Here is a 55,496-nt window from a genome sequence, read left to right on the forward strand (position 1 = left end):
TGATGCCTGTAGGGCAAGCGCTCCGCTTGCCGCGAACGTCCCCTGGTGAGGCAACCGAGGCGGCTCGCCCTACAACCCAGGGTGGTTGGCTGTGGGTTCATGGATACAACGGAAACCGTCCTTTTCCCGTGACCCCCCCTGATGCCCTGTAGGGCAAGCGCTCCGCTTGCCGCGAACGTCCCCTGGTGAGGCAACCGAGGCGGTTGCCCTACAACCCAGGATGGTTGGTTGTGGGTTCACGGATACAACGGGAATCGTCCCTCTCCCGTGATCCTCCCCCTGACGCCCTGTAGGGCAAGCGCTCCGCTTGCCGCGAACGTCCCCTGATGAGGCAACCGAGGCGTCGCCCTACAACCCAGGGTGGTTGGTTGTGGGCTCATGGATACAACAGGAATCGTCCTTTTCACGCGCCCCCCCTTGACGCCCTGTAGGGCAAGCGCTCCGCTTGCCGCGAACGTCTCCTGACTGAGGCAACCGAGGCGGTCGCCCTACAACTCATTCCGTTGGGCGTGGGTTCATGGGCGCAACAAAAAAAGACCTCTACGTGCAATCAGCAACTCCACCGCATGCAAGTTGTCGCGCTCAACTCCCCATCACCCATAACGTCTAACTCATAACTTCCAACGTCCATTCCCCCCCTCACTTCCTCGCCCTCGGCACGGGATCTCCCGCCTTTTCGCGGCCAAAGATCAACGAATTCGGTTTTTCCTCGACCGTGTCCGACAGCGTTTTGAACGCCCTCAACGCGGCGCGCAACTCGTCCAGGGTGCGGCGGAGGTCGCCTTGGACGTTGCCAGCGGGGCCGAGGCTTTCCACGGAGGACCGCAGTTCCTTGAGCGTGGCATTCACCTCAGTGGTCATGTTCTGAGTCGCCTGGGCCGCCAGCAGTTTTTTGGCTTCCTCCACCACGGTCCGGGTTTCGGCGACCGTCTTTGTAACCTCATCCGCCGTGTTGCCGAACTTCTGCAGCGTGTCCTCGATCGGCAGGGCGTTGATCTTGGCGAGGATGGCGTTGACCTTCTCCTCAAGTTGCACGAGTCCGGAGGAGTGGCTGGGCAGGACTTGATATTCGCCCAGGCGGGTGAGTTCCGCGGGAGGCGCATCAGGAATGAAGTCCACGTCCACAAACAGGGCACCGGTGAGCAGGGAACCAGTCCCCAAGCGGGCCCGCAACCCTTCGCGCACTGCCTTGGCAAAGAGGGCATCGCGGTCGGCCCGGGCATCCGCTTCGTTTTGGAGGAGGATGCCGGGATCCACCTCGATCACAACGGGGATCCGTTTGTCGTCGGCGGTGCCGTGTTTGAGGGAAATCTCCACCACCCGGCCAAAGGGAATGCCGCGAAACTCAACGGGGGCACCCTTTTTCAGGCCGCGGATGGACTGGTCAAAGAAGACCAGGCACTTGCGGTCGGGGTTGAAGTCCTGCTGCCGTGTTGACTCCTCGTCCGGGTAGAGCCGGTAGCTTGTGCCGTTGGTGGCCTCCTTGCCGGGGGGCTTGCCCTCCGGCACGGCAAAGCTTGCACCACCAGCCATCATGGCCTGGAGGGAAGGGGTGCGGACACGGAAACCCTCTGCGCCGGCACTGACGTCGATGCCGCTGGTGTTCCAGAAAGCCGTGTTCTCATGCACCAGGCTCGCGTACTGCTCGCGGATGAACACGTCCAGAACCGTGCGGCGCACATTGATGTCGAAACTCCTGCGCTCGATGCGGCCCACTTCAAAGCCGCGGAAGTAGATGGGGGAGCCTGCCACCAGGGATCCGGGGTTGTCCGCCACCAGACTGAGGCGCAGACCCGGCACGCTGCTTTTGGTGACCGGGGGCTGCTCCAGACCGGTGAAATGGTGCACCATGCGGGTGCCGTCACCCGGGTCCAGTTCGATGTAAGAACCTGTGATCAAGGTGCCCAGGCCCGACACATCGGAAGGGGAGACACGGGGCCGCACCACCCAGAAACGGGCACCCTCGCGGAGCAGTTCCTCGTTCTCCGGGTTCACCCGGATGTCCACCACCACAGACTGCAGGTCGGGCGCGAGGTCCACAGATTCCACCACGCCGATGCGCACGGAGCGGCAGCGGATCTCGGTCTTGCCGCTCATGATGCTTTCTGCCGTCTCGAAGCGGACATGCACAAGCACGCCCTTTTCAGAATAATGCTCCCACACCAGCCAGCCCGCCAGGACCAGCGCCACGAGTGGCACCACCCAGACGGTGCTCCAGCGCCGGTTGCGGCGCACCACGGCCTTTGGCTCCGGCGGTGGAGTGTTGTTTCCTTTATCTTCGTTGGGGGCGGTTTCACTCATTGGGGGTCAGGGTGGGGGCGCGTCCGCGAGGTCAGCACGATGCCGGTCCCAGATGAGCCTGGGATCAAAGCTCATGGCGGCAAACATGGTGAGAATGACGACGCCGGAAAAACAAAGGGCGGCAGGGCCGGGGGTGATGGTCATGAGAGCGCCGAAGCGCACGAGGCACACGAGAATGGCCACGACAAAAACGTCCACCATGGACCAGCGTCCGAGCAACTCGGTGATGTAGTAGACCCGCGAGAGGGCACGCGGGGACGCCCAGACCCGACCGGAGGCCGCCAGGCAGAGCCACACGAGGGCCGCCACTTTCAGGATGGGGATGAGCACGCTGGCCGTGAAAATGACAATGGCCACCGGGTAAGCCTTCATCTGCCAGAAGGCCACCACACCGGAGAGGATGGTGTTGGCCTCGCCTCCACCCAGGCCGCTCACGGTCATGATGGGCATGAGATTGGCAGGCACATAGAGGGCACAGGCCGAGAGCAGCAACGCCCAAGTACGCTCCAGACTGTGAGGTTTTCGCAGGTGCAGATGGGTACCGCAGCGGGGGCAGTTCTCCATCTGGATGGGGCTCACTTTCTGGCAGACGTGGCAACTGGCCAGCTCTTGGGAGGCGGCAGGCGGGGGGAGATTCATGTCGGGTTGGCCTCCCCTTTCCGGGTGATTTCCAGCCGATCCCAGAGTTCCAGCTTGTCAATGCCTCCCAGCGCAGCAGCGGTGCACAGCACCAGTCCTCCCAAGGCCCACAGGCCCAGGCCAAAGTCCACCTCTGCCATCTTGCCCAGTTTCAGCAGGCTCACGATGAGTCCCAGGAAGAACACCTCCAGCATGCTCCAGGGCTCCATCCATTGCAGCCAGCGGGTCACCCGCATGGCTCCGGGCAGAGCCACCCCGTGGCGCAGGGGTGCAGCGACATAGAGCATCCCTGCCACCAGAATGAAGGGGGCCACCACGGTGAAGAAGACGACGCCCGCCGCCACCAGCGGATCGTTGTCGCGGATCAGGACATGTGCGGCCTCCATCAGGGTCAGACGGGTGCTGATGCTACCCGAGGTCATCGTCAGGAAGGGGAAAGTGTGCGCCAGCACCATGAAGATGAGCGCTGCGGCCGAGAATCCCGTGGCGTGCGCCAGGGAGTGGGGCCGGTTGCGATAGAGCTTCTCCCCGCACACACAGCAGTAGGCACCGTCTCCCTCGCGCAGGCGTGGGGCGGCCTGCAGGGTATCGCACAGGTGGCAGGCCAGTTGCATCGGGCCTTCCCGGAGCTGCGGCCAGGACAACCAGGGATGGTGGCGCTTCATGAAGGGACAATCTTGGGGGGAGGTGGACAAAGGTCCCTGATCCCGACGGGGATTCAAGGCCCTTGTGAACGGGAATCACCCCGCGTACGTCCGTTCTGGTACGGGTGCCGGTACCTCAGACGGTGCTTTAATTTTCGGTCGCCTCAATCTTCAGTTCTGAGCACTCTGGGTCGCTTTGATCTTCTCCAGTCCTTCGATGGCGAGGACATTGGTGGGATCGATGGCGATTGCCTTTTTGAGGGCATCTGCCGCCTCGTTCAGGCGGTTCAAGCGTAACAGGCTGCGGCCCATCAGGGTCAGGGTATCGCCGTCCCGGGGAAACATGTCGAGCGTCTTTTGGAAGGACATCACGGCTGGCTCATGACGGCCTGCTTCCGCGAGCAATTCGCCCTGCATGCGCCACACGTCGCCGAAGTCCACGGCGATGTTCAGGCACTGCTGGAGCTCGGCCGCCGCACCCAGGCGGTCGCCCTTGTCCTTCAGCTTGTGGGCGGTCTCAAAGTGCTTGATCGCCTTGTCCTTGCTGGCTTTGGCCCGGTGAAGGTACTCTTCGATGGCCTCCCGGTAACCGGGGCCAAAGGAACCCGGCGTGCCACGTTCCTTCTGCTCCTCCTTGAGCGCGGTTTCATACACGCTGATGGCGAGCCGAAGCTGGAGCTCGGTCTCAAGGACCTGACCCAAGTTGATCATCACCAGCGAGAGCGGCGCGTCTGGTTTGTCAGTCTTCAGGTCCAGGGCCCCCTTGAGCACTGTCAGGGCCTCGACGTTGCGGCCATTTTCGTAGAGCACCTTCCCCAGTTCCACGTGAGCCAGGCGGGACTCGGGGTTCTTCACCACCTTCTCGCGGAGGGTATTGAGCTGTTTGTCCAGTTCGGAGAGCTGCTTCTCCTCAGCCGCCATCAGTCCACTGGGGACCGGGAGCAAGGCCAGAAGAAGCGCACACAAGACAGCAACAGGGCGGGGGAGCATCATGGAGTGAGCAACCCTACCGGAACAGGGTGGGGAATGCAATCCTGCACACCAGCGGGGCTGAAAGCCGCTCTTAATTCACGATGCCCCGAAATCCGGGGGGCTTTGGGGATCAATCGCACAAGGTGCTCCCGGCCCGGTCCTGGTCAGTTGCTCTTGAGCTTTGAGAGGAATTTGGCGGGATCCGCCTTGAACTTCTTGAGACAGGATTTGCAGCAGAGTTTGATCTGCTGGCCGTCGTGCGTGAATTCGTAGGGCTTGCCCATGGTGCCCAGCTCATCATCGGAGACGGCGCATGTCTTCAATGGATAGGGCTTGGGATCTGCAGCGGATGCGATTGGCGCAGAGGCCATCAACCAGACGGTCAGGGTGGAGAGAACAAGAAGTGTTTTCATCGTTTTGATTTGTTGCAGGGTGGAGGTGGTTGGCTCCAGCAGGTGACACCCCGCATCTTCAACGTCCCCTCAAAGAAAATGCGACAAAGTTCGGGGGGCGGGGCGCCGGTGTCAGTTTCTCAAATGCGGAGAGAGCCTTTCACGGAGCATCTGGCGGGCGCGGTAGAGGCGCATTTCCACTGCCTTGATGCTCAATCCCAGGACCTCCGCGATCTCCGCGTGGGGCATGGCTTCATAGACCGAGAGCACCAGGGCGGAACGCAAATCCTCAGGCAATTCCAGCACGGCCTGCTGCACCGCGTGAGCCTGCTCTTTGCGCATCGCTGCATTCGCGGGTGTGTCCTGCTCAATCTCTTTGCCCGCGTCTTCCTCTGCACCCATCAGCACCTCGGGGTGCCGGGCATGCCAGCGCGCCTGATTGCGGGCCAGATTCGTGGCGATGTGAAACAGCCAGGTGCTGAACGACTGGCTGCTCCGGTAGCCCTGCCGGTGGCGGTACACGCGGACAAAAGTCTCCTGCGCCAGATCATGGGCGGTGTGCAGGTTTCCGGTCAGCCGGGTGAGATAGGAAATAACGCGAGACCCCCATGCATCCATGAGGTCATTGAGAGCCAGATCATCGCCTGCGGCCAGGCGCTCCATGCATCTGGCATCCCCGGATTCGGCTGGTTGGCTCATGGCGGGCTGCCGGGGGAGTGGCTCCTCATCACGTCATCCACGGAATGCGCTCCGGTCAGCAGCCGGGGGGCCACATCCTGGATGTAGCGCCTGCCCGCCTCCTGCGGCATCAGAGCTGCCACCCGGTAAACATGGGCCAGCATGGTCGCCCGACACTGCGCGTAGGTGGCCTCTGCCTCCTTCAGCGCGGCTTTCACCTCCGGTGTCATGGCGGTGGAGTTGCCCAGCAGTTCTGCCACCCGGGCATTGGCCAGGCGGATCTCTTCACACATCTCCATGCAGCGCGGGTGGTAGGTATCGTGCTCCTGTTTGATGCGTTGGAACTGCGTGTCGGTCAGACCGTACTCCTTCTGGAGCCACTGGAGGCCGGTGCTGCCAGAGACTGCCGGTTTGGGAGTGAGCCCGTTTGACCAGGGTCTCACGAGGAAATAACCTGCCGCCGCCGCCAGGCAGAGCATGCCGAGCAGCAGGAGAAGCCGGGTGCCGGATTTCATGGTCACTTGGCCGCCATCAGGTGGCTGGGATGGAAGGGGTCGATCGACTGCAGATAGGCCTCCCGGGCCATGTTTTCCGCCTGGGAGGGGGGATGGGGTTTCCATGCCGTCAGTCCACCTGCCAGCAGGGCTGCGGCGATGCAGGCGGCGAGAGCAGCCGGATGGGACAGCCATCCGGCCATGCGGTCGAGCCAGGAAGGTGCCGGCTGGGCCCCGGCAGCAATCCTTCCCCAGACTTCCCGGCGGAACTCCGTCGGGGCGGGCGTCTGCACCTGCCATTGGAGCAGCAACTCATCGAGGGGGTCGTCGTGTTTCATGATCCGATACGGGTGCAGACGTGGGGGCGGAAGGCATCCGCCATTGCTTACTTCGCACAGCAGGCGTGACTTGTGCAAGCCATGCCAGCAGGAGCGGCCGGGGCCGCCGGGGTGGCGGGCACCACGGCGATCACCTGGCCTTTGGGGTTGAAGATAACGTTGCTTTTGGGCTGGCCGGCAACGGCACTTCCGGCAAGGGTCAGAAACGCGAGGAACAGGGCAGTTTTCATGGTGATGTTGTATTTGGTTCAGTGCGACGATGGATGGTTGAAACATCGTGTCAGGGAGTGACACCCCGGCCAACCAGGGTCCCCTCAAACTTTCTGCGAAATCTGCTGGGGAATTTGACCCTCGACAGGATCCTCGGAATCCGAGTACACTCGACTTTCACCGGAACGCAGGGAATGACCTCTGTGACCGGAGGGCGGTTGCCCGATCACTCCATCTGCCAAAACGATGAAAACTCTGCTCACTGTGCTCTCCGCTGCGGCCATAATGTCCACCCTTTCCTTTGGGGCGGAGTCGAAATACAAAGAAGGCGGTTGCTGTGACAAAGCGGCCAAGAAAGGTGAAAAATGCGCGCACCCCTGCTGTGTGGAAGCCGAGAAGGCGGGCAAGGTGTGTGAGAAGTGCAACAAGAAGTAGCCACCGGCATTTGGGCTGGGATTTGACGCTCACACTTTCAGGGGCCGGATTCGCTGCGCGATCCGGCCTTTTTCATTTCGTTCAGGCAGGGGTTATGGCACAGGCTCCGGCTCGGATTCCAGGAAGGTCCGGTGCAGGCGGCGCACGGCTTCATCCACCACGGCCACCGGCACCAGCCAGGTGATGCGGAACCGGGAGGTGGCCATGCCCAGGATGGCGTGCCCCTCCAGCGCGGCGGAGCCAGCTCTCAGGTTCTTGTAGGTCTCGTTGATCCCGGTGCCAATCACGCTCACGGCCCCGACACCGTCGGTGATCGTGGCCGCTCCGCTGAAGCGTTGCTCCAGGAGGGCTCGCACCCGCGTTTCATCGTGGAAGTTCTCACGCGAGATGACCAGGCTCAGACAGTCCGCTCCGGCTCCGTCCCGGGAGGACACGTGCAGTTGCTTTCCTTGAACCGACCAGGAGTCCAGGAACTCGAGCACGGCATCCACATTGCCCGTCGCCTGCAAGACGAGGAGGTCTTTCTCACTGGCCACACCCACGACGCGGCCGGGCACCTGCGGTCCGAACTTGCGCACCACTGTGCTATCCGTGGGTACGTCGTGGCCGGGCGGAGCTTGTGCGGTGGCGCGGGCGTAGATGGCAATGCCCTTCTCCTTGGCAAATTCCACGGCCTGGGCATTGAGCACCTTGGCCCCGGCCTCCGCCATCTCCTGCATTTCCTCGTAGGACAACTCGGGAATGAGACGTGCCTGCGACACCACCCGTGGGTCGGTGGAGTACACTCCCTTCACATCCGAGCAGATCTCGCACCACTCGGCTTCCAGCGCAGCGGCCAGGGCCACCGCCGTGGTATCGCTGCCACCCCGTCCCAGCGTGGTCACTTCTTTGCGATAGGACACTCCCTGGTATCCCGCGACAATGACGATGCGTCCGCGTGCGAGCTCGTCCTGCACGCGGAAGGGCCGCACCTCAATGATGCGTGCGTCGATGTGGCGGTCGTTTGTGATGATGCCGGCCTGGCTGCCGGTGAAGCTGATGGCATCGCCTCCCAGTTCCCGGATGGCCATGCAGAGCAGGGACATGGAGATGCGCTCCCCGACAGAGAGCAGCATGTCCAGTTCCCGCCGCTCCGGATTGTGAGATACCTTCCGGGCCAGCTCCAGCAGATGGTCGGTGGTGTCTCCCATCGCGGAAACAACCACCGCGACCTGATGGCCCTCTCGCTGGGTGGCCATGATCCGCTCCGCCACCTTCTGGATTTTTTCCGGATCCGCGACACTGCTGCCGCCATATTTTTGCACGACGATCGCCATGCGGGGAGGATACGCCCGGCTTATGGCCGGGGTAAAGCTCCATCACGTGACAGATGCGCCCTGGCTCTTCCAGATCTCAGTTGTGATGACTCCGCAGACTGGCTCACGACCCCAGAAGTTGGAGGGGGCAGGGAACCTGGCGGGAAGAAAACCAAGCCGTTCCATCAGCCGCACAGCGTGGACATTCCTGCGCTGCGTGCCGCACAACACCCGGGGCAACCGAAGTTCATTGAGCGCGAAGTCGAGCAGCCTTCGACAGGCTTCCGTCATGTAACCGTTTCCCCAGTACTCCAGGCCCATCTGGTAAAACAAAGTCGGCTCCAGGGTGGCTCCGGCCTGGGGCTTCTCCTGCTCCCAGCCTCCCGGCACAGTGAGCGGGCAGATGCCGGCGGCACCGATGACGAGTCCGTCTTCCTTGCGCACGACCGAGCGGCCAAACAGACCAGACCGGCCGGAGGCCATGTCTGGCTCCATGGCGTGGCGCAGGGTCCACATGCGCCGCTCTTCCGGCTTGCAGGGCAGGCCGGGATCGAACTCCCACACCTTGGGTTCGCCGTCGAAGATCTCGTGAAACCTCGGCGCATCCTGCTCGGTCATGGCGCGCAGGACCAGGCGTTCGGTTTCCAACGGGTGGGGATAAGGGAAATACTCCATGGGGGCGGCCGCGCTTGAGTGCCTGTCTCTTATGAACGTTACAGCGCTGAGATGTCTTGGTGAAGTTGTTCCACCACACCCATGATGTCTTCCAGGCCCGGTTCGTCATCGGTGCGGATTCTTCCCATGAATCCATTCAGGGCTTCCCGCAGTTCCCTGGCGCTGGCTTCCAGTGCCTCTTTACGCTGTTCGTGACTTTCCAGGACGGCGTCTGGGTCCGGGTCGTCACCGAAGAGGTTCAGCTCGGGCTCAACGGATTGAGCCATCAGCTCATTGTAGCGGGTGAGCGCGGCGGTCAGGCGGGTGTGTTCTCTGGGGGCGGGTTCGTCCGTGAAGGTGGTTTCACCCCAGGTCTGGAGGTCCTCCCCGAGTTTGCCAAGTCGGCCAGAGAGGTCCTCATCCTCGATCGGGTGGGGGTGGTAGGTCAGATCGAACTGACTGAGAGGGACCATTTCTGGTTCGCTCGTCAGCATCGGTCCCGGCGGCAGGCTCTGACGGCCCACGCTGGTCAGTGTGGGGGGCTCGTCCCGCTGCACTTCAATTTCCGGCTCTGGCTCCGGTTCAGGTTCCGGTTCTGAGATCAGATTGTCTGTGCTGAACACCACTTCGTTGCCGAACCGCACCTGCGGATCAGGATAGTTTTCATGCAGTTTGTTGATGAAAACCTTGAGTTTGTCCATCACCTCTTCTGTCAGCTCCGGTGCGCCATCGTAGGCGCCGGCCAGCACCCGGTTGGCGTTTTCATGCATCACGCGGATGCCGCCCTCGCGTGTGAATGGACCATTGCGTTCCATTTCCGCACGGGCTTCAGGAGGCAGGTAGCGCATGATTTCGCGGTACTCATGCTTCACTGCGGGCGGCAGGTGTTCCGTGAAGGACTGCTCCCCCGGCTTGACGGTACCTTTGAAGACATGCTTCATGGTGGCACCCAGATCGTGGCGGTTGCTCTGCCGGCTGGGACCATCGGGGTCGGAAACCTTGGGCCTGGAGTAGAATTTACCGTTCCGCTCCATTTTCAGAATGATGCGGCCTTCCGGCATGGTCTCACTCTGTGGGACGCTGAAGTAGTGCAGCGTCTTCATGTGGTGGGGCAGGAGCTGGTCTTTCTTCTTGGCGCTGCCGTAGGCATCAATGCCGCGGTGGCCTTCGTCAGGCGCCAATGAGGAGCTGCGCTGATACGCCTCCGGACAGGAATCGAGGAACTTACGAAGCTTCCCATCGGGGTCGGGCAGGTTGAAGGTTCCATCTTTGAAGCAGCTGCCCTGCTGGTCCTCACCCCGCACCTGGAGGAAGAACATGAGATTGGTGACATCGTCGACGGTGCAACCGTCGGTGCGGGTGCCATTCATGACAGACTCATAGACCTTGTGACCCGCATTGATCTTATCCTGAAGCTGGGCCTGCACCTCATCATGGGTCATGCCTTTGGGAATCTTCTTGGGGCCGATGTGACCGTCCACTTCCACCTTGCGCCCATGGGTTCCCGGGAGGGTGAAGTTGTAGGGCTCCCGTGCCATCCCGCGGGACTCCATGTACTTCTGCAAGGCGGGGGCGCCGAGGAGCACAATGTTGGCGCAGATCTCCGGGATGGCAGCCAGGATGCGGAGCAGAATGTGGGGCTTCTTCTGGGTCTCAAGCTGCGTAGGGCGGCTGATCTCCTGGGAGCCCTGGGTTCTAGCGGTGCCAGACCCTGTGGGAATGGTGCCACCATCATGGTCGTCCCGCCGCACCAGGCCCGGTGGCCGGTCCTGCGTGGTGATGGAGATCTCTGGCCCCTGCGGTGGGACACGGGAGATGTCGATGGACGGGCTCGTCCTGACAGTGGAGGTATGATCCATGGCGGTGGGAGGGAACGGTATGACTGACTACCCCATACATCCGCCCAAAGACCCGTCGGAGTTACACACGCAGCATCGGAAAACTCGCGGACTCCGGCGTGGGGGTATCCTCCCAAGGCTCTGCCAGCGTGGGCAGTTCCCGGCGCCAGTGGGCCACCACATCGGCCAGTTTTTCCACGATGCCTTTAATTTGGGACGGTGGGTCCAGCGGCAGGGGCACCAAGTAGTTCAGGCACAGGAATCCGGTATTTTCATCAAACCCAAAGGTGCCGCCCTCCGTTCGGTTCCAGCAGTAGTTGCCAGCCATGAGTTCCATGAGCACTTCCTGGCGTTCCGGCCCGGCGGGCAGCGGCGCGATCGGCAGGTTGATGATGAGACTGTGGGTGGACTCCTCCAGATAGAACATGAACATCAGGTTCTGCTCCAGAGCGATGATGCACTCGTTCCCTTCGTCCAGATTGAAGGCTGAACCTCCTGTCAGGCCAAGAGTGGCTGAGACAGAGGCGAGCATCTGGTTCACATGTTCGTGCAGGTCCATGAGACGACAGTCGGGAAGGGGGAAATGAGATGGGGAGGTCAGACCCGGATGAAACCGGTGGCGTCCATGGGCTCATCGCCCGTGGGGGAGGCGAGGGCATTCTGGCCCAGAGTTTCCAGTTCCACAATCCAGCGGTGTGATTCGCGGGCGAACCGGGCGAGGAGGCGGGAGAAGCTGTCCACGGTGACTCCGGCCAGGGGGACCATCCCACAGAGGAAAAACTGACCCTCGCTCGGCACGAGTGCCAGAGTCATGCCGCCCGTTTCCCGGCCATAGTGATTGGCCTGGAGCAGGCGCCGGAAGTAGGTGCCTTCCTGCTCTCCTTCGGGCGGCAGCGGGCCTAGGTGGCTGAGAAGGTGGGCCTCCTCCTCGCCATCGCCTTCCTCCACATCCACAGGAAGGGCTCCGTCAAAGACCAACCGGCAGCTTCCCTCCTCCAGCTTCAGCTGGGGAAGGCCAATGGCGGCACCAAGTTGTTTGAGCAGTTCTTCGAGCTTCATGGGCGGGAGTTCCGTCGCAATTTACCTCGCACTGGGCGCTGCGCCAGCACGATCGATTTCTCCAGACTCCACCATTCGCCGCCAGGCTTCCAGATAGTTCACGAAGGTTTCCACATGGTTGCTGAATTCCGAGAATTCCATGGGTGTCACATGAAGCCGTCGCCCCAGGTGAATCTCGGTGTCATCCGACGCCAGGGAGAACGTGGCCCCCCCTGTGCCCTGACCCAAAAAGTGCGCATGGAGCAACTGCTTGAGGAAGGCCGGGGCCACGTCCGGCCCCACCTCGCACACCCGGCCTGTCAGATGCAGCCAGCCCTCTTCGTTTTCATCGGCCAGGAAGTCCACCTCCAGGCTGTCGTCAAAGATGATCCGGGCCGCACCGTCTTCGTTCAGCCCCACTGGGCCCAATCCCAGCAAGTGGCCCAGTTCAGCGATGGCGTCGGGAATGTTCATCAGTTCAAAAACAGAAAGTTGGGGATCAAGCCGAAGACGCGGCCAAAGTCAAACTCCACCGTCCTGATGGGGGTCAATTGATCTGGTGCCGACTCTCTAATCTCCAATCTTGTCGGACAGAGCTTTGAGTTTGGCGGGATCCGGGTTTTCTTCCGAGAGCTCGCGGATGATGGCGTAGGCCTCATCGCCACCCACAAACGGCTCGTCGAAGACCGGATTGCGAAGCAGGTCGGTGATGGAAGGGCGTTTGGTCGGGTCGGGATTGAGCATCTGGTTGAACAGCCGGTCCATGGCCGTTACTGCCTTGCCCGTGGAGTCTCCGTCCTCGTCCCTGCCCAGCTCTCCGATGGTGTTTCCAACATCGCTGCCATGTTCCACGATCAACCGCTGCTCTTCTGACAAGAAGTCCTGGTAAAACGGAGATGTGCCGTGGAAGAGGCGGTAGGCGGAGATGCCAATGGCCCAAGTGTCTGCCTTGTTGGTGACGATGGTCCCACCCAGCATGTCGAGCTTGAGCTGGGTGGTGGCATCGATGTCTGCCTTGGCCTGATCAAACAGTTGTTTCCGCAGTTCGGGATCGTCCGGGTGTTGGAGACGGATGAGCTCCGCCTCTGCGTTTTTCTGGTTTTTGGCGGCAGTGGTGATGGCGGCCCGCTGCTCTTCCTGCGTGATGATTTCGGGGGCCTTCCAGGTGGGGTTGTCCACCAGCCTCCTCTCCAGGATCTGACGATCTCCGCTCCGGGCGAAGCCAAAGTCTCCCAGCTTCATCATGCCGTCCAGACCGACGAAGAAGTTGGGCTCCTTCACATCCAGGTGGGTCATTCCGCGGACCTCCTGGAAATGCTGCATGCCGCGCAGCATGTCCTTGAAAATGGTCAGGCGGACGGCGTTGGCGGCCACCGGGGTGAGCCGTCCCTCCGCCACAGCCTTGTCCAGATTCGCCATCATCGCGTACCCGTCGGTTTTGGCGAGCTCCATGGCGATGAGCACGCCGCCTTCCGCGGTGCGGATGACCCCCTTCATGGCGGTGACGTTCTCATGGCCCTGCGGACCCATCGCCGACTGGTGGGCGCGCACTTCGGCCGCCGCCTCTTCCAGGCTGCCAGACTTGAAGGACTTCACCGCGATGCGATCCACCACGGTGGTCTTTTCGCCGGTCGTGGGATCCGTCACCTCTTGCTTGTGCTCATACAGGTGAACGTCGCCAAAGCCACCCTCACCCAGTTTGTCGGCTTTCGTGTACTCCTTGCCACCGATGGTGATCTTGTCTGGCGCCGTCTGCCGGTCTGGGAGCTGGTCGAGCATCGCGCTGTAAACTCCGTCCAGCAACGCAAGCGCTTCGGGGGACGCGTCCCGGTAGTTTCCGGCGAGCTTCACGCCGCCCGGGTTCGAGTCCACCAGGGCCTTGTAGAGTTCTTCCTTGAACTTGGCCCCGTCGCTGATGGCGAAGGCCCTCTCACTGAGCTGACCCTGGGAGGAGATGTCCTTCATCAGCTCACTCGCCATGTCATCGGTCAGAGTCTTGATGGCCGCGCTGTCTCCTGAAACCAGGGCGGTCTCCACCTTGGGACCCATGCCGATGAACTCCGGGGAGGCCTTGAATGCCGTGGACAGGGAGGAGACGCCCGGCTCCTGGAGCATGAGCGGCTCCTGCCGCACCACGCCCCGGGGATGAGCATCGATCGAGTCCATCCGGTCGCTGTAATCCTCGAACTCGTTTTTGGCCCACTGGGGCACGCCCTGATCCTTCGGCGGGGTGACGTGTGTCAGGGTGGTGCGGTCAAATGACTGGATCTCGTCACGAAGGCTGCCCCCTGACAAGGCCCTGTCTTCCACCAGCTCTCCAACGATCACATCCACACGGTGGCTGTCGTGATCCAGTTTGGCCTGTGCGTCTTGTCCCTCCTGCTTGATGCCAGCCTCAAGGGCCTTGATCTCGAGTTCGGCGAACTTCACCAGCTTGTCCACACTCTCGCTTTTGGCGCCGCCAGGAGAGTGTGCCTCGAGCTGCGTACGGAGGTTCTTCACCGCCGCCAGTTGTTCCGTCAGGCTTCCTCCGCCGATCAGGACCGCCTGATACTCGTCGGCCAGACGCAGGGCCTCCTTGTAGTGGCTGCCCACGGCGTCCGGCGCGAGTTTGTCTGAGATCTTGTGCATCAGGTGCACTACCCCGTCCTTCAGATTGGCAAACTTGGTGGGTTCTCCGAGCACCAGTTTCAATCCCGCCGAACTCAGCACGCTGCCCGAGTCCAGACCGCTCAACGATTGCGCGATCTCCTTCTGCGCAGCCCGGGATTTTTCAGAAGTGCGCAGGTGGACGATGGGCTCCTCCTGCTTTGAGGGTGTGGGTGCCAAACCCTGGGTGCCTTGAGTGGTCTGGGTGGAGGAAAGGCCGGTGAGGTTCATGATCGGGTGGGCAAAAGCGTTGAAGGTCGGCAAAGGGAGACTCAGGCTCGCAGCATCTGGAAATCGTCAAGGGAAGCTGAGCTGGAAGGTGTTGCCACAGGAGGTGCCTGAAGCTTGTCCCGCCAGTAGCTGGCCCAGTTGGCGAATTCATTGAGCACCGAGAGGAAGCTCTCCTCGCCCAGGTTTTGGATGGACAGCTTGCGGTTCAGCAGAATTTCGTCGGTGTCATCATCGAGTCCAAAGCAGCAACCCTCCCCCATTTCCCTATGAAACAACTGAGCCCGGAGCAGTGTCTCTACAAAGACCTCCCGGTCAAAGGCGGGCAGGTTGCCCACGACCGCATAAAGGTGCACGGCCTCTTCGGTGCGAGAGGGCTCAATCACGAGGTGCAGTCCATTCGCCAGCACCATGTCACAGGTCTTGTCCCGGGTGTATTGGAAACCGGGATCCCCGAGAGCGGCGGCGGCGGAAAGGATGAGTTGTTCGAGGGTCATGGAGGCGCGAGTTGGGAGGAGTCGCAAGCAAGGCGGGCTGGACGATCAGTACTCTGATGGTCTGCGGGTTACGGTTACAAGGCAGTTGAGGAATCTCCGCCTCATCGACGTGAAACGGCGGGGGCTGCAGGCTGGTCGGGAGGCTGTGGGAGGCGGCGTATGCGCTGCTGCCAGCGCACTGCCACCTCGTCTCCGGTGAGCATAGTCGTGCCCAGCAGGGCATCCAATTTGCGGCCGGAGAGCAACTCCGCCTGCACTTGCAAGTCATCCAGCGCTTCCATGATGGGAGAGACGTCCCAGAGTGAGAGCACTCCTGAGGCGGAGGCGGTGAGCAGCTCGGTGGAACTGCGGTTCCAGTAAACAATGCCTGCGCCCTGCGGCAAGGGAGGGGAGACCGGCGCTCCGCTCAGGGCATCCCACACGCGGGCGGTACCATCATCACTGCACGTGGCCACCATGCGGCCGTCTGGACTGAACACGGAGCGGAAGACGTGGCCACTGTGCGTCATGTTCCGACCTACCCGTCCACCGGAGGAGGCATTCCAGATTCGGGCGGTGTTGTCCGCTCCGCAGGTCACCACGTTCGTCCCATCCGGGCTGAGGGTCGCGCAGAAGGTGCGACCCGGAGCCAGCATGGGTCCCACAGGGAGGAAGGTGGTTGCATCCCAAACCTGGGCGAAGCTCCCATTCCCCAGAGAGGCGGTGAGCCAGCGTTTGCCGTCTGCCGAGAAGGCCAGGTGATCGACACGGCGGGGCAGCCGCACTTTTTCACCCAAGGGCGTGCCATTCTGAATGTTCCAGCAACCCACTTTGTACTCGGCATCCACCGCCAGCAGCTTTTCGCCCGTGGCGTCGTAGGTGGCGCGCGTCAGAGTGCCTGCCTGTTCGACTTGCCGGGCCAGGGGCATGCCGGTGCGCCGGTTCCAGAGTTTGATCGTCCCTTCTTCCCCCAGACTGAAGAACTCCTCACCCGAGATGGCAAACTGCACCTGAATCACCCGCCGGGTGCCATGGCGAAGGTCGGGAAGGGCCGGTTTCCCCGTGCGGCTGTCCCAGACTTGGACCACGCCGTTTTCTCCACCCGTCACGACCCAGTTTTCATCCTGGCTCATCTCCACGGCCACAGGAGGGGTAGCAGGCTGGATCATGGCTGTCTGTGCTCCAGTGGTGCGGTTCCATAGCCTGACCGTGCCGTCGGAGCCGGTCGATAGCATCAGTCGGCCGGAGGCTCCTTGGGCTGCGTTGACAACCTTTGCCCCATGGTTGGCTGTCACCCTCGCCGCGCCTTCCACCGGGGCGCGCCAGAGACGCAGCACACCGTCTTCGCCGCCAGTCAGGACGAAACTGCCGTCAGCATTGATGCGAGCGCAGGGGCTGTTTGAGGGGTGGCAGATCCAGGGCCAGTCCGGGAGCCCGGTGTAGCCGTCCCAGATGCGGGCATTCACATCACCCACCGCAGAGGTGGCGACCCTTCGCCCATCGCCGCTGAAGTGCACTTCCGTGACTGCTCCTGAATGACGCATGGACTCCGTGAGCGGCAGCCCAGAGGCCACATCGAAGACGCGTGCGTAGGAATCGTGGCTGGCAATGGCCAGACGGCGGCCCTCGGGGCTGAAGGAACAGTCAAGCAGCTTGCCTCCGGGCCGGGAAGGGGGGCGCAATCTCGAACCCAGGTCCACATCCCAGACATCCAGGGTGCCGCCCGCTCTGCCCGAAACGGTGGCCAGGCGCGTGCCATCTGGACTCATCGCGATCTGGGACACGTTGCCTTCCAGATCATGGGAACTCAGGATCAGTTTGCCGGAGCGGGCATCCCAGACCTTCAGACTGGAGCCGTCATATCCTGCTAGACGGCGTCCATCGTTGCTCAACCTGAGCAGGGTCAGGGAAGGCGCTCCCTCCAACACGGGGCCCGCTGCCGCCCGTGGCACGGTGCGGAAAACTTGAGGACCACCAGCGACGGTTACCGCCAGCCATTTGCCATCGGGAGTGAGATCCCATGCTGCCTTTGAGGGTGCCTGGCCCGGGGCGACGGCGGTGGAAGTCAGGATCCCTGTTTGCAGATCCCATTCACAGAAAAGTCCCTGTCGGGAGAGGCCCAACACCACCCGTGGGTCATCCGTGAACCGGATCCAGCGGATGCCGCCCGGCGCGGTGAGTGGCGGGTTGGCGGGCTGGCGGGTTTCGCAGGACCAGAGTTGCGCGGTTCCATCGCCCTTGACCACGACCACCCGGTTCCCATCAGGGCTGAATTCGCCCGCCACCGTTCCTGGCCAGAGGGTCAGCAACTGGGGGCCGCTCTGCATGGCACAGCGGAACCGCTGCCGGTGCAGGGTCTCCTTGGCGGGATCGTCCCTGTCCAGACGGAGGGCTTCCAGGTACCACAACAGCGCCCCGAAGGCATCACCATCCTCCACCAGTTCATCCCCGGTCACCACATCCAGCTGCACCAACTGGCGGCGGGTCTCTGCCTCCTGGCGGGCGGTTTCCTGGCGGGCTGAGGCCTCGGCAGCCAGTGCTTCCCGTGCGACCGACTCTGCCCGCTTGGCTCTCAGTGTCAGCCACACGAGGATGGCCGTCGAGACTCCTAGAACCAAAGCCAGTGCGCCAACAAACCGGAGCAGGATGGTGTTGCGCCGGGCAAACCGTGCCACCCGATATCGGGCGGTCGGGGCCTTCGCCTGGACGGGTTCCTGTTTGAGGAAGCGCTCCAGATCCTCCATCAGCGCTGACACGGAGGGATAGCGGCGCGCCCGCTCCTTCTCCAGCGCCTTCATCACGATCCAGTCCAGATCGCCCCGCAGAGTTGCCGGGGTGACCCCTTCTTCCTCCCATTCCGCACCAACAGGAGGAACAGAACTTTGCGAGCGGGCAGTTTTGTAGGCCTTGTCGAGCTCCTGGCTGGGACGCACCGGAGTTTCGTCACGCACCGCCTTGAGAATCTCTGCCAAGTCATTTCCGTTGGCCCGCTCGGCGGGGAGCGGCGTGACTCCGGTCAACATCTCATAGAGCAGCACCCCCAGGGAGTACACGTCGCTTCGCGTGTCCACATCCATCCCGGCAGAGAGCGCCTGTTCCGGGCTCATGTACTGCAGGGTGCCCATGACCTGCCCCTGCGCGGTATAGATGGTCTTTTCGGCCAGCGGCTGCTCTAGTGCCTTGGCGATGCCGAAGTCGATGACCTTGGCCACGGAGATGATGCCTTCCCCCATCACCAGCACATTGGAAGGTTTGATGTCCCGGTGGATCACCCCCTTTTGGTGGGCATGCTGCACGCCGCGGCAGGCTTGAATGAAAAGGCGGATCCGCTGCTCCAGTGGCAGGGGGCGGCAGAATTCCGTGATGGGCTTGCCCTTCACCAGTTCCATGACGAAGTAGGGGCAACCGGAAAAGGTTGCCCCCGCATCGTAAACTCGGGCGATGTTGGGGTGGTCCATCATCGCCAGCGCTTGTCGCTCCCCTTCAAAACGGGCGACGACATCGCGCGATGCCATCCTGGGTTTCAGCACCTTGAGTGCGACCTCCCGGTGGATGGGTTCCAGCTGGACGGCACGGTAAACGATGCCGAACCCGCCTTCCCCGAGCAGTTCCTCAAGCTGGTAGCGGTCGATCTTGTCCCCTGGCTCCCATTCCTCCAGGGAGGACAGGGTGCGGGAACTTTCCTCACTCTGGTCCAGCCAGCTCTTGGCAGGTGAAAGGAGACAACTCAGGCAAAACGCCCCGGCAGCGGTCGGACCGAGGGGGCGACCACAACTTGCGCAGGTGGCTGGGGCTGTTGACTCCACCATTGGATCCGGTTGCTGGAAATCACCCGCTTTCCGTTGTTCAGGCACCCTCTTGCTTACCGGCCGGCCAGGCCCAGAAGATACTCCACCTCATCGTTGAGAGAGTCGGAGTTGGAAAGCGTGTCGGTGATGTGCTTCAAGAGCAACTCCCGGTAGCGGCCCCGCAGTCGGTGCACGGCCACTTTCACCGCCCCTTCGCTGATGCCCAGTTCCGTGGCCACCTTGGTGTAGCCGCCCGTCTCGGTGGCACCGCTCAACAGGTAGGGCTGGAGCGCGAGAAACGTCTTCTCTTTCCCGCCGGCCTCCATCTCGTCCTGCAGGCGTTTGATTACGGCAGAGACCAGCGTGGAAACCCACATGCGGTCATAGAGATGCTCTGGAGTCAATTCATCCACCAGCATGGCTTCATAGCGCTGTTCGGCCTCGGCGGCGTCCAGGGAGAACCGCTCCACGCCGCCTCCGCGTTTCAGACGGTTGCCGTCGCGCAACACCCTGCCCACATAGCGCTTCAACCCACCGAGGAGAAAGGAACGCAGCCGGCCGCGCTGGGGATCAGCCCGGACGAGGCTTTCATCCTGGATCAGAGAAAGGAGGAATCCTTGAGTGTAATCCTCGGCGTCGTGAGTGGAATATCCGCTTCGGCGCAGATAGGCATACAGAGGTGGCCAATAGGTCCGGCAGAGTTCCTCCAGGGCGGCGGAGGCATCCAGATCCCCATCTTCACGGGCATTGGCCACCAAGGACCACCGCGTCGCCGGGAAAACCTGTCCTCCTGTATGAACGTTGGCAGAGTCGGTCATGTCGTGGATGAGTACAGGTCCAAGTCCAGTGCAGGGGGTAGACCATATTGCCAGCTAGCATGAAAACGCGCAAGGACCGCGCCAAATTTTCGCCACACTGAATGTGTATCACGGCTGCCACATTTTGCGGGTGTTGAATACCCAGATCCAATTGACCGCCAGCAGGAGCCATGCCCAAAGCTGTGGCAACCACAAACCCGCAAAGGCCAGGAAAGCGAAAGGGAGGGCGCTGGACCACGCCTGCCAGGCGGATGTTCCGGACGCCAACGGCCCGCCGCCGGCAATGAGGGCGGTCACCCGCATGGCAAACCCCACCGAAAAAATGATCCCAAGGCCTTTTTGCCACCATCCCGCGCTGGGCGGAGCCAGCACAAACACCAGGGTGACCGCTGCGGCACACAAGATGACGCCCAGCAGTTGCGCAATCGAGGCAGTCTTCACGATCTCACCAAAAGGAGGAATCGTTGAAAAAGCAAGTCCCCAGGTGAAGCGGTTGTGACAGAAAGACGGTGGAACGCTCCAGCGTTCTGCGGGAAGACACTCGCTGGCAGAAAAACTGGCTATTTTCGTAACCGGACCAGAATGGCGGGCAGATGCATGTTGGAAACCCTCTCTCTCCCCTGCTCGCGGTGGACATGTTCGCTGACCTCAACCGCCCTAGATTCTCACGACGCTCCCGGCTCGGAAGCGGGCGTGTCGTCTTCCTTGCGAACGCCAGAAAGGGGTGCCACGTAGGTGAGCAGGTTTCCGGCAACCCATTCAATGCCGTTCTCCACCCGGAGCTGGTTGGCGGCGAGGTACCGTTTGTAAAAGGTCACGATCTGTTCGTCGGCCAGACTGTCCTTGGGCCGTCCTTTCAGCGCCTCCACATGACCCTCGATGGTGTGGATGGGCACCCCGCTGCGTTTCACAGACGAGATGAAGCGCACAAAATCCGCAAACGGACTGCGCAACCCTTTGCGGGCGCCCAGTCGTTCGAAGAGGACAATGAGCAATACCCCGGGCTTGTCTTCCGGCAGCCGGTAGACAAACGAGGACTGGCCGATAAAGATCTTCCAACCGACAGGCGAACCACCGTACCGGGCCGCCGGCTGGTACAAGGTCGGCTGGGTGCCATGGGCCTCCAGCCACAGGGTAAAATCGTCTTTGGGAAAGAGCGGCATGATGTGACACTTGGGCTTGGCTGCTCCAGTATCCCCACGGGACTGTTTCGAGGCAAACTTTGAATACCATCCATTCATGATTTCACTCTCCGTCAATGATACCACCAAGGCCGCCGCACTGGATTCGGCCCTGGCTTTTTCCGTGGTGTTCGAAGAGCACCGCCTCTTAGTTTCCCAGTCGGTCTCGTCCGGGTTCAAGGGGCTGGTCAATTCGCTGGATCAACTTTCCGCCTACTCGAAGACCGTGGAAAGCCTGCAGGCGAGCATGGAGTCGATTGAGGTCGCAAGGCAGAAGGCCCTGCTGAATCCCTTTTCCACCACGGGCACGACCGCCAACACCTCGACGGTGACGGCGGTCAACAGCGGTCTGAACACGCAGGGGGCTCCGTATTCCACCACCACGAGCAATGCGGTGACCAGCATCACGACCGCACTGAATGGTACCACGGCTGGAACGCCGGAGAGAACGGCGGCAGAGGAGGCCAAGGCCGCGGCGGACAAGGCAAAAGCTGCCGTGGACAAAATCCGAGCGGGCAATGCCACGGGTGGGTTTGCCGATGCGGAGCAGGCGCTGACGGATGCCAAGGCTGCCAAGATCAAGGCTGATGCCGCACTGGTCAATGCCAACGCCGCCAAGACCACAGCCCAGACGAATCTCACGACCGCCCAAACCAACCTGACCACGGCTCAAGCAGCGCTGACCGCGGCGCAGGCGGCCAATCCGCAAGTGCCTGCCACCATCGCTGCGGCGCAGGCGGCGGTGACGGCCGCTCAGACTGCCGTCACCAACGCCCAGACCGCGCTGACGGCGGCGAATGCCCGCGTGACCGCTGCCGCCGCCGTGGTAACTGCAGCTGCTGCTGTGGTAACTGCCGCCCAGGGCGTGGTGGACTTCAAGGCCGAGCCCATCTGCCAGATCAAGCTCACGACCACGCAGAAGTCCTATGACTTGGGAGACGGCTACACCCTCACGTCATGGGGCAGCACGGGCTACATGACCCTCACAGGTTCCGACGGCAAAGGCATCCTCATCCAGCCTGATGGATCTGTGGATCCCCTGGATGGCGCTGGCAATGGGTGGAAGTTCTCCAACACCAGCACCTTTGTCCTCCCGAACGAAACCAAGATCACCATCACGCCCAATGCGGCGGGGGCGGTCATTTCGGCGACGAAAGGGCGCAATCACCTCGAACTCACGAACATCAAGTCCGGTGCCACGCCGGACGGCGTCATCACCCAGGACGGCCGCAAATACGATGCCACGACCAATGACGGTTATCGCATCGACATGGGAACCACGACGGCGAACTGGACGCTGGGTGCGAATACCCTGGGCGACGCTGGCAGCCGGGAGCAGGTGGCGGCCACGGCATCCACCAACAAGTTCGTCCTGGACGCCTCAGATGTGGAGGTTCCTTCAGATCTCAAGGCGTTCCTTGATGAAATCGGATTCGACATTGATCAGTACGATTCCGATGGCGACGGCAAGTTGAACGAGGAGGAGTTCTTCCAGGTGGCGAGCATTCTGAACACGCTCGTCACGGAGATGCAGACCTCATTCCAGCAGGTGCTGGTGGAGACGGCCAAGGCCAGTGAGGCGCTCATGGAGCTGAACCAGTTTCTTGAGCAAATTCAAAAACAAGGGTCGGATGAGCAGTCCAACAAATCCGAGGCTTCGGCCGCGGAAAAGGATGTGCTGGCCTCGATCCAGAAACGTCTGGAATCCGCACTCACAAACCTGCAAGCCTTGCAGGGCGGCGGCTCCGGCGGGGTGGGCTTCAACGATGCCCAGCAACTCCTGACGAACCTGGGCAAGGCCGCCCTCGGGCAAAGCTATGAAACCACGGGCACCAGCGCCCTTCCCCAGGTGACAACGCCGTCGCCCTCCAGCACCCGATCTGAGGAAACTACACCTTCGGTCGATCCGGTCACCCAGGCAATGCGCCGGGCAAGCCTGCTCATTGGCGGATTGAAGATCGATGAAAGCCTTTTCCCCTCAGCCCCGGCTTCCCTCCCCGCCTTGAACGCGGAGGATGTTGACCTGCTGGCCACGCTGGCGTCCCTGGGCCTGCCCATCAGCGGCGTGGATGCCGAGGCGCTGCTCACCCTGGTGGGCAAACTGAAGGCAGAGCTTGCAGCCGGCGGCCTCGCCACCCTCAACGGGGAAGGTCTGCAGTTGCTGGAGTCGGTGAAAGCCGGTCTGGCGGATGTCGGCCTGATCGGGCTGACGGAGGAGAATTCCCAGTTCCTCAGCGACCTGACCGCGCAGCTCCGGGGGCTGAACATTGGGCTGGCAGATACGTTCGAGCTTGAGGAACTGCTTGGTCGCCTGCGGAGTGGACCTGAGATTGCAGAGAACAGTTCCGCCGGAACCGGGCTTTCGACGGATGTACGCAAGCTCACTGTGGCCGACGCGCAGCGTCTCGCCGCGATCCTTGGCCGCCTGCAAAACCGCGAGCTCGGGCTTTCTCCCGATGACCTCCGTCGGATCGAGACGCTTCAGCGGCTTCTCTTGAATGAACTGCAGACTGAATCCAGCCCGGCGGCGGGCGGAGGAGAGTTTGGCGGTCGCGTTCTCACCCGGGCCGACGTCCAGCTGTTTGAGGAGTTGATGTTCAAGTTGCGCGGGGAGGATCCGGATGTGGCCCCCACGCCCTCATCCTCGTCATCCTCCGTGCCGGGCAATCCCTTCCTGCAGAACCTTGATTTGCTCAAGACCATCGCGGGCAACTTTGAGACGGATCCCAAACTGCTGGAGACGTTGAAGGAGAACGTCAGCAAGTCGATCAAGACCTACACTGAACACCTCAACCGTGCCCGCGGCCTCTTTGTGGAGGCGCAGGAGAATGTTCAGGAGTTTGTGAAGATCGTGGCAGAAGACGACTCGCTGAAGGAGATCGTTCAGGACGACCGCTTGTCCGATGAGCAACAGGAAGGTTTCGCCGACAAAATGCGTGACCTGCATCAGAAGTGGGGCATGGATTGGGGTTCCGATGCCAGCACTCCAACGGAGGAAGGCAAGCTGGTGACCCGCATGGCCCAGTCCGGCATGATGATCTGACCCTGAGGAAACAACCCACCCCCCTCCAAGTTTTATGATGTCCGACGACCCACCTGCCACCGCAGAAGATCTTGCCGATCTGGCAAGGCTGAGAGAGCAGACCGCCGCCTTGGTGGAACAGATGGACGTCCTCCTGGCGGCCGGAACCATGGCCAATGCTGTTGGGGACGAGCTCTACGAATCTCTTGGTGTCAGGCCCGGTATTGGGAAACGTGTGTTGCTTGGCAACAGCATCCCTCCTGACGACCAGTACATTTACAGCACGTTTTTGACGGAGTTCGAGAACATCGAGGACACCGTCCGCAATTTTGAAAAACGAGTCAACGCCCCGGTGACTCAAGCCGCTGGTCCCCGGGCCGTCGGCAGCCGCTACCGTATCTGACCGTCTGCGTCGTCACTTCTTTCTAGTTATTCCATCCCAGCCCCCTCAAGATCATGGCCTACAGCACCACCGCCTTCACGGATCTCACGCTGCACAATTTCTATATCAATGCCAATTCCGACGTGACGGCCTTGCGCACGGAACTGTCCAATGCCGTGGCGAAGTTCACGGCGGCGGGGCTGCCCAGCCCGGAGGACATGTTGGAAGCCATTGATGCCCGCATCGCCAAATTTGAAAAAGCGATTGTTGATGGCCAGCCAGCCTCCGTCGATCCCAACAAACCCTATGATCGCAACGCCTTGATCCGGGAGTTCCTGGAGGAGGTCTATTCCGTTATTCTCTACTGTCGGAATGGGGTCGTGGGTGCAGGCACCACTGCGGATCCTTATCACGAGAACAACAAGTACACCAACACGGTGCCGGATCCGGATGTCAACCACACCCCAACCTTCGCCCTTCAGGGGATTTTTGCCGACAATGACACGGGGTTCACGGGACAATCCACCGCCAACCCGGAACAGGTCATTCTCAAGTATTACTATGAGTTGATCACCCAGACGTTTGCGAAGGGTGACGCGCTCAAGACGAGGACCAATCCGGACAACGTCTGGACTGTGGTGTCGATCTCGCCGTACACGTCTCCGACAAACAACGTTGTTTACGACCGGATCACTTCTGAATACATCGGCAAAGATTCCAATGGGGAAAACATCTACAAGACCTATCTGGTCCCTCAGGGAATTGATCTCTCCGTGGTACAGAAGAAGGAGATCAAGAACCAGGCGGGGATTGTGACGGACTTCGAGTTTATCTTCAAGGAAGGGGTCATTTTTGACGGATCAGGCGGGGTGACGAACCCGACCTTGCAAGAAGTGGAGATCATCACTGGGATCGGCACGGACGGCGCGAAGTACTACTATTATCAGGAGGGCGACGTCAAAGAGATCACGAACTTCCGTGCCCTGTCCCCCCCGGAGTATCTCTATTACTGGAACGAGGCTCGCATTCAGGTCCTCAAGGGCTCTCTCGCCTACAAGCAAGCTCTGGTGGAAGAGGTGCAGGAGGACTTGCGCCAGGCCAATGCCGTGCTGGCCGAACTGGAGAAGGTGGCCAACATCCGCAACCTGGACAAGGACGGCAACTACACTGGCGACATGAGCTACGAGTCCATTCAGATGATGCTGTTCAACTCCCGGGCCAGTGTGCGGGGGGATTCCCTGTTCGACCGCGACGGCAACGACTATCTCCAAAACTGGGGCACGTGGCAGGAATGCCGCATCAACCTCAAGAACTACATCGACCGCAAGTCCGCCCAGTCCCAGGATATGATGCTGGACTACCAGCAGGTGTTGAACCGCTACAACAGCGCCCTGGAGGTGCTTAGCAAGCTCCAGGAAAAACTGGACGGCCTGCTCAAGTCACAACTTCGCAACTTGTAATGTAACCCTCGCGGCCCCAAGGCCAGATTGTTTTTTAGAAGACCCAACCACTTCAACCGAGCCAGCCAAATGAGCAACGCAACCACCGACTTTGACGACATCGAAATTCCAGACGCACCCATGCCGACCGGTCTGCCTTACGAGACTGCGGACGAATGGGCGGAGATGCTCACGAATTTCGGCGCCAACGGCCGGACCATGAGGGATTTCACCAATCTCACCCCTGAGAGCATGGAGGTCTTCTACATGGTGGCCTACAATCAGTACAACGCCGGGCAGTACGAGGAATCCTCCAAGGTGTTCCAGCTGCTGGCGTCTCTGGATCACTTCGACAAGCGTTACTGGATGGGCCTGGGCTCCAGCCGGGCGATGGAAGGAAACCATAAAGACGCCATCAAGGCCTTTGGATACCTGGGGTTCCTTGACGTCTCCGACCCTGTTCCTTCATTCCATTGCGCCCGGTCATTCATCGCCACCGGCAAGATCAAGGAGGCGGAGGCGGCGCTGCGCGCCACCATCGCCAATGCGGAAGGCAAGGCGGAGCACGCCGAGCTCAAACAGCAGGCGGAGCACACGCTCGAACTGCTCCAGCAGGGCCAGAAAGAAATCACCACCGCCACTTCCGAGTCATGAATATTTCCAACAATCCCAACATTCCGTTCATCAACCCCCAGGAACTTCTGGGAGGGGCGGATCTCAACGACATCAAGAAAGCTGCCAAGGACTCTGTCCTCAAGGCGCTGGAGATGCTCGGCACCGTCATTGCCGGTTCCGGTGCCAAGGAGGGAGCACCCGGGCTCGAGGCACCCAAGGCGACACTCATGCAGAAGGTCACGGACCTGACGCTGCGGATTGCCCTGCTTCAGCAAGCTCTGGACGAACTCCAGACTCAGGTCTCCAAGACCGTCATCGACGGCCGGATGAAGGAGGTGGACCAGGCCCACAAGGAACAACTCCAGAACCTTGAGACACAGCTCAAGGAGATGAAGGAAGCGGTGGAAAAGCAGCAGGAGGCCAACAAGAAGGGCAACGTCTTTCAGGCCATCGCGAGCTGGGTGATGGCAGCGGTGGACATTATCTCTGCCGTTTTCAGCATCGTCGCTGCCGCCGCCAACTTTGTCGCGGGCAACTGGGCGGGCACGGTGGGGATGATTGCGGCCGCAGGGGCGCAGCTTTGTTCTGCAGGGTGTAACATTGCCCTCGCCATTGATGCCACGGACAAGGCCATGGGCGGCGACGGCGTCCTGAGTGAAGCCCAAAAACAGGCCATCAACGGTGTCATGATTGGATGCGCCGTGGTAGCAGGCATTGGCGGCCTCATTGGCGGCCTGGGCGGCATCACCATGGGCTTGAAGGAAGGCATGAAGGCAGCCCTCAAGGAAATCGGCAAGTCCGGTGTCCATCAGAGCATTGCACAGACGCTCAAAGCGGCATCCATCATGGCCAAGCAGGCGATGACGACAGCCATGCAAAATCTGGCCAACCCCCTCATCAGCAAGCTGGGCGGCACCATCGGGAAGCAGATGCTGGAAAACAGTATGAAGGAAATGGTCAAGAGCTCCATGAAGGAAATGGCCAAGCAGGGCATTGAGGGCATGACCGAGGCGGTGGTCAAGGAGGCGCTCAAGGCGACCTACAAAGCCTGCGTGCAGGCGTTCCAAGCCACGGCGACCTGGGCCATCCACATGGCCGCCACCCAGGGACTGGTCAAAGGGATCACCAAGATCACCGAAGGTGTCGTCAAGCTGGAGATTCAGGACCTGATGAAGCAGGCGGCAGATGCCATGAAAGAAGCAGAGCTGGCCGAAGCGGCGGCCAAGGCGTTGGAAGCCATGATCACCCTGCTCAAGAAGACGATCGAAGATCTGCAAGCCCAGCTCGAAGAGATGCTCAACTCCGCGATGGAGACCATGTCCATCCTTTTCCAGGCCATCGATGACAGTGCTCAGACGATGACGCAACTCCACCAGACCCAGGCGGCCTAAATCGGAAGCCAAGACCCTAACCTGCCCCGATCATGAGTGTCAGCATTACCAGCACCACCTCCCACGTCTCCAGCACGTCATTCAATCCGCAGCTTGATATCAACGATCCGTCGTCCACCAAAAAGGGTGATGAGTCGCTGACCGTGAGCTTCACCGTCGGAAAGGAAAACGGGGCGTTGGGAGAAGGTTTCCGCATCACCTTGGAACTGCCTCTGACCGGTGAAATTCCGATCAACGAGCTGGAGCAGGCCTGCAAGGATCTGGGTATGACACCCCTGGAACTTTACGCCGCCCTTGGTGGGTTGTTCCAGGCGGGAAAAATGGCGAGCGAAGTGGGGGATCTCGTCTCCCGGTTGGGCGTGGACGGAGCGGAGGCCCACATCGGGGGCGTGTTCAATCTCTTCAACCATGTGGAGGAAGCGGCGGACACGGCGGCCAAAAGCCTTTATGCCATCATCGAAGGCGGCAATTATCCCGACTTCACCGACTTCTTGAAGCTGATGCTTCAGACGGCGATGGAGATGCGGCAATTCGCCTCCGAAGCAAAAACCAACGCCCTCAACGGGGAGTATGATCTGATGATGACGCAGGCCAGCAACTTGCGGGACGTGGCCCAGAAGAACTACGATGCCGCTTTGAAGCAGATCGAGGCGGAAAAGCAGCAGGCGATCTTCAGCATCGTTGGCGGTTGCCTCAGCTTCATTGGAGCCTTTGGCAGCATCTGGGGCGGACCCGCGGCCAGCCAGGCAGGAAGCAGCCTGAGCCAGATCCTGGAAGGGGCGGGGAACATCCATACGGAACAGCTGAAGAAGGACGGTGCTTTGCTGAAGAAGCAGGCCGAGCTTCTGGAGGCTGCGAACAAGGCGCTCGATGGCGAGTGCAAAAAACTCCAGAATCAGCAGTCCATCGCCGAAGAACTGAGAGACATTGCCAAGTCGCTTCAAGACATGGTGTTGAAGCTCTACCAGGACTTCATGAGTGCTCAGATGCAGGTGTTGCAACATTCCAACATCTAAGTTGTTGATCCTTCTGACCTCATCCTGACTTCGGACCATGAACGTCAATGCTGACATCCGGGGGCTCGTCGGAGCCTTCTCCTCCAAACAGGGGGCTTCCGAGTCCGTCTCCGAAGGCATGCGGCAGGAAGGCTTGTTCCGGGGTCAGGAGGTGGTGCAGCAAGATGCCACGTCCGCCCTGGCCGACGCGGCGGAGGAGATGAGTTTCGCCGCCGCCGAGAAGGTGGAGAAAAAATTGTCGGAGCGTAAAGCCGGCTCGAAAGAGGCGATGAAGCTTACGACGACGGACTTGGCGGACAAGTACATCAACATGATGAGCCAGTCCGGCTCATCCCATAAGCTGCACGAGTTTCTGGACTCCCTGAAAAAAATGGGCGGTCGGGCCACGGAGGAGCAGATCCGCCAGATGGCCAAGGAACACTTTGGCGACGTCAGCGAGCAGTATGCCGCTCTTTCCTTTGCGGAGGAGGCGCTTGAGGCCGAGGGCGTGGAAGACGAACTGCGGGCCAAGATTGGCAATGTCAAAGCCGCTCTCATGAAGGAGGCGGGTCCGGCCATCCGGGCCGGGCTCAACATCGCTGCGGATGTGATGTCCTTCGCCAAGCAGGGGCTGGAGCAGGTGGAGCGTTTGCGTGACCTCTACCGGTACGCCGTTCTGGGGCGCGACACCGCGTCGTCCATGTACCAGTCCATCATGCAGCGCTATGGCGAGAAGCGGTTTGATCAAGCGCTGGAGTTTCTGATCCGGGCCGCCGCCAGTGATTTGGACTCTCACGGGATGGGGCCTTCGATGGAGCGGGCGCACCTCGAAACGGCCGTCAACAACGTCAACCACGTGCAACACCTAGGCAATCTCTACCGGACCATGTCGGACCTGTTGGATCGAGTACGCAACCCCATGCCTTTCCGATTTGGATATGGCCGATGAGACCTATACGGCGCACGACTTGATGCGGGAGATTTTGGAAATGACCACCCAGCGGTGGGTGGATCCCGCGCGCATCAGCCAGATTGCCACCCGGGTGGGACTCAAGAAGCCGGAGATCAGGATCTTTTTTGTCACCCAGTTGCGAGAGAAAGTGAGACAGATTCCCTTGAAACTATTCCCAACCCCGGATATCCGGGAGAAAATGCTCGATGCGATGCAACAGGCCCTGGATGCCGAAATCGCCAAGGAGGAGGCGTCTTAAACGAAGATGACTCCTATAGATCAAACCGTGTCCGAGTTCGGCCAGAGCATGGGCATGGCACACCTGCAACCCAATGAGAAGGGGGCAGTGATCCTGGACATCAGCGGTATTGGCTCTCTTTCGATTGAACTGGTGGGCGACCGCCAGGAGATCGTGGCAGTCAGCCTCTCCCGCAAGATTGAGCCACCCGATGCGGCGGCCTGCCAGATGGCCCTGGAAATGACCCACCCCAGACAACCGGGAAGCTGGCCGGTGCGTGCTGCTCTCGCCGGGGGGCGTGGGGTCCTGGTTTTCTCCGCGAGAATGGAGACTTACGAATTCAATCTTCCCGCCTTGCACGAGGCCATCGGTCAACTGGAGGCCCTGCAAGACGCTTTGTCCACGGTGGTGCGGCCCGCTTGATTTTCGCCGTCACGGTCTGACTGACCCTCGCCATCATGCCCCGCCTCATTCCAGAATCCTTTCAGTCCAAGCTCGGTCTCGCCTCGATCGAGATCGGAGACCATGAGGTGGCTCCCATGCTGCCGGAGGATTCCCGGTTGCAACCCATCGATGCCTCCGTGGAGGCGAGGATGGAGGCCATCCTTCAGGCCAACACCTTTGAGCGGGTCATGCTCGACGCGATTCGTCCCCGGGTGGAGGACCAGTCCATGCTACGCCCTGGTGTGTTTCACCTCATGAGGGAGGAGATTTTGAAAGCGCTGGTTACGGCTCTTCAAGACACCGCAGATCCTCAGCAAAAAGAGGAGATTCAAGGGGTCATCGGCCTCTTGAACGGCCTCGGCGCAGACCATGAGCTGGGTGAGCAGTATCGTTACGCCCTGCTGAAAGGGTAAATCTGGCCCCTCTGGAAAGTTAGCAGGATTTTCCTGTAACTGACCCGCCCCTTCAGGCAGATGCAAACCGACCATTAATTTCGTTGACTCCCAACACCATCCAGACCCTCAACCGAATGAATGGAGAGCCACCCGGCACTCCGGGGGGGAAATCTGCGCGGGTGGGTCATTGGACCCTGACCCCCGCCCAGCGCGACTGGATGATGTTGCAGGCTTATCTGCACCTGGAACAACGCAAGCCGGCTGCGGCCTGCGCGATGTTGCGGCTCCTCTTTCGTCTGTTCCCGGACGACGTGGAAGTGCAGCGGTGCCTCGCCCTGGGCGAGTTGATGGATGGCCGACCGGTGGATGCCGCCAGGGTGGCCACCCGTGCCCTGCAAAAAAGTTCCAATGACCTCCGCATGCCGGTGGGGTTGGTGTTCGCCAAGGCTCTCTGGGAGCAAGGCAAACACGAAGCCGCGCGCGAGTTCCTCACCAGCCTTCTCACTACGACAACAGACTGACCTGACTCGATCGCATGGCCGGAAAAATGCTTCAGCTCCAAGGCGCGATCCTTCGCGGTTCTCGCTACTATGACGTGCTGCTTGCAGTCGTGGTGGTGGCCATTCTGTCCCTGATGATCCTGCCGGTGCCACCGGCCGTGCTGGACCTGCTGCTCGCCATCAACCTGGCGATCTCCATGCTGCTCCTCATGCTCTCGATGTATGTGCCGGGCATCCTGGAGTTTTCGACGTTTCCGTCCCTGCTGCTCATCACGACCCTCTTTCGATTATCGCTCAACATCACGACCACCCGTCTGATCTTGTTGCACGCCCACGCTGGGGAGATCGTGTACACCTTCGGGAACTTCGTGGTCGGCGGCAACTTTGTCGTCGGGGTCGTGATCTTCCTCATCATCACGTTGATTCAGTTCATCGTGATCACCAAGGGGGCTGAACGTGTCGCGGAAGTGGGTGCCCGATTCACCCTGGATGCCATGCCTGGCAAGCAGATGGCCATTGATGCCGACTTGCGTGCAGGAGCCATCACCCAGGAGGAGGCCACCGCCCGACGACACAAGGTGGAAAAAGAAAACCAGCTCCACGGCGCCATGGACGGTGCCATGAAGTTCGTGAAGGGGGACGCCATCGCCGGCCTCATCATCACGGCCATCAACATCACTGCAGGTATCTGCATCGGCGTGATGCAGAAGGGCTGGGACATCGGCAAAGCCGTCACGACATACTCCATCCTCACCATTGGTGACGGTCTGGTCTCCCAGATTCCGGCGCTGCTCATCTCCATTACCGCGGGCATGATCGTGACTCGCGTGTCGGCTTCAGAAGAAGGGGGCGCTCTGGGGAGTGACGTGGGCAACCAGCTCCTTTCCCAGCCCAAGGCGCTCATGATCGCCGCCGGCTTCATGGTGGGTTTTGCGATGATTCCCGGATTTCCCAAGATTCCGTTCCTGATCCTGGCAGTGGTGGCCGGAGTGGGTGGCTTTGCGTTGAGCCGCAAACTGGCTCCTGAGTCGGTGCTGGCCACGCAGGACAAGCGTGACCTGCCCGCCATGGCTGCCACAGGGGCCAAGCCTCAGGCTAAGAAGAAAGATTCAAATGACGAGTTCTCCATCACGGTCCCGCTGCTGATGGATGTCTCTGCTGCCAGCCAGAACGCCATTGATGCGACATCAATGAACGAAGAGCTGATCCGGGTGCGGCAGGCGCTGTATCACGATCTGGGGGTGCCGTTCCCGGGCATTCACCTCCGGTTCAACGAATCGCTTCCGGCGGGGGCCTACAAGATCATGCTCCACGAGGTGCCCATCGCGGAGGGGAGCTTCAAAGCTGGCCACGTGCTGGCGCGGGAGAAGGCGGAATCCCTCAAGATGCTCAATATCCCGTTTGTAGAGGAGAAGGCCTTTCTGAAAGGACTGCCGCCGCTCTGGGTTCCCGCAGAACGCAAGGTGGACCTCGACAAGACCAACGTCCCGTATCTGGCACCCACCCAGGTGCTGACGTACCATCTCTCTGTCATTCTCAAGCGATACGCCGCGGACTTCGTGGGGCTGCAGGAGACGAAATACCTCCTGGAAAAAATGGAGGGACAGTTTGCCGAGGTGGTGCGGGAAGTGCAGCGCGTCCTGCCCGTGCAGAAGATCACGGAGGTCTTCCAGCGGTTGGTGCAGGAGGAGATTTCCATCCGCAACCTGCGCACCATTCTCCAGTCATTGATCGAGTGGGGCCAGAAGGAGAAGGAGGCCGTGCTGCTGACCGAGTACGTGCGTTCCAGCTTGCGCCGCTACATCAGCTACAAGTTCAGCCGCGGCCAGAACCTGCTGGCGGTGTATCTGCTGGAGCCGAGCTTGGAGGAGAGCATTCGCAAGGCCGTGCGCCAGACCTCCGCAGGGGCCTATCTGGCCCTGGACCCCGGCACCGTCAAAGCGCTCCTGCAATCGGTGCGCAAGCAGGTCGGCAATATCTGGGAGAGCAACCAGCGTCCAGTGCTGCTCACCTCCCTGGATGTCCGCCGGTATACCCGCAAGCTTATCGAACAAGAATTTTACGAACTTCCCGTTCTCTCCCACCAGGAACTCACCGAAGAGATCACCATCCAGCCGTTGGGACGCATCGCGGCCTGATCGACTATTGAACCATGACTGACTCGCTCTCAGAAACCGTTGCCGCCGTCTGCGAAGAGGTGGGGCTGAGCCGCCCTGCCCCGGACGGCGCGGGAAACTTCGCGTTCGAGGTGGATGGCGTGCCGCTGCGTCTCTCCCGGATTCAGGATGGGAAAATCGTTTTCGCAGGGATCATAGGTTTGGCGGATGATTTGGCACAGATCAGGCGGCAGCCGCTCGGTGTCTTGCTTTCTGATTGTCTGGCTCTTTCGGGTGCCCGCTTCAGCAAGCTGGCCACTGCGGAATCGATCTGCTTCGAGCCAGGCACCCGTGAACTGTTCCTCTGGCGGCGTTTTGATGGCGAGCTTCGGTCGGTTTCCGACGGGCTGGCCGCAGTTGAGTCGCTTTTGAACGAAACCAGCTTCTGGCGGCAATGGCTTGGTGCCAACTAACCACACACATGCGCTCTTTCTCCTCCAGTCTTCTTTTGTGTGCGGTCATGGCAGCCTTTGCCGCGCCAGTGGCCCACGCGGATATTCCCTGGAAAACTGCCCGGGTGAGCCTGCAAGCGGTGCAACAACGCACCGTGGCGGATCTCATTCAGGAACTGGCCTCCAAACAGGGCCTGCAGGCCATCATCAGCCCGCAGGTGAAGGCGGTGGTCAGTGGTGATTTCCAGTCCGTTGCCACCAGTTCCATGCTCGACACCCTGTGTGAGGTGGGTAACTGCGCCTGGTTTTATGATGGAGGCAAAATCTATGTGGATGCCGCAGATGAAGTGCTCACGCGCACCCTGGTGGTAAACGCGCTGACCCGCAAAAGTCTTGAAGACGCCCTGCGGTCGGTGGGTTTTGCCAGCGGACCTGTCGGCAGGGAGAGCATGATCAAAGGAGCCGACCGTCCGGGTCTGCTGCTGCTGGCCGGTGGGCCCCGTTACATTCAGGCGACCGAGATTGTCGCCCGTGAGCTGGATGCCCAAATGTCCATCAAGGTGGAGCAGTCTGGCTCGGAGTATACGGTGCGCACCTACCGCCTCAAGTACGCCACCGCCCAAGATTCCACGGTGGGTTCAGGATCGGGTTCCTCCGTCCGCATCCCCGGCGTGGCCACGACGTTGCAGAATCTGATGAACCCCAAGGGTTCGGGGTCGTCGTCGAACGGGCCTGTTTACACGGAGCGTCTGCGGTCCCGGGACGGACTGCGCGGTGCGGGTCTCTCCTCTATCGGGCAGCCCCCGGCAGGCAATGGTGCTAGCGGTGCTCCGCGGGGTGCACAGGGGCCTTCCAATGCCCCCCAACCTGGTGACCCCATCGAACCCATCATTGTGGTGGACGGTCGCCTGAACGCCATTGTCGTGCGCGATCTGGGCTCCCGCATGCCCCTCTATGATGAGCTGATCCAGATGCTCGACGTGCCCACCAACGCCATCGAAATCACGGCGGCGATTGTGGATGTGGACACCACCAATGGGAAAGACTTCGGCATGGAGTTCCTGGGGAACTACACCGCCAAGGATGGCAACAAGTACCGGTTCGGATTTGAAGCGGATCGCAGCCAGTTCGACGGCGGGGAAGCTCCTCCTGAGACCACGCCGTCGTTTGTGGACGGCACCAACCTTGTCCGGGGTGGCGGCCTGAATGTCGCCGCCCTCATTGGAGGAGAAGGCTTTGACTTGCTGACCCGCTTGCGGGCCCTTGAGACGAAAGGCGGCGCGGACATTGTCTCCAGCCCGTCGGTCCTGACGATGGAAAACGTCGAGGCTGTGGTGCGCACCGAGGAGACCTTCTATGTGAGGGTGGCCGGGGATCAGGAAGTGGACCTTTTCGACGTGACCGCAGGCGTGCAGTTCCGTGTCACTCCCAATCTGGTCGTGGAGAATGGGAAACGTTCCTTCCGCCTGCACCTGGACATTACGGACGGCAATTTCGAAGACACCTCCGTGGATGACATCCCCGGCACCCGGGAGAGCGCGATCACCACCCAGGCGGTCGTTCCCGAGAGCAAGACTCTGCTGGTGGGCGGCTATTTCATCGAACGCAAGACCAAGAACACCCGGCAAATACCGATCCTGGGCGACATTCCCCTGGTCGGCTACGCCTTCAAGCGCAAGGAGGTCCTGAACGAGCGCAAGCAGCGCTTCTTCTTCATCACCCCCAAGGTGGTGGATGTGCAACTGCACTCTACGCCTGCGGTGCGTGATGATGTTCACCCCTCCACCATCAGGGCCCGTGAAGTGGCCAATGAGGCCTGGAAGGCGTCCAACCCCAATCCAACCATGCTGGATCCGATCCTGCTGCCAGCCCCCGGCGTCCCTGCTGGCGAGAATTCCCAGCCTGTGGTGGAGCCCCGTGGCTCCACGGTCCGCCAATCATCCGAGTATGACGCCCCCCCTGTGCTTCCCCGCATCAAGATCAATCCCAAATGAGTGATACCCGTTCCCAGTGGCTGCTGAAGGTGATCGCGGGCCCCCATCAGGGCGCGGAGATCGACCTTGCACCCGGCAAGAGCCTCATTGGCAGCGATGAAGGCTGCGATGTGGTGTTGCATGATGTCCTGATTGCCCCGCAGCACATGGCCATCGACGCCGGTCCCAAGGCGTTGTTTGTCGAGCCTCTGGGCGGCCGCGTGTATTTGGCGGGCAAGCGCGTCAAAGACACGCGCCAGAAGGTGGACCCCTTTGTATTCATCACCTTGGGCGGCACGCATCTGGTGATCGGTCCGGTGGATGGCAAGTGGCCTCTGCTTTCGGCTGGAGATGCGCCTGAACTGGAGAAAGATGCCCCCGAACCAGCCCCTGGCGAGGAAGGCAAAGCGGCGGAGAACGCTGCCGCAACCCCAGGCACCGCGGCAGGCAATGGTGGCGGCAGTCCTGCAACCGCCGCTGCGGACGGCGAGAGCCCGCCGCCTCCAAAGCGGGCCGTGGCGATTTTCGGTGTGGCATTTGGCCTGCTGTTGCTGACCGCGTGGCTGATTCTGTTCAACATCTGGAAGGGGAACAATCCGCTGCCTGGTGGGGGCGGGGACAATGACCTGAAATCCCGCGCCGAAGCGGTGCTCAAGTTGCATGGTGCCTCAGAAGATGTGCGGGTGGAAACGGACGGCGGACGGCTCTATGCCCGCGGTTATGTGCCCAAGTCAGACCAGTTGAGAGACATTGAAGTGGACCTCCGCACCAAGGCCTCCGGAGTGGTGCCCCGTATCTGGAGTCTCGAGTCGTTGGCAGAAAGCGCCCGTTCCATCCTCCGCCTGCAACGTCTGCCGCTGGATGTCACGGCAAACGCCGAAGGTCGGCTGGTGGTAAGTGGCAGTGTCGCGGATCGCGATTTGTGGAACCGGGTGAAGCAGCAGCTCACGGATGAAATTCCTGGAGTTACGGGAGTGGATTCACAAGTCACGGTGCCCTCCATCATGAAGCCCACGGACCGGACGGTCATTGTGACGCTTCCTGCGCATGCTGCGGCGCAGAAGCAAGGTGAGACAGACACGGCGAACGCGCCCGCGAAGAGGGCGGGGGATGGTGTCGCCGCCGTCGCGACTATCACTCCTGCGGCAGGCCTGGCGGCAGCTTCGGCGGATCGCACCAACCAGACTCAGGCTCCACGCGAGCCGGCGATGACTTCAGGTCGTGGCAGCATGGGCATCACTTCCAACGCTCCAGATCATGGCGTGGGAGCGAACGGTTCTGGGTCGGTGAATGCCGCCGCTTCGGCAACGGGGCTCTTTCAGACCCCTCCTCCGGTGCCTCGGGCTCTCTTTCCCACCATCGACAAGCCAGACGCTACGGTGGAAACCATCCAGAACCGTCCTGGTGGGTTGGGCTCCATGCGCCTCAGCAGCGGGGGCATCTATTTTGCCGGAGCCCGTCTGCCGTTTGGCGGCGTGATCAAGCAGATCAGCGAAGGGCGCGTGGTCATCCAGGAAGGCGAGAGTGAGCGGGTGGTGGGTATTGGCGACATGGTCATCTTGGGGGCGACCTCGGGAGCGGCATCGAGAGAAAACACCATGGACATCGCGACCGTTTCAGATGTGCTTCGAGACAGCGGCACCACGGCTGAGGCGGTTTCCGTCCGGCGGGCACTGGCGGCTGATGCGGAGCCGAATCTCCCATCTGCTGCGGCGAAAGAAGCTGCTCCAAAACCGGAGGAGCTTCCGCTTCCAACGGCGGAGCCAGCACCGACTGCCGCTCCAGAAAAGACCGTCTCCATAGCCGTTCCCGCAGATTTTCAGAAACCCGGCCTCTTAGAAAGGCAGAAGGCTAAGCAGGAGGCATTGGAGGCAGCGGTGGCAGCAAGTGAATCGGCCAAGCCTCACCCCAGCAAACCGCCAGTCGCCTCGTCCGGGCACAAGGAATCCAAACCATGACAGATATCGACACCCCAGATCTTGCGGATGCCCTGGCCAATGACCAGGACGGGACCTTCCGTGCCCAGCTCACTGAGTATCTCGGCACCTGGCGGGACAAGGTGAACCAAGCCCGTACTGAGGGGCTTGCCCCCGGAGATTTTGAGGCTGTCAACCGCCTCGCCCACAGCATTGATCAGGCTGAAAAACTGATCCGATTTTTTACCACGCTCAAGGTGCTCGCCACTGGCGGGGGTAATTAGCGCGACCGAGTCATTCAAAACTCCACACCGGAAAACCACAAACAAACAAGCAAACAAGAAAGGCAAACAAACACCATGCCCATTGACTTCAATCCCCCGTTGTTCGGCAGCAACTCAGATGTTTGGAACACCGTGACCACGATGGCCAACACGCTGAACCAAGAGACCACGCAGGTGATGACCGACGCCTCGCAAACGGACTTCTCCGACCCCGGCGCTGTGGTGCTGCTGCAGATGCGCGTGAACCAGGTGACGAACGCAGCCACGGCTGTTTCCAACCTTGTGAAAGCGATCCAGGAGCCCGCGAAGAACGCTGTCAGCAACCTTCGCTAGGTTCTGGCCCATCAACGTTAGAACCACGTCTGCCAGTGCATGATCCCGATCGATTCTGAGCTCGTCCGTCTTTTGATGCGCATAGGCTACCTGGCCGCATGGAATGGTCTCTACAAAGAGGCTGTCGCCGTCTTTGACGGCGTACAAGCTGTGCGACCAGAGAGCGAGATTCCCATCATAGGAGGGGCAGTAGTCGCCATCCTCTCGGGCAACCCCGAGGTGGCCATCAAATCGCTGAAGGAAGGTGCATTGACCCTGAATCCCGGCTCTGACCTCGCCCGCGCCCATCTGGGCTGCGCGTTGAGACTTCAGGGCCGGGAGGAGGAGGGGCAGGCTATCTTGCAGGAGGTCGCCAGCACTTCCTCGCAACCTGACGCCCGGGCGATGGCGACCAATTTGTTGTCGCTGTCTTCCGACCATCTGGCACCCAAACGCAACTTTCTATGAGCGTACCTCTTGTCGCCCTTCCCGTCCAAGCGCAGACTGCCGTCGCAGCCACTGCGGCCGTGCCTGCTCCGCTGGGGGTGTCCTCGCCCCAAGATCTGGAGCAACTGCGGGCCATGATTGCCAGCACAGCGGCACCCGCCGTTGCGCCTGCCCAAGCTCCGGCCGCCCCCGCAGCTGCAAACGCAGTGGGGCATACGGAGTTCACCACATTGGGAGACTCCATCCTCGATGGCATTTCCCATTTCAACACCGGCTATCATGACTCGATGAGCGCCATCAACTCCCGTTTGGAGCACATCTCCAGCGCCGGTCCGCTCAAGCTCGGGACCGATTTCGGTGAGATCATGGCTCTTCAAATTGAAGTCGCCCGATGGAGCATGTCGGTGATGGGCGTGGACAACGCCTCCAAAGCCGGCACCAACACCATCAAGGAACTCAGCCGCGGCGGTTGAGCCAGCCAGGTGCATCTGACGGATGGGGCTGCGGCATCCACGCGCCCTCGTCCGCGGCACCTGTCATCTGTTTGATTTTTGCATTTCCTCTTTCGCCCTATTTCATGGCTCCCCTCTCTCGAATCACTCTTTGTCTTTGTGGCCTGCTGCTGGTGAGCTGTGCCAAGCAGGTGCCCCTCTTCAGCGATCTGCGTGAGGAAGAAGCCAACGAGGTCATGGCCGCTCTGATGGAGCGTGATGTCGCCTGCACCAAGACACCGGGCAAGGAAGACAAGTGGGCCTTGCAAGTGAAGTCCGAGGACTTCCCCTTTGCCATGCAGACGCTACAGGCGATGGGCCTTCCCCGCCAGAGCTTCCAGCGCATGGGCGAAATTTTCCAGAAGTCCGGGCTGGTCAGTTCCCCGACGGAAGAACGCGTGCGTTTCATCTATGCCTTGAGCCAGGAGCTCTCGGAGACTTTCATGAAGATCGACGGGGTGGTGGCCGCCCGCGTCCACATCGCCCTGCCGGACACGGATCCTCTGGCAGAAGAGACCAATCCCGCTTCGGCGGCGGTCTTCATCAAGTGCCGCCCAGGATACAATCTCGCGAACAACACGCAGGACCTGAAAAACCTGGTGACCCGCAGCGTGGAAGGACTGAAACCTGAGAACGTGGAGCTGGTGATCACTTCGGCTGAGGCGATGGAGCCGGTGCGTCGCAAGGAAAAGGTGGAGACGACCAAGGCGGCCGGCCTGCTGGCGACGCTGCCTCCCTGGGGTGTGCCGACGGCAGCCGCCGCAGGTGGATTCCTCCTCGCCACTGCGGTCTTTCTCATGTTCCGCAAGGCCAACCCCAAGTCTGCCTCATGAACCTGCCGCAATGGTATGCAGAACTTGCCCTCCGTCAGCCGGACCTGTTTCGGTTGATTGGTGACTTTCAGGGGAAGCCCCAGCACTGGGCTCACCCGGATCGGCTTGCGGCCCTGCCTCATGCCGATGTTCTGGCGTTCCTGGCGAACTCTTCGGTTGGCCAGAGGCATGCCTCCCGCTGGGCAACCGCCCAACTGGGACTGGATCACGTGCCGGGCTGGTGGGATTTCTCCCCACCGCGTCGCCGGCTGGTATTGATGAGCTGGATGACGTTGGAGAAGCTGGCCTGCTATTGTGGCGCAACCATCCACGCGACCAAGATCGCAGCCACCATCGCCCGGGTGCAAACCATGGAACTGAAGGCGGCCATTGGAGCTGCCGCCCACGCCTTTGCCTTGCGGCGGGGCCGCATGATGGCGGCACCTGCGCTGCCCCAACTGACCGCCGGGATTCAGGGCAGCCTCGGCCAGCAGGTGCTGGCCACCGGCTGGGCCACGGTCTTGGGCATGCTTTCTGACGAGCCCTCTGAGCTGATGCGCAGGTTCTGGGTAAAACTGCCGCCTTCCCTGCAGCAGGAAGCCGCTCCCAAGCTGGCAACCGAGGAGTGCGACCAGATCTGGACCTTCGTCCGGAAGATCGGCAATGAAGTTTTTACCAAGGAGGAAATGGCATGCTTTGCCTAAATGCAACGGGAGTGGCCATTGAGCCGAACGCGAAGGTGGTCAAGGCGGAAGACTACGCCGTGGTCGCGGGTGCGAAGGCGATTGTGGATGCCGCAGTGAGTGAGTCCATCCGGCTGCGAAAGGCCGGGCAGGTGGACGCGGACCAGAAGCGCGCCGAGGCGCAGACCGAGTATGAACGCCGCCGCGAGGAGGGGTTCAAGGAAGGTCAGGAAGAGGGCAAGGCAGAGATTGCCGGGCAGATCATGGAATGCATGACCCAGAGCGCCGCCTACTTTTCCAAGGTTGAGGGTGTGATGGTCGATCTGGTGCTGCGGGCGCTGCGCCGCGTGCTGGGAACCTTTGAGCAGAAGGAGATTGTCGAGCAGGCGGTGCGTCATGCGCTGGAAACCACCCGCAATGAAGGGCATGTGACCGTTCGCGTGGCCCCGGCCCAGGCCGAGTGGCTCCAGTCTCGAGTGCAGTCCATGCTGGAGTCCTGCCCCAAGGTTCAGTTCCTGGAAGTGCTGCCCGACGAGCGCCTCGCGGAAGACGGCTGTGTGCTGGAGACGGAGATCGGCGTCGTGGACGCGAGCATCCAGACCCAGTTGCGGGCCATTGAGAAGGCGCTGATCAACTCCCTAAAATAATTTCCATTATCCCAAACTCCCCCAAGCCAGACATGACGTTGCGACCCACCATGGACTTTGAAGCCCTCAACCGGCGTCTGATGCGCGGGGTGGAGACGGCGCGTCCCCTGGTGCCGCGTGGCCGGGTGGTGCAGGTGGTGGGCACCATCATCCAGGCCTATGCGCCTGGGGTGAAGATCGGAGAGCTCTGCCATCTGCGGAATCCCTGGCAGGAACATGGCCTGATGGCGGAAGTGGTGGGCTTTGCCAAGAATCTGGTGCTGCTGACGCCGCTGGGCGAGCTGGAGGGCATCTCCTCCTCCACCGAGGTGACGCCTACTGGAGAGGTGCACCGCGTGCCCGTGGGGCCCGCGATGCTGGGCCGCGTGCTGGACGGACTGGGCAACCCGTCTGACGGGAAGGGCCCGATTGAAATTGAGGAATACTACGCGGTGACGGCGGATCCGCCGAACGCGATGACCCGCCAGCTGATCTCCACACCCATCCATCTGGGCGTGCGGGCGCTGGACGGTCTGCTTACTTGTGGTGAAGGGCAGCGTATGGGCATCTTTGCCGCGGCAGGTGGCGGCAAGAGCACCCTGTTGAGCCAGATCATCCGCAACACTGAGGCCGATATCGTGGTGCTTTCGCTGATCGGTGAACGTGGCCGTGAGGTGCGCGAGTTCCTGGAGCGAGATCTGGGTGAAGATGGTGTGAAGCGTGCAGTGACGGTGATTGCGACCTCTGACCGTCCGGCCATGGAGCGTCTCAAGTGCGCTTATGTCGCCACGGCCATTGCCGAGTATTTCCGTGACAAGGGCCGGAAGGTGCTCCTGCTCATGGACTCTGTGACACGCTTTGCCCGTGCCTTGCGCGAGATCGGCCTGGCAGCGGGCGAGCCGCCCACCCGGCGTGGTTTCCCTCCCTCCGTATTCGCCACCCTGCCCAAGATGATGGAGCGCGCAGGCTGCTCCGCGAACGGTTCGATCACCGCCCTGTACACCGTGCTGGTGGAGGGGGACGACATGACAGAGCCAGTGGCGGATGAAACCCGCTCCATCCTGGACGGTCACATCATCCTTTCCCGAAAACTTGGCTCCGCGAACCACTATCCTGCGATCGACGTCCTCGCGAGTGTGAGCCGCTTGATGACCGCGATCGCAACCCCTGATCACCAACGAGCGGCGGGCAAGCTGCGCAACCTGCTCGCGAAGTATCAAGAGGTGGAGCTGCTAGTGCGGATCGGTGAGTACAAGAAGGGCAGTGATGCCTCTTCCGACGAGGCGATTGCCAAGGTGGATGCCATCAACAATTTCTTGAAACAGGGGCTGCGTGAACAGAGCTCCTTTGAACAAACCCTTCAGGCGATGATGCAACTGGCCCGCTAGCACGGGCACTCCATTCTCTTTCACCTCAACCTCATGGCCCGCTACCTCCTGCAGGATCTCATCTTTGTCCGCGAACATCGCGAGGACAAGGCGAGCAAGGCTGTGACTGCGGCCCGGAGGGTCGTGGCGGAGGCGGAGCAGCTGGTGGAGAAGCGGCAGCAGGAGCTGGAGGACTACAAGGTGTGGCGGGTGGTTGAGGAGCGGCGGCTGATGGACTCCATCATGCTGAAGCCGGTGAAGCTGGGCGACATCACTGACCTGCGTCTTGAGATTGCCGGCATGCGCGAGAAGGAGCTGGACTACATGGACTTGCTCCGCAAGGCCGAGGCAGATCTCGACCGCGCGCGGGAACTTCTGGAAGAAGCCCGCAAAGCCCACATCAAAGCCACCCAGGAACTGGAAAAACTCGTGGAACACCGCCAGCTCTGGCGGCGGGAGCAGGCGCTGGAAGAGGAGCGCCTCGCCGACCTGGAAATGGAAGATTTCACATCCCCCAAATCAGCGCTCTTCAATTTAACCGGGAGTCAAAACCATGAATACAATTAACTCCGCTTCCCATTCCAACCCGGTGACCGAAAGCCCGGCGGGTGAGGCAGTGGCCGAGACGAGTGATCCGTCTGCCCTGGAAATCTTGAAGGCGCTTCTGGAAAAGCCTTCTGGCTCCGGTAGTGGCACCGACGATGGATTCGGTGACGACGACCAGAAAGGACCGGACTGGTCCATGCTGGAAGGTCTGGCCACCCCGGGCGTTCCTCTGCCTGCAACGGTGGTGAGCGGTGATGGCAAAGGTGGGCAGGCGCCCGTTGCCGACACGGGAAGCCAGCCGCAGTTTTCCGCCCCTGTTCTTCCTGGAACCCTTCCTGAGAGCGGGAAGGTGGCCGAGTTCGCTGCCCAAGCTCTAAAGTCCATGGTGAAGGGTGGGGAAGGTGCAGCTCCGCCTGTGGTGGTGGCCGATGCTCCGGCGGAAGCTGCGGCAGTGGAGGTCAAGCCAGACACGCTCGGCTCCGCCATCCTGGACAGCTTTTTCTCGCAATCCAGCGGAGTGTCCGCCCCGGCACCGCCAGCGGCTGCAGAGCCCGCCAGCCCCATGGCCGAACGGGTGGCCCAGATTGAAAACTTGATGAACACCATGGTGGATCGCGTGCTGGTGACAGATCCGCTCTCGGGACAGAATCAGGAGGTTCGGATCAAGTTCCAGGAGGGCATTCTTCCCGGCACGGAGGCCCGAGTCTGGAGAGAAGACGGTCGCGTGATGGTGGAGTTCGTTTCCACTCGCGCGGAATCGGTGCGTTGGCTGGAAGGCAGCATCGCCATGCTCTCGCACCGGCTGGATGAGCGGCTGCATCAAACGGCGCCGTCAGTGGTCACGGTGAATTCTTCGGGCGACGCTCCGTCCGATGGCCGCTCTCGCGAGCGCAACACCCCGTGGGATCAGGCCCGCCAGCAGCAGCAACAGCAGGAGGAAGCGACCGCCTGATCTGAGGCGGCAGGTGTTTCTACTCCCCGCTTGCTTCCGCCAGTCTTCCTCAACACTCTCTTGATTGATGTCCGCCCGAATGCCCTTGGAAATAACCGGCACTGAAGTTAACCTTCAGCCCCTGGCCCTGGAAAAAGTCCGCCCCTTGTTCGCGCGGACGGTTCAGGTCATTGCCGGGAGCAACCGGCCTGTGGCCTTCACCTGGAACGGGCAACCGGCCGTGCTGAAGTTTTCCGCCGTCAAGAGTCTGAGCCCGGCTGCGCGGGTCGCCCGCGTGATCGTGGACGGGCATGAATTCCAGGTGCAACTGGAGCGCCTGCCGGATGTGTCGGCGCTCTCCGCTGCCCTAGCCGGACTGGATCTGGAAGTGCTGCCTGCGGAGCTGGCTTGTGGCGTCATCGCGGCGGCATTGGAGACTGGGCTGAACCAGCTCAAAGGCAAAGGGGTGGATGTGGTGCTGGCAGAACTGCTGCCCGCCGGCTCTCCCGTCAAGGCGGAGGCGGAATCCCTGGCCTTCGTGGTGGAAAAGGACGGGGACCCCGGTTGGATTCGCGGCACCTTGAAGGGTGACGACGCCGGGCTGGAGCACCTGGCCCAGCTCATGGCGCGTGTGCCAGCCCAGGCGGTGCGGAGCCTGAATACACTGCCACTGCTTCTGTCTTTCGTTGCCGGTCGGGTCACCCTTTCGCAACAGGAATTCCGCGAACTGCGCCAGGCGGATGCCGTGCTGGCCGACCTGCAGGGCTGGCGAATCCAAGGCACCTGTGAGGTGCTGATTGCCGGCCGCCGCCATGCCGCTGCCACCTGGCGGGACAAAACCCTGACCATTCAACAATTCATCATGAGCGAACCCGCCCCAACTCCCGCCGCCACCGAGCCTCTGGCCTTGGTGGACCAGCTTGAAGTCGAACTCACCTTTCTAGTGGGGACGCACGCCGCCACGCTCGAGCAACTGCGCAGCCTGGCCCCGGGTGCCTGCATCGAACTCCCCACGCCGGCCAACCAGGCGGTGACGATCTGCGCCAACGGCCGCGCCATCGGCAAGGGTGAGCTGCTGGACATCGGCAACCGCATCGGAGTCCGCATCACGGAGCTGGCCAAAGCATGAACAACCTGCAGCTTCCGGATCCGCTAACGTTGATCGTGCTGGCCTCTGTGCTGGCGCTGATCCCGTTCCTGGCGGTGATGGTCACCTCCTACGTGAAGCTGGTGGTCGTGCTCAGCCTGGTGCGCAATGCCCTGGGCGTGCAACAGATCCCGCCCAACATGGTGCTTAACGGCATCGCGGTGATTCTCACGATCTACATCATGGCCCCGATCGGCCAGCAAACCTTTGCCAACCTGGAAAAGGAGGATCTGAAGAATTTAAGCGTGGAGAGCATCAAGGGCATCATGGACCGGAGCAGCACGCCCATCCGAAAGTTCCTGGCCTACCACACGGCGGACCGGGAAAAGGCGTTCTTCCTCGATACTGCCCGCCGGCTCTGGGGCGACAAGGCCCAGGTGAAGATCGACAAGGATGACTTCTTCGTCCTCATCCCCGCCTTCACGGTGAGCGAGTTGACCGCTGCCTTCCAGATCGGATTCCTGCTCTACCTGCCTTTCATCGCCATCGACCTTATCGTCTCCAACATTTTGCTGGCCATGGGGATGATGATGGTTTCACCCATGACCATCTCCCTGCCGTTCAAGCTCCTGCTCTTCGTCCTGGTGGACGGTTGGGCTCGGTTGATCCACGGACTGGTCATCACCTACGCCATGCCCGGCGGGTGAGAGGCGCGCACCCCTGCTTGTCATGAATCAAGCCTACATTATCGACATCACCAACAAGGCGCTGATTCTGGTGCTGATCCTTTCCCTTCCTCCCATCGTGGTCGCCACGGTGGTGGGGGTGGTCGTGAGCCTTTTCCAGGCCCTCACTCAGGTGCAGGAGCAGACGTTGTCCTTTGCGGTGAAGCTCATTGTCGTGACCGTGGTCATCATTGCCACGGCCTCCTGGACGGGAGCGGAGGTGATCAACTTCACCACGCACATCTTTGACACCTTTCCGACTCTCCGAAGGTGACCTTCGACCTCATAGCGCACCGGGACATCATGCTGACGGTCGCCTTCACCCTGCCCCGGATGATGGCGGCGCTCTCGGTGTCGCCGTTTTTTGCCCAGCAGTTCATCACAGGTATTGCCCGGCAGGTGGTCATCATCAGCCTGACGACGCTGGCCATTCCCATGGTGCATGTGTCCGGTATCCCGCAGGATCCTGACATGCTGTTCTTGATCGGAGTGCTGACCAAGGAGATAGCCATCGGCATGCTGCTGGGCTTTGTGACGGGGATGGCCTTCTGGATTGCCGAGGGAACTGGCTTCTTCATCGACAACCAGCGAGGCAGCTCCATGGCGGAGATGTTTGACCCGATGTCAGGTGAGAGCACTTCGCCCTTCGGCCTTTTGTTTGCCCGCATCATCGGTGTCTTCTTCTTTGTGGGAGGTGGCTTTATGGCCTTCCTCACCATCATGTACGACAGCTATGTGCACTGGCCGGTGTTCTCCTGGTTCCCGAAGATGGAGCCGGCATTCCCGATCGTGTTCCTGCATGTGCTGGACAAGATGATGGGATTGATCGTCACCTTTGCGGCGCCTCTGGTCATCGCCATGTTCATCGCGGAGTTCGGCATGGGGTTGATGAACCGGTTCAGCCCCCAGTTGAACGTGTTCTTCCTGGCCATGCCGGTGAAGAGTGGCATTGCTGCCGTCTTGATCATCTTCTACCTCGTGTTCCTGGTGGGCTTCCTGCGCAATGAGTTCCCAACGCCGGGCCAGATTCGGGTGTTCTATAACAAGATCTTTGAGTGAGCGAGAAGAACGAGCCACCAACCCCGAAGAAGCTTCGCGACGCCCGCAAGAAGGGTCAGGTCGCGAAGAGTCAGGATGTGGGCACTGCGGCCCTGACCATTGCGAGTTTTGTCACGATCGGGATCATGTGGCCCTCCATGGTGGAGCAGGCGAAGGAGCTCATCCTTCTGCCGGTCCAGTATTACCACAAGCCCTTCCAACAGGGCTCCATGGAGCTGATGCTGGCGATTGGCCGGAAGGTTCTCCTCATGTCCATGCCCATCCTCATGGTGGTGATGGTGGTGGGCCTGGCGGCGGGTTTTGGTCAGATTGGGTTCATGCTCACGTTTGAGCCCCTCAAGCCTGAGCTGAAGAAGCTCAACCCGATGGACAAAGCCAAGCAGATCTTTTCGATGAAGAGCCTGGTGGAGCTGCTCAAATCCACCATCAAGGTAGGGGTGATCGGGATCATCATCTACTATGTTACCAAGGCGAGCCTGGACCCGTTGACACGGCTGCCCTATGGCGGCGAGGAGTCGGTGCTCACGGCGTTGCAGCCGATGATCAAGGCGCTGACGATGAATGTGGTCATGGCGTACATCATCATCGCAGCGGCCGACTTCTTTTTCCAAAAATATCAGCACATCAAGCAGCTGAAGATGTCGAAGGATGAGGTCAAGCGTGAGTACAAGGAGAGCGAAGGCAATCCTGAAATCAAAGGCAAGCGCAAACAACTCGCCCAGGAGGCGGCTCAGAGCGACACCATGGGACGCACCCGCAAAGCTTCAGTGGTAGTGACCAACCCCACCCATCTGGCCATCGCCATCTACTATGATGAGAACGATGACAAGATGCCGCGGGTGCTGGCGAAGGGGGAGGACCATGTCGCCAGGCGCATGGTAGAGGTGGCTCGTGAGGAGGGCATCCCCGTCATGCAGCATGTCCCGTTGGCCAGGGCGCTGTATGAGAACGTGGACATTGACCGCTTCGTGCCCAGCGACCTCATCGAGCCCATGGCCGAGGTGCTGCGCTGGGTGCAGGAGTGGAAAGAACTTCGCTGAGTTACGGCAAGTCGGTCGCGCAACGCAATTGTCACATCGCGGCGTGTAAGCGTGAAGGGGTGCCGGGCATAGTTTGGTGGAATCACCAGCTGTTGCCATGGACCAAACCTCTACGATCTCCAGACAGTCATCCGTAACCTCCCTGCCTCAACTGGCACCACCCGAGCCCTCCGGCGGTGGCCTGCAGCAGGTGGATCCACCCAAGCCCAAAGGGCAGGTGCCGCCTACGGACATGCAGCGCACGGCCCCTTCGTCTTTCAAGACGCAGGGACTGAAGGTGTCTGACAAGGGCAGGGCCCGCATGCAGAAGACGCTGGACGCCCGCGCCGCGAAGCAGGCCAAGTTTGACAGCCCACCTTCCAGCGGGCCGGAGCGCGACAAGGTGTTGAAGGAGAAGAGCAAGGACACGCAGTCGCGGTTCCAGAAATTCCTCAAGGAGTTCAAGTCTGTCTTCAAGAACACCGGCAAGGCCGTCAAGGCCGGCGGGGATGGAGCAAAGTACATCGGAGGCAGCGGGCATGACGTTTCCAAGATCACCGGCGGGATCGGTGCGGGAGCCCAGATCGTGGAGACCGTCTCTGACCTGTATCTGGCGAAGGTGAAGATCGACAAAGCCAAGAGCGATCTGGAGATCGTGAAGGAGTTCTCCCCCGAGAAGATGAAGCAGGAGGAGGCGAACTTGCGCGGTGTCCGCAGCGATGTGCTGAAGATCAAGGGCAAGCTGGAAGGACACGTGGACAAGGCCAAGAGCCTGGTGAAGACCGCCACAACCCAGCTCAAGAGCCTCGACCGCGATCTTCAACTCAAGGACGCGGAGATCGGCATCATCAAAGGCAAGCTCAAGGGCATCCATGAAAACATCCAGCTGATGCGCGACCGCGGCTACGGGGAGGACTTCCTGGTGGAGCAGGGCGTCGAGCTGCAGGGCATGCTCGATGACCTTCAAGGGCAGCGCGACGACCTGGCGGCCAAACGGGAGGCGTGCAGCAAGAAGGTGGATGCGCGGCAGACCAAACTGGACGGGTTGCAGGAAAAACTCACGGAATGCAACGACCTGCTGAAGACGGTGGATGACGCGCTCGCCAAGAACACCACCACCGGACGCATGAAAGGCCGGGTGGCGGAGAAGGATCTCAACAGCTACAACGACAACGTGGGTCTGGAACGTGCCAAGATGGTGAAGTCCCTCTGGGATGGTCAGAAGGCGGTCCTGGACATCGGGACCATCAGCTCTGCCGGCACCCAGGTGGTGAGTGAAGGGTTCAAGCTCGCAGGCGGCGTCACCGGCGTGGTGGTGGGACCGCTCACCGTGGCGGTGAACAGTTACGAGTTCTACAATGACGTGACAGACAACCGGGTGTTTCTGGCCCTGAAGAAGAAGTCCACCGATGCGCTTGGCCGCACGGATGTCATCAAGCAGGATGATGTGGAACTGCTGGCGATTGCAGAGCGTCTGCGTCTGAAGCAGAAGAAGCAGTCCGTGGACAAAGGGCTGAGCGCCACAAAGAACTTCTTCGGTGCACTGGGCGGTGTGGGGACAGCCACGGCGGGAGCGGTGGCCATTGCCGTGACGGCGGGCGCGGTTTCTGCAACGGCAGCCGGAGTGGTGATCGCCACGCCGATTGGCTGGGCCCTGGCGGGCGGAGCAGCATTGGCGGCGATCGGATACGGCATCTACAAGCTGGCGAGACACATCAACAGCAAGGGCATCAAAGATGCGTTGCAGACCACGCTGAAAAACCTCAATGGTCAGGACGGCACCAAGAAGATCTCTGACCTGGGGCTGGAAGGCAAGGACGCCAAGGCCATGACGCGGGTCACGGACAAGATGATCAAGGCGCTGAAGGCGCAGGGCATCACGGCCAAGGCCTCCGACTTCACGGTCGCTGATGTGCAGGCTTATGCTTCCAGCAAGCTGCTCGCGCGAGACAGCGGTGTGGCCACGGCCTCACTCTACCATCGGTTCAAGGAAGAACTGACGGATCACTTCGCGCAAAAGGGCATCACCGACCCCACCGAGCAGGACATGGAAGATTACCTGAAAGCGAAGAAGGATGAGCGGCCTGTGGGCACCGCCGTGGGGCTGATGAGCACGCTGGGGCTGAGCCTCAACAAGGCTGAGGCGCTGGACATGTTCCGGGACAGCAGTTCCTCGGACTCCATCAAGTTCCTCACCAAGAAGCTGAAGCTCGCCTGATGGCGGACCTGGACGGCACGGCACTCACGCAACGAATCCACAAAGCACGAACCCATCAACCTGACCCCATACCATGACTGAGCAAACGCAATCCCCGCTGGCCATCCTGGCCGGCCCACTGGAAGACCTCGAGTACTATGTTGATCTGAAACCTGTGCAGGAGGACGGGCTCTATGAACGGCTCTATCTCACCCTGGATGTGGATGAAGAGCGTCCAGAGCTGGAGTACGGGCTGGAGATCTACTTCATCAATGACGTGATGGAGGCATTCGGCAGTGACACGGATGCGGAGGAGGCGGTGATCACGCAGTTCATGCTGATCCTGCCCTTCAGCTTCCCGGCAGAGACGCTGCTGGAGGCCATGCGCCTGTGCAACTATGTGAACCGCCTGCTTCCGCTGGGGGCCTTCGGCGTAAGCGAGGAAGATGGGGCGGTGTTTCTCCGCTACTGCCTGGCGTCTGATTCCCGCGCGGTGCCGGAGAGCGTTGTGATCGAGGTGGTGCAGGCGCTGGAGTTTGCCTGCCGGGAGTACGGCCCGCACTTTGAGAAGATCTCCCAAGGACAGTCCGCGGTGAAAGAGTTCCTCGGAAGGTTCGAGGAGAGTGGCCACCAGATCCCGAGTGTGGGGAGTCCGGAGCTGTTCCGCGCGAGCTGAGCCCTGTGGTCGCGGCCTTTGAGCAACGAGTCATGAGGGAGGTCCGGTGACGGGCCTCCCTTTTTTTAATCTCTCTGAAGGTCAGATGCGCATTCCGAACGCCAGCAAGCCTTCATGCTCGGCGTGCGAGGCCGCGCCCTGCGAAGGCGCACGGACGGCGTCCAGGTCACTTCGCACGTTGAGTGCGGTATCGAGGAAATTTTCCATCACTGTGGAAAAGGTGGCGGGGTCCAGCGCCTCGACCGGCTGGTTGAAGCAGAGGACGACCTGATTCTCCCGGGCATCCACCGCCAGGGTGGCGCCGTTGGTCTGGGCGCAGAGGAGGTTGCGTTCCAGCAGTTCCGTGAGGAAGGCCTCGCGCTCCTGGGAAGGCAGCTCGCAGAGCGGGCTGTAGAAGTGAAGGGTGGCACCGTCAGAGGACAGTTCCAGCACCATGTCCAGCAGCTCCTGGTATTCGAAAGCGCAGACGCCCGAGTCATTCAGTCTCGCCCCGATCAAGCCTCTTGAGGCGCCAAACTCCGACAGAAGGTCATTCACCCGATCCCGTGCCTTGGTGTTCATGGTCCACGATTGTACTGGAATGCCCCGGGGGCGCATGTCACGATTCCGCCACACCGGTTTGTAGAGGCAAAAAGGGGGCGATCTCTGTCCTGAATGTAACTCACACCTGCCGGTGGACAGAAAGTAACTGGGGCAGTGCATGCAGAGGCCAATGCGCACATGCAGCCCGGGTGCTTCCGAAACACATCACCATGAACGTAAATAACAACAACTATAACATCTCCACCACGGGCGGGCTGGGAGCCACCGGGCAGACTGGCGACATCGGCCAGTTGGATGGAATGACGCTGACCCAGGGAGCCACCGCCCCCAAAAAGAGCTTCAAGGCGCAGGTGAAGGAGTTTTTTCGCGAGATCGGCCAGTTCTTCAAATCACTGACCCAGCGCAAGGCCACGGTGGGCGAGCCCCAGACGGCCAGGACTGGCAAGAAAGGTGATGGCGGTCCTCTGCTGGGGGACGGGCTGAAAGAGCCGGATTTCAGCAAGGCCAAATCCTTCAAGCCCATGTCTTCCGGCAATGGGGGAGCCTGTTTTGTGAAGCTGGAGGATTCCACTGTGGTGATCAAAGGCGGCTCCCAAACCGGGGCCATCCGTGAAGTGTATGGCGCACAATTGGCCCGTGAACTGGGGCTGCCTGCTCCGGAAACCCGTCTGCTGACCTCTCAAGAAAAGGCACAGATCGCTCAGGGCATGCGTGAGCAGGGTGTGACCATGCCCGACCGTAATGGAGGGGATGACGCTCCGATCATCGTGATGGAACACGTGAACGGCAAGACGGTGGATGAGGCAGGCAAGGCGGGCAAAACCAGCAGCAAGGACTTGGCAAAGTCGTTCGGCAAATGGCTGGCCTTCGCGGCCTTTATCAAGGAGCCGGACACCTTCCATGGACTGGTCTCTGGCCGCGAATACACCACTGGCGGCGGGATCAACTCGTCCAACTTCATGATTGATCCCAAACATCCCGAACTGGGGATCGTGGGAATCGACCAGAATGTGGGGGGATCGGACGAAAGCGGGGCGCTGGACGATGTCCTGTCCGGCAACGAGGCATTCTTCGACAGAGCGGCGCAACACGTCGCCCGGGCGGCTGGCGATGATGCGGATCCAGAATCTCTGGTCGATATGGTAAAGGAGGGGGCCAAAGAGACGCTGGATGCGATTTCGAAGATGAGTCCTGATCGAATTGAGGAGATGGGCCGTGAGCTGGGGATCGATGACAAGACCATCCGGGCGCTCAAGGCTCGTCAGGCCCTCGTCACAGGGAATTGAGGCAATTTCTTCAGTCGTGAAAAGATTTCGTCAAACCGTGTAACCGTATGTGGGATGGTGGACAGAGTAGGGGCAGGAAAGGAGCCGCGTTTCAGGCCAGCCAGATGGCCCCGGAGGCGCGTATCCAGACCCGGACCAGTTCTTCCGCCTCTCTTCTTCATCCCAGCGACATGAGCGTCACCAAGGTCACTCCTTCGAAAACGGTTGATACCGTGGTTCGGACGGCGGCTCCTGAAGGGCGGCTGGAGGGGATGAGTGTGACGATGGCCCCCGCACCGCCGCCGAAAAAGACGGTGAAGGCGCACATCGCCTCCAAATTTCAGGGGGTGCGACGTCTTTTCAGCGGCTTGGGCAAGCGGGCTGAGTCGGCGGAATTGTCCGCCGTAGGGCCGGGGCGGCACCCCGTGCCACTGCCTCGCATGCCTGATGGCACGGTCAATGTGGAGGCGATCTTTGATCAGACCACGCTCGTGAAGCGCCTCAAGCGCATCGCGGACGAGTTTGGCCAGGCCGAGGGCCAAGCCGTGAGATTCCTGGAGATGACCCAGCAGCTGCCCGAGGTGGACTCTGCGGTGGCGGCCCAGGTCTTTGTGGATGCGGTCCGGTCGGAATTTACCACCGGGCACTCCGAACACTGGCTGCATACGAGCAGTGATGTGCCCGATCTCGATGCGCGCCTGAGCGCCATCAAGGAAAAGGCGCAGCGGCCCAATGCGGATCCCCGCGAGTTGAAGGAGGAAATCAACGCGCTGGTGGATCCTCTGAAGGCAGTGCAGATCCAGCTCGTGACCTCCATCCTGCTGCCTGCGCTACAGGCAGAGTGCCGCTAAGCGGTGTCCAGAAGGCTCACGGCCCCGTGACTTCCTTGAGTTTCACGCCCTCAAACCGGTTTTTCTCAAGGGTCTGGCCCGGACTGTTCAGGACGATGCCGTTTTTGCCTGCCTGATCGATGTGGTTGTCCACGATCACGTTGGCTCCGGTGTCCTTGCCAATCTGAATGGCATTGCCCGTTGTGCTGGCAAAAAGGTTGTCGAGGATGCGGTTGCGCTCGTTAAGGCCGGGCTGGCGACACCAGCGCCAGAGATTGAGGCCCGTGCCGCAGGAGCGGATGTCGTTTCCGGAGATCTGGCATTCGGTGGCATCATTGAGCTCGATCCCGGTGAGGCTGCGGGCAATGTGATTGTGCCGGGCGATGGAGCCGACGGTGAAATGGTCGAAATCGATCGCCTCATCGTTGGTGTCCATGATGGTGCAGCGCTCCACGGTGCTGGCTTCGACTGCATAAAAGGCGACGCCGCGCCCAAAGCAGTTCTGAATGATGCAACGGGAGATGGTGACGCCTTTGACCAGAGACGCCGGGCCTTTCTCGTAGTCATACATGCCCGTGGCGAAGATGCCACAAAGCTGTGCATGGCCTCGGACGGGAGGATCTGCCGCCGTGCGCCCGCCGTCGATCGTGAGGTTTTCAATGAGGATCTGCTCGCTGGCACCCCGGATCTCAATGAGATTGGGGGCATCGGCATGTCGGAGCTGGGTGCCTGCGGGAACGGGGTGCTTGAGTGGTGCCGCGAGTTCCAATCGGTCCGCCGCGACGCTCTTGATGACGGCCAGATGGTGGGGCTTGGGTTTCTTCGTGAAGCTGTCGAGATCGCCGGGGGACTCAATGTGCAACTGCATGCCGGGGCGCAGGTTTTGGGACTTCCTGACGGGCAGTTCACTGGCCCCTGCCGGAGTGTCCATGCCGGTCTCGGCAAAGGCGATGGGGGCGAGTTTCAGGATGGTGCGCTCCCGATCCAGTCCGGTGAGTTTGATCTTTTTGGCATCTTTGAGCACGAGGCCTTTTTCAATGACATAGGTGCCGGGAGGAATGACCACACTGCCCCCGCCAGCCTGGATGGCCTCATTGATGAACTGCTGAATGGCGGCTTCCGATTGGGCATGAAGGACGGACGCGGAGCCGAGCAGGAGCGCCAGCAGGACACGGGAACGAGAGAGGAAAGGCATGAGGCTGATAGTGTTCTCGATCCGGGCGACAGGGAATTGTGAAATTATTGCCACTCACCCGGTATGGAGCAATGCCGGACAATCTTTCACGATTGGGGCATGGATTCCACGCCAACACCGTCCCCCCTCATAGGGACTTCATCCCGTCGCCAATTCATGCAGTATCTCGGCGCGGGTGCCGTGTGCGCCGCTGCCAACCGGATCACGCCCAACTGGCTGACAGCCCAGCCCGTGCAGCCGCAGTCCTCGCAGGCAACGCCGATCTTTGACGACTTCTCATTCCAGGAAGTGGGCAAGACGCTGGAGGACGCCGTGACGTTGCCACCCGGGTACAAGTACGAAGTCATCTTGAAACACGGCGACAAGATTCATCCGAACGGTCTGCAGTTTGGTGACCAGGCAGACTATCTCGCCTTCCACTTGGAGAACGATGAGGCTGGCTGGTTGTGGATCAATCACGAGAACAGCTTCTTCTTGAAAGGGAAGGAACTGCTGAGCGATGTGGGCGGCTCCTGCATCCGCC

Annotated in this window: 59 protein-coding genes (1 of these 59 running past the window's edge); 36 read left to right on the forward strand and 23 right to left on the reverse strand. The window is 60.9% G+C overall.

Annotated elements, in window-relative coordinates; genetic code table 11:
* Positions 1-639: 639 nt before the first annotated feature.
* From pqiB to BV034_RS01800, 9 genes are all read right to left on the reverse strand, one after another.
* Positions 640-2,301: an intermembrane transport protein PqiB gene (pqiB, locus tag BV034_RS01760; RefSeq protein ID WP_050023519.1), complete on the reverse strand. Its 1,662-nt coding sequence runs from the start codon at positions 2,299-2,301 to the stop codon at positions 640-642.
* A gap of 6 nt (positions 2,302-2,307) precedes the next feature.
* Positions 2,308-2,940 (reverse strand): paraquat-inducible protein A, encoded by a 633-nt coding sequence (locus BV034_RS01765; RefSeq protein ID WP_050023521.1) that lies wholly within the window; start codon positions 2,938-2,940, stop codon positions 2,308-2,310.
* Positions 2,937-3,605, reverse strand: a complete 669-nt coding sequence (locus BV034_RS01770) for a paraquat-inducible protein A (RefSeq protein ID WP_050023523.1) — start codon at positions 3,603-3,605, stop codon at positions 2,937-2,939. The genes BV034_RS01765 and BV034_RS01770 overlap by 4 nt, the downstream gene beginning before the upstream one ends.
* Before the next feature lie 150 nt (positions 3,606-3,755).
* Positions 3,756-4,577 (reverse strand): tetratricopeptide repeat protein, encoded by an 822-nt coding sequence (locus tag BV034_RS01775; protein ID WP_050023525.1) that lies wholly within the window; start codon positions 4,575-4,577, stop codon positions 3,756-3,758.
* A gap of 143 nt (positions 4,578-4,720) precedes the next feature.
* Positions 4,721-4,969, reverse strand: a complete 249-nt coding sequence (locus BV034_RS01780; RefSeq protein WP_050023526.1) for a hypothetical protein — start codon at positions 4,967-4,969, stop codon at positions 4,721-4,723.
* Between the two features lie 111 nt (positions 4,970-5,080).
* Complete coding sequence (locus BV034_RS01785; RefSeq protein ID WP_050023527.1) at positions 5,081-5,647, reverse strand: sigma-70 family RNA polymerase sigma factor; 567 nt, start codon at positions 5,645-5,647, stop codon at positions 5,081-5,083.
* Positions 5,644-6,141 carry a periplasmic heavy metal sensor gene (locus BV034_RS35540; RefSeq protein ID WP_050023529.1) on the reverse strand — a complete coding sequence of 166 codons (498 nt, stop codon included), beginning with the start codon at positions 6,139-6,141 and terminating at the stop codon, positions 5,644-5,646. Before BV034_RS35540 ends, BV034_RS01785 begins: the two co-directional genes overlap by 4 nt.
* A 2-nt stretch (positions 6,142-6,143) precedes the next feature.
* Positions 6,144-6,458 (reverse strand): hypothetical protein, encoded by a 315-nt coding sequence (locus BV034_RS35545; RefSeq protein ID WP_050023530.1) that lies wholly within the window; start codon positions 6,456-6,458, stop codon positions 6,144-6,146.
* A gap of 47 nt (positions 6,459-6,505) precedes the next feature.
* Positions 6,506-6,688 carry a hypothetical protein gene (locus BV034_RS01800; RefSeq protein ID WP_050023532.1) on the reverse strand — a complete coding sequence of 61 codons (183 nt, stop codon included), beginning with the start codon at positions 6,686-6,688 and terminating at the stop codon, positions 6,506-6,508.
* A 226-nt stretch (positions 6,689-6,914) separates the two neighbouring features.
* Here BV034_RS01800 and BV034_RS01805 point away from each other — a divergent pair, with 226 nt between their 5' ends.
* Positions 6,915-7,103: a hypothetical protein gene (locus BV034_RS01805; protein ID WP_050023534.1), complete on the forward strand. Its 189-nt coding sequence runs from the start codon at positions 6,915-6,917 to the stop codon at positions 7,101-7,103.
* A gap of 92 nt (positions 7,104-7,195) precedes the next feature.
* On the opposite strand, the gene BV034_RS01810 is transcribed toward BV034_RS01805, so the two are convergent.
* The 12 genes from BV034_RS01810 to BV034_RS01865 form a co-directional block, all read right to left on the reverse strand.
* The gene (locus tag BV034_RS01810) at positions 7,196-8,419 is read right to left on the reverse strand and encodes an aspartate kinase (RefSeq protein WP_050023536.1); all 1,224 of its coding nucleotides are present in this window, start codon (positions 8,417-8,419) and stop codon (positions 7,196-7,198) included.
* A gap of 42 nt (positions 8,420-8,461) precedes the next feature.
* Positions 8,462-9,073: a GNAT family N-acetyltransferase gene (locus BV034_RS01815; RefSeq protein WP_050023537.1), complete on the reverse strand. Its 612-nt coding sequence runs from the start codon at positions 9,071-9,073 to the stop codon at positions 8,462-8,464.
* 38 nt (positions 9,074-9,111) lie between these two features.
* Positions 9,112-10,911, reverse strand: a complete 1,800-nt coding sequence (locus BV034_RS01820) for a hypothetical protein (protein ID WP_050023539.1) — start codon at positions 10,909-10,911, stop codon at positions 9,112-9,114.
* A gap of 61 nt (positions 10,912-10,972) precedes the next feature.
* Entirely contained in the window at positions 10,973-11,449 is a 477-nt protein-coding gene (locus BV034_RS01825) for a type III secretion system chaperone (RefSeq protein WP_050023541.1), read from the reverse strand.
* 38 nt (positions 11,450-11,487) lie between these two features.
* Positions 11,488-11,949, reverse strand: coding sequence for a type III secretion system chaperone (locus BV034_RS01830; protein ID WP_050023543.1), 462 nt, complete (start codon positions 11,947-11,949; stop codon positions 11,488-11,490).
* Between the two features lie 21 nt (positions 11,950-11,970).
* The gene (locus tag BV034_RS01835; RefSeq protein WP_050023545.1) at positions 11,971-12,402 is read right to left on the reverse strand and encodes a type III secretion system chaperone; all 432 of its coding nucleotides are present in this window, start codon (positions 12,400-12,402) and stop codon (positions 11,971-11,973) included.
* A gap of 96 nt (positions 12,403-12,498) precedes the next feature.
* A complete protein-coding gene (locus BV034_RS01840) occupies positions 12,499-14,808 on the reverse strand; it encodes a protein kinase (protein WP_265592517.1) in 2,310 nt (769 codons plus the stop codon).
* A gap of 41 nt (positions 14,809-14,849) precedes the next feature.
* Positions 14,850-15,302, reverse strand: a complete 453-nt coding sequence (locus BV034_RS01845) for a type III secretion system chaperone (protein ID WP_050023548.1) — start codon at positions 15,300-15,302, stop codon at positions 14,850-14,852.
* Between the two features lie 101 nt (positions 15,303-15,403).
* Positions 15,404-19,135, reverse strand: a complete 3,732-nt coding sequence (locus BV034_RS01850) for a WD40 repeat domain-containing serine/threonine protein kinase (RefSeq protein ID WP_265592518.1) — start codon at positions 19,133-19,135, stop codon at positions 15,404-15,406.
* 8 nt (positions 19,136-19,143) lie between these two features.
* Positions 19,144-19,887: a sigma-70 family RNA polymerase sigma factor gene (locus BV034_RS01855; RefSeq protein ID WP_265592519.1), complete on the reverse strand. Its 744-nt coding sequence runs from the start codon at positions 19,885-19,887 to the stop codon at positions 19,144-19,146.
* Between the two features lie 108 nt (positions 19,888-19,995).
* On the reverse strand, positions 19,996-20,328 hold the full coding sequence (locus tag BV034_RS01860) for a hypothetical protein (RefSeq protein WP_050023554.1): 333 nt from the start codon (positions 20,326-20,328) through the stop codon (positions 19,996-19,998).
* Positions 20,329-20,552: 224 nt separating this feature from the next.
* On the reverse strand, positions 20,553-21,050 hold the full coding sequence (locus tag BV034_RS01865; protein ID WP_265592520.1) for a hypothetical protein: 498 nt from the start codon (positions 21,048-21,050) through the stop codon (positions 20,553-20,555).
* Between the two features lie 76 nt (positions 21,051-21,126).
* Between BV034_RS01865 and BV034_RS01870 the strand changes: the two genes are divergently transcribed.
* The 32 genes from BV034_RS01870 to BV034_RS02025 all read left to right on the forward strand — a co-directional run bounded on the left by BV034_RS01870 (position 21,127) and on the right by BV034_RS02025 (position 51,140).
* Positions 21,127-24,111 carry a hypothetical protein gene (locus tag BV034_RS01870; RefSeq protein WP_050023557.1) on the forward strand — a complete coding sequence of 995 codons (2,985 nt, stop codon included), beginning with the start codon at positions 21,127-21,129 and terminating at the stop codon, positions 24,109-24,111.
* 34 nt (positions 24,112-24,145) lie between these two features.
* Entirely contained in the window at positions 24,146-24,493 is a 348-nt protein-coding gene (locus tag BV034_RS01875; RefSeq protein WP_265592521.1) for a hypothetical protein, read from the forward strand.
* Between the two features lie 53 nt (positions 24,494-24,546).
* On the forward strand, positions 24,547-25,932 hold the full coding sequence (locus tag BV034_RS01880; protein ID WP_050023561.1) for a hypothetical protein: 1,386 nt from the start codon (positions 24,547-24,549) through the stop codon (positions 25,930-25,932).
* 69 nt (positions 25,933-26,001) lie between these two features.
* The gene (locus tag BV034_RS01885) at positions 26,002-26,565 is read left to right on the forward strand and encodes a SycD/LcrH family type III secretion system chaperone (protein ID WP_050023562.1); all 564 of its coding nucleotides are present in this window, start codon (positions 26,002-26,004) and stop codon (positions 26,563-26,565) included.
* Complete coding sequence (gene sctE / locus BV034_RS01890; RefSeq protein WP_050023564.1) at positions 26,562-27,917, forward strand: type III secretion system translocon subunit SctE; 1,356 nt, start codon at positions 26,562-26,564, stop codon at positions 27,915-27,917. The genes BV034_RS01885 and sctE overlap by 4 nt, the downstream gene beginning before the upstream one ends.
* A 32-nt stretch (positions 27,918-27,949) precedes the next feature.
* Entirely contained in the window at positions 27,950-28,933 is a 984-nt protein-coding gene (locus BV034_RS01895) for a hypothetical protein (RefSeq protein WP_050023566.1), read from the forward strand.
* Positions 28,934-28,970: 37 nt separating this feature from the next.
* Positions 28,971-29,861, forward strand: coding sequence for a type III secretion system gatekeeper subunit SctW (sctW, locus tag BV034_RS01900; protein WP_050023568.1), 891 nt, complete (start codon positions 28,971-28,973; stop codon positions 29,859-29,861).
* The gene (locus BV034_RS01905) at positions 29,851-30,123 is read left to right on the forward strand and encodes a TyeA family type III secretion system gatekeeper subunit (RefSeq protein ID WP_050023569.1); all 273 of its coding nucleotides are present in this window, start codon (positions 29,851-29,853) and stop codon (positions 30,121-30,123) included. The genes sctW and BV034_RS01905 overlap by 11 nt, the downstream gene beginning before the upstream one ends.
* A gap of 6 nt (positions 30,124-30,129) precedes the next feature.
* Positions 30,130-30,525, forward strand: coding sequence for a CesT family type III secretion system chaperone (locus tag BV034_RS01910; RefSeq protein WP_265592522.1), 396 nt, complete (start codon positions 30,130-30,132; stop codon positions 30,523-30,525).
* 35 nt (positions 30,526-30,560) lie between these two features.
* Entirely contained in the window at positions 30,561-30,959 is a 399-nt protein-coding gene (locus tag BV034_RS01915) for a hypothetical protein (protein ID WP_050023573.1), read from the forward strand.
* A gap of 116 nt (positions 30,960-31,075) precedes the next feature.
* Complete coding sequence (locus BV034_RS01920) at positions 31,076-31,462, forward strand: tetratricopeptide repeat protein (RefSeq protein ID WP_050023576.1); 387 nt, start codon at positions 31,076-31,078, stop codon at positions 31,460-31,462.
* Positions 31,463-31,488: 26 nt separating this feature from the next.
* Positions 31,489-33,579: a type III secretion system export apparatus subunit SctV gene (sctV, locus tag BV034_RS01925; RefSeq protein ID WP_304944973.1), complete on the forward strand. Its 2,091-nt coding sequence runs from the start codon at positions 31,489-31,491 to the stop codon at positions 33,577-33,579.
* Positions 33,580-33,593: 14 nt separating this feature from the next.
* The gene (locus tag BV034_RS01930; protein WP_050023580.1) at positions 33,594-34,010 is read left to right on the forward strand and encodes a type III secretion system chaperone; all 417 of its coding nucleotides are present in this window, start codon (positions 33,594-33,596) and stop codon (positions 34,008-34,010) included.
* A gap of 47 nt (positions 34,011-34,057) precedes the next feature.
* On the forward strand, positions 34,058-35,983 hold the full coding sequence (gene sctC / locus BV034_RS01935) for a type III secretion system outer membrane ring subunit SctC (protein WP_050023582.1): 1,926 nt from the start codon (positions 34,058-34,060) through the stop codon (positions 35,981-35,983).
* Entirely contained in the window at positions 35,980-37,920 is a 1,941-nt protein-coding gene (locus BV034_RS01940) for an FHA domain-containing protein (protein WP_050023584.1), read from the forward strand. Before sctC ends, BV034_RS01940 begins: the two co-directional genes overlap by 4 nt.
* Positions 37,917-38,162 carry a hypothetical protein gene (locus BV034_RS01945; protein WP_050023586.1) on the forward strand — a complete coding sequence of 82 codons (246 nt, stop codon included), beginning with the start codon at positions 37,917-37,919 and terminating at the stop codon, positions 38,160-38,162. Before BV034_RS01940 ends, BV034_RS01945 begins: the two co-directional genes overlap by 4 nt.
* Positions 38,163-38,237: 75 nt before the next feature.
* Complete coding sequence (locus tag BV034_RS01950; RefSeq protein WP_265592523.1) at positions 38,238-38,495, forward strand: hypothetical protein; 258 nt, start codon at positions 38,238-38,240, stop codon at positions 38,493-38,495.
* A gap of 39 nt (positions 38,496-38,534) precedes the next feature.
* The gene (locus tag BV034_RS01955; RefSeq protein WP_050023588.1) at positions 38,535-38,942 is read left to right on the forward strand and encodes a hypothetical protein; all 408 of its coding nucleotides are present in this window, start codon (positions 38,535-38,537) and stop codon (positions 38,940-38,942) included.
* The gene (locus tag BV034_RS01960) at positions 38,939-39,394 is read left to right on the forward strand and encodes a hypothetical protein (RefSeq protein ID WP_050023590.1); all 456 of its coding nucleotides are present in this window, start codon (positions 38,939-38,941) and stop codon (positions 39,392-39,394) included. Before BV034_RS01955 ends, BV034_RS01960 begins: the two co-directional genes overlap by 4 nt.
* Positions 39,395-39,498: 104 nt before the next feature.
* Complete coding sequence (gene sctJ / locus BV034_RS01965) at positions 39,499-40,245, forward strand: type III secretion inner membrane ring lipoprotein SctJ (protein WP_050023592.1); 747 nt, start codon at positions 39,499-39,501, stop codon at positions 40,243-40,245.
* Positions 40,242-40,928 carry a SctK family type III secretion system sorting platform protein gene (locus BV034_RS01970; RefSeq protein WP_050023594.1) on the forward strand — a complete coding sequence of 229 codons (687 nt, stop codon included), beginning with the start codon at positions 40,242-40,244 and terminating at the stop codon, positions 40,926-40,928. The genes sctJ and BV034_RS01970 overlap by 4 nt, the downstream gene beginning before the upstream one ends.
* A complete protein-coding gene (locus BV034_RS01975) occupies positions 40,916-41,554 on the forward strand; it encodes an HrpE/YscL family type III secretion apparatus protein (protein ID WP_063768648.1) in 639 nt (212 codons plus the stop codon). The genes BV034_RS01970 and BV034_RS01975 overlap by 13 nt, the downstream gene beginning before the upstream one ends.
* Positions 41,555-41,586: 32 nt before the next feature.
* Positions 41,587-42,921, forward strand: coding sequence for a type III secretion system ATPase SctN (gene sctN / locus BV034_RS01980; RefSeq protein ID WP_304944974.1), 1,335 nt, complete (start codon positions 41,587-41,589; stop codon positions 42,919-42,921).
* Between the two features lie 33 nt (positions 42,922-42,954).
* The gene (locus BV034_RS01985) at positions 42,955-43,467 is read left to right on the forward strand and encodes a type III secretion protein (RefSeq protein ID WP_050023598.1); all 513 of its coding nucleotides are present in this window, start codon (positions 42,955-42,957) and stop codon (positions 43,465-43,467) included.
* Complete coding sequence (locus BV034_RS01990) at positions 43,454-44,398, forward strand: hypothetical protein (protein ID WP_265592524.1); 945 nt, start codon at positions 43,454-43,456, stop codon at positions 44,396-44,398. Before BV034_RS01985 ends, BV034_RS01990 begins: the two co-directional genes overlap by 14 nt.
* A 67-nt stretch (positions 44,399-44,465) precedes the next feature.
* Positions 44,466-45,506, forward strand: a complete 1,041-nt coding sequence (sctQ, locus tag BV034_RS01995; RefSeq protein ID WP_081887522.1) for a type III secretion system cytoplasmic ring protein SctQ — start codon at positions 44,466-44,468, stop codon at positions 45,504-45,506.
* Positions 45,503-46,171, forward strand: a complete 669-nt coding sequence (gene sctR, locus BV034_RS02000; protein WP_038160593.1) for a type III secretion system export apparatus subunit SctR — start codon at positions 45,503-45,505, stop codon at positions 46,169-46,171. Before sctQ ends, sctR begins: the two co-directional genes overlap by 4 nt.
* 22 nt (positions 46,172-46,193) lie before the next feature.
* Entirely contained in the window at positions 46,194-46,463 is a 270-nt protein-coding gene (gene sctS, locus BV034_RS02005; RefSeq protein WP_009965797.1) for a type III secretion system export apparatus subunit SctS, read from the forward strand.
* Positions 46,460-47,248 (forward strand): type III secretion system export apparatus subunit SctT, encoded by a 789-nt coding sequence (sctT, locus tag BV034_RS02010; RefSeq protein ID WP_050023604.1) that lies wholly within the window; start codon positions 46,460-46,462, stop codon positions 47,246-47,248. Before sctS ends, sctT begins: the two co-directional genes overlap by 4 nt.
* Complete coding sequence (gene sctU, locus BV034_RS02015) at positions 47,245-48,288, forward strand: type III secretion system export apparatus subunit SctU (RefSeq protein ID WP_050023607.1); 1,044 nt, start codon at positions 47,245-47,247, stop codon at positions 48,286-48,288. Before sctT ends, sctU begins: the two co-directional genes overlap by 4 nt.
* 97 nt (positions 48,289-48,385) lie before the next feature.
* Complete coding sequence (locus BV034_RS02020) at positions 48,386-50,485, forward strand: hypothetical protein (RefSeq protein WP_050023609.1); 2,100 nt, start codon at positions 48,386-48,388, stop codon at positions 50,483-50,485.
* Positions 50,486-50,558: 73 nt separating this feature from the next.
* Positions 50,559-51,140 carry a YbjN domain-containing protein gene (locus BV034_RS02025; RefSeq protein ID WP_050023611.1) on the forward strand — a complete coding sequence of 194 codons (582 nt, stop codon included), beginning with the start codon at positions 50,559-50,561 and terminating at the stop codon, positions 51,138-51,140.
* An 81-nt stretch (positions 51,141-51,221) separates the two neighbouring features.
* Here BV034_RS02025 and BV034_RS02030 read toward each other — a convergent pair whose 3' ends face one another.
* Complete coding sequence (locus tag BV034_RS02030; RefSeq protein WP_050023612.1) at positions 51,222-51,701, reverse strand: CesT family type III secretion system chaperone; 480 nt, start codon at positions 51,699-51,701, stop codon at positions 51,222-51,224.
* 191 nt (positions 51,702-51,892) lie between these two features.
* Here BV034_RS02030 and BV034_RS02035 point away from each other — a divergent pair, with 191 nt between their 5' ends.
* Together BV034_RS02035 and BV034_RS02040 are read left to right on the forward strand one after the other, a co-directional pair.
* The gene (locus tag BV034_RS02035) at positions 51,893-52,969 is read left to right on the forward strand and encodes a hypothetical protein (RefSeq protein WP_050023614.1); all 1,077 of its coding nucleotides are present in this window, start codon (positions 51,893-51,895) and stop codon (positions 52,967-52,969) included.
* A gap of 170 nt (positions 52,970-53,139) precedes the next feature.
* Positions 53,140-53,799 carry a hypothetical protein gene (locus BV034_RS02040; protein WP_265592525.1) on the forward strand — a complete coding sequence of 220 codons (660 nt, stop codon included), beginning with the start codon at positions 53,140-53,142 and terminating at the stop codon, positions 53,797-53,799.
* A 16-nt stretch (positions 53,800-53,815) separates the two neighbouring features.
* On the opposite strand, the gene BV034_RS02045 is transcribed toward BV034_RS02040, so the two are convergent.
* Positions 53,816-54,973 carry a right-handed parallel beta-helix repeat-containing protein gene (locus BV034_RS02045; protein ID WP_050023619.1) on the reverse strand — a complete coding sequence of 386 codons (1,158 nt, stop codon included), beginning with the start codon at positions 54,971-54,973 and terminating at the stop codon, positions 53,816-53,818.
* A gap of 156 nt (positions 54,974-55,129) precedes the next feature.
* Between BV034_RS02045 and BV034_RS02050 the strand changes: the two genes are divergently transcribed.
* Positions 55,130-55,496, forward strand: partial view of an alkaline phosphatase PhoX gene (locus BV034_RS02050; protein WP_050023620.1) — the 5' end (the start) only. 1,187 nt of this gene lie beyond the right edge of the window; 367 of the gene's 1,554 nt are visible here — the first part of the coding sequence; its start codon is at positions 55,130-55,132; the stop codon falls past the right edge of the window.

Source organism: Verrucomicrobium sp. BvORR034 (assembly GCF_000739635.1).
GTDB lineage: Bacteria > Verrucomicrobiota > Verrucomicrobiia > Verrucomicrobiales > Verrucomicrobiaceae > Verrucomicrobium.

Excerpts from the sequence above, each read along its gene's own strand:
- pqiB (WP_050023519.1), bottom strand. The coding sequence starts at position 2,301 with ATGAGTGAAACCGCCCCCAACGAAGATAAAGGAAACAACACTCCACCG.
- BV034_RS01765 (WP_050023521.1), bottom strand. The coding sequence starts at position 2,940 with ATGAATCTCCCCCCGCCTGCCGCCTCCCAAGAGCTGGCCAGTTGCCAC.
- BV034_RS01770 (WP_050023523.1), bottom strand. The coding sequence starts at position 3,605 with ATGAAGCGCCACCATCCCTGGTTGTCCTGGCCGCAGCTCCGGGAAGGC.
- BV034_RS01775 (WP_050023525.1), bottom strand. The coding sequence starts at position 4,577 with ATGATGCTCCCCCGCCCTGTTGCTGTCTTGTGTGCGCTTCTTCTGGCC.
- BV034_RS01780 (WP_050023526.1), bottom strand. The coding sequence starts at position 4,969 with ATGAAAACACTTCTTGTTCTCTCCACCCTGACCGTCTGGTTGATGGCC.
- BV034_RS01785 (WP_050023527.1), bottom strand. The coding sequence starts at position 5,647 with ATGAGCCAACCAGCCGAATCCGGGGATGCCAGATGCATGGAGCGCCTG.
- BV034_RS35540 (WP_050023529.1), bottom strand. The coding sequence starts at position 6,141 with ATGAAATCCGGCACCCGGCTTCTCCTGCTGCTCGGCATGCTCTGCCTG.
- BV034_RS35545 (WP_050023530.1), bottom strand. The coding sequence starts at position 6,458 with ATGAAACACGACGACCCCCTCGATGAGTTGCTGCTCCAATGGCAGGTG.
- BV034_RS01800 (WP_050023532.1), bottom strand. The coding sequence starts at position 6,688 with ATGAAAACTGCCCTGTTCCTCGCGTTTCTGACCCTTGCCGGAAGTGCC.
- BV034_RS01805 (WP_050023534.1), top strand. The coding sequence starts at position 6,915 with ATGAAAACTCTGCTCACTGTGCTCTCCGCTGCGGCCATAATGTCCACC.
- BV034_RS01810 (WP_050023536.1), bottom strand. The coding sequence starts at position 8,419 with ATGGCGATCGTCGTGCAAAAATATGGCGGCAGCAGTGTCGCGGATCCG.
- BV034_RS01815 (WP_050023537.1), bottom strand. The coding sequence starts at position 9,073 with ATGGAGTATTTCCCTTATCCCCACCCGTTGGAAACCGAACGCCTGGTC.
- BV034_RS01820 (WP_050023539.1), bottom strand. The coding sequence starts at position 10,911 with ATGGATCATACCTCCACTGTCAGGACGAGCCCGTCCATCGACATCTCC.
- BV034_RS01825 (WP_050023541.1), bottom strand. The coding sequence starts at position 11,449 with ATGGACCTGCACGAACATGTGAACCAGATGCTCGCCTCTGTCTCAGCC.
- BV034_RS01830 (WP_050023543.1), bottom strand. The coding sequence starts at position 11,949 with ATGAAGCTCGAAGAACTGCTCAAACAACTTGGTGCCGCCATTGGCCTT.
- BV034_RS01835 (WP_050023545.1), bottom strand. The coding sequence starts at position 12,402 with ATGAACATTCCCGACGCCATCGCTGAACTGGGCCACTTGCTGGGATTG.
- BV034_RS01840 (WP_265592517.1), bottom strand. The coding sequence starts at position 14,808 with ATGAACCTCACCGGCCTTTCCTCCACCCAGACCACTCAAGGCACCCAG.
- BV034_RS01845 (WP_050023548.1), bottom strand. The coding sequence starts at position 15,302 with ATGACCCTCGAACAACTCATCCTTTCCGCCGCCGCCGCTCTCGGGGAT.
- BV034_RS01855 (WP_265592519.1), bottom strand. The coding sequence starts at position 19,887 with ATGACCGACTCTGCCAACGTTCATACAGGAGGACAGGTTTTCCCGGCG.
- BV034_RS01865 (WP_265592520.1), bottom strand. The coding sequence starts at position 21,050 with ATGCCGCTCTTTCCCAAAGACGATTTTACCCTGTGGCTGGAGGCCCAT.
- BV034_RS01870 (WP_050023557.1), top strand. The coding sequence starts at position 21,127 with ATGATTTCACTCTCCGTCAATGATACCACCAAGGCCGCCGCACTGGAT.
- BV034_RS01875 (WP_265592521.1), top strand. The coding sequence starts at position 24,146 with ATGATGTCCGACGACCCACCTGCCACCGCAGAAGATCTTGCCGATCTG.
- BV034_RS01880 (WP_050023561.1), top strand. The coding sequence starts at position 24,547 with ATGGCCTACAGCACCACCGCCTTCACGGATCTCACGCTGCACAATTTC.
- BV034_RS01885 (WP_050023562.1), top strand. The coding sequence starts at position 26,002 with ATGAGCAACGCAACCACCGACTTTGACGACATCGAAATTCCAGACGCA.
- sctE (WP_050023564.1), top strand. The coding sequence starts at position 26,562 with ATGAATATTTCCAACAATCCCAACATTCCGTTCATCAACCCCCAGGAA.
- BV034_RS01895 (WP_050023566.1), top strand. The coding sequence starts at position 27,950 with ATGAGTGTCAGCATTACCAGCACCACCTCCCACGTCTCCAGCACGTCA.
- sctW (WP_050023568.1), top strand. The coding sequence starts at position 28,971 with ATGAACGTCAATGCTGACATCCGGGGGCTCGTCGGAGCCTTCTCCTCC.
- BV034_RS01905 (WP_050023569.1), top strand. The coding sequence starts at position 29,851 with ATGGCCGATGAGACCTATACGGCGCACGACTTGATGCGGGAGATTTTG.
- BV034_RS01910 (WP_265592522.1), top strand. The coding sequence starts at position 30,130 with ATGACTCCTATAGATCAAACCGTGTCCGAGTTCGGCCAGAGCATGGGC.
- BV034_RS01915 (WP_050023573.1), top strand. The coding sequence starts at position 30,561 with ATGCCCCGCCTCATTCCAGAATCCTTTCAGTCCAAGCTCGGTCTCGCC.
- BV034_RS01920 (WP_050023576.1), top strand. The coding sequence starts at position 31,076 with ATGAATGGAGAGCCACCCGGCACTCCGGGGGGGAAATCTGCGCGGGTG.
- sctV (WP_304944973.1), top strand. The coding sequence starts at position 31,489 with ATGCTTCAGCTCCAAGGCGCGATCCTTCGCGGTTCTCGCTACTATGAC.
- BV034_RS01930 (WP_050023580.1), top strand. The coding sequence starts at position 33,594 with ATGACTGACTCGCTCTCAGAAACCGTTGCCGCCGTCTGCGAAGAGGTG.
- sctC (WP_050023582.1), top strand. The coding sequence starts at position 34,058 with ATGGCAGCCTTTGCCGCGCCAGTGGCCCACGCGGATATTCCCTGGAAA.
- BV034_RS01940 (WP_050023584.1), top strand. The coding sequence starts at position 35,980 with ATGAGTGATACCCGTTCCCAGTGGCTGCTGAAGGTGATCGCGGGCCCC.
- BV034_RS01945 (WP_050023586.1), top strand. The coding sequence starts at position 37,917 with ATGACAGATATCGACACCCCAGATCTTGCGGATGCCCTGGCCAATGAC.
- BV034_RS01950 (WP_265592523.1), top strand. The coding sequence starts at position 38,238 with ATGCCCATTGACTTCAATCCCCCGTTGTTCGGCAGCAACTCAGATGTT.
- BV034_RS01955 (WP_050023588.1), top strand. The coding sequence starts at position 38,535 with ATGATCCCGATCGATTCTGAGCTCGTCCGTCTTTTGATGCGCATAGGC.
- BV034_RS01960 (WP_050023590.1), top strand. The coding sequence starts at position 38,939 with ATGAGCGTACCTCTTGTCGCCCTTCCCGTCCAAGCGCAGACTGCCGTC.
- sctJ (WP_050023592.1), top strand. The coding sequence starts at position 39,499 with ATGGCTCCCCTCTCTCGAATCACTCTTTGTCTTTGTGGCCTGCTGCTG.
- BV034_RS01970 (WP_050023594.1), top strand. The coding sequence starts at position 40,242 with ATGAACCTGCCGCAATGGTATGCAGAACTTGCCCTCCGTCAGCCGGAC.
- BV034_RS01975 (WP_063768648.1), top strand. The coding sequence starts at position 40,916 with ATGCTTTGCCTAAATGCAACGGGAGTGGCCATTGAGCCGAACGCGAAG.
- sctN (WP_304944974.1), top strand. The coding sequence starts at position 41,587 with ATGACGTTGCGACCCACCATGGACTTTGAAGCCCTCAACCGGCGTCTG.
- BV034_RS01985 (WP_050023598.1), top strand. The coding sequence starts at position 42,955 with ATGGCCCGCTACCTCCTGCAGGATCTCATCTTTGTCCGCGAACATCGC.
- BV034_RS01990 (WP_265592524.1), top strand. The coding sequence starts at position 43,454 with ATGAATACAATTAACTCCGCTTCCCATTCCAACCCGGTGACCGAAAGC.
- sctQ (WP_081887522.1), top strand. The coding sequence starts at position 44,466 with ATGTCCGCCCGAATGCCCTTGGAAATAACCGGCACTGAAGTTAACCTT.
- sctR (WP_038160593.1), top strand. The coding sequence starts at position 45,503 with ATGAACAACCTGCAGCTTCCGGATCCGCTAACGTTGATCGTGCTGGCC.
- sctS (WP_009965797.1), top strand. The coding sequence starts at position 46,194 with ATGAATCAAGCCTACATTATCGACATCACCAACAAGGCGCTGATTCTG.
- BV034_RS02020 (WP_050023609.1), top strand. The coding sequence starts at position 48,386 with ATGGACCAAACCTCTACGATCTCCAGACAGTCATCCGTAACCTCCCTG.
- BV034_RS02025 (WP_050023611.1), top strand. The coding sequence starts at position 50,559 with ATGACTGAGCAAACGCAATCCCCGCTGGCCATCCTGGCCGGCCCACTG.
- BV034_RS02030 (WP_050023612.1), bottom strand. The coding sequence starts at position 51,701 with ATGAACACCAAGGCACGGGATCGGGTGAATGACCTTCTGTCGGAGTTT.
- BV034_RS02035 (WP_050023614.1), top strand. The coding sequence starts at position 51,893 with ATGAACGTAAATAACAACAACTATAACATCTCCACCACGGGCGGGCTG.
- BV034_RS02040 (WP_265592525.1), top strand. The coding sequence starts at position 53,140 with ATGAGCGTCACCAAGGTCACTCCTTCGAAAACGGTTGATACCGTGGTT.
- BV034_RS02045 (WP_050023619.1), bottom strand. The coding sequence starts at position 54,973 with ATGCCTTTCCTCTCTCGTTCCCGTGTCCTGCTGGCGCTCCTGCTCGGC.